Origin of the sequence: Litoribacter ruber, from assembly GCF_018500185.1 — a bacterium.
In the GTDB taxonomy this organism is placed as follows: Bacteria; Bacteroidota; Bacteroidia; order Cytophagales; family Cyclobacteriaceae; genus Litoribacter; species Litoribacter ruber.
The window spans coordinates 115,344-157,401 of the sequence record NZ_JAHBGI010000010.1 but is presented as its reverse complement, the minus strand read 5'-3'; the positions used below and the strand labels follow the sequence as shown (position 1 = coordinate 157,401).

The window sequence follows — 42,058 nt, the reverse complement described above, 5'->3', positions numbered from 1 at the left end:
TTTTCACGAAGTTTCACAAAGGCCACTTCGCAGAGAAAAATTTAAAAGCTTGAGAAAAAATTGTCAAGTAAATTTAGGACATGACACCTGAGACGGGAGATAAAAAAATGGCTACTTCAAGATTGAGGTAGCCATTTTTTTGAGCTTTTAATGCTGTAATAAAACCTTCCAAGCTCCTTCCACATCTCCTTGCAGGATGTATTCTTGGGCGAGTTGATGGAGGTGGAATTGATAGCTTTCTTGGTCGTTTTGGAAGCGGGTGCGGATTTCCTGAATTTCAGGCTTATGTGCATAGGCCTCCACTTCTTCATCGCTAGGGAGCTTTTCTACATTCCCCAGGCGTCCCAAGTTATTTCCTGTTAAGACCACACTGTCTCGGATCTCCTGCGGGATTTGGTCCACTCCTATACCTTTTGTGCGGAGCGGTTTTGGAATCTCAAAAAGCGACTCTCCGCTTGCCCGGCAATACCAATCTCCCCCCATTCTGGCCACGGGGTCCAACTTGAAGGGGTCAATTTTCCCATTGGCATCCAAAATATTTTCATCTATATGGGCAAGTAGGATCTCACAGATCACCAGATTTGCAGCGCCTCCACCCTCGCCTACGGGCAAGACCTGCAGAACCTTACATTCAAATGCGACAGGTGCCTCCCCTACTCTTGGGGGTTTGACCATTTCTGATTTCACTTCGGTAAAACCAGCCTTCGTAAACTCATTAACACCTTTATCGTACTCAGTAGAAGCCAAAGACATCTGCTCCACCATTTTGTAATTTACAATATTGATCACCACCTCGGCTACCTCATGCACATTCTCCAAGGTGTGCTTGGTAGTATTATCTCGCACTCTTCTGGCAGGGCTAAACACCAGAACAGGGGGATTTGAACCAAAAACATTGAAAAAACTGAATGGACTAAGGTTAACATTGCCCTCTTTGTCCACCGTGCTTGCAAAAGCAATGGGCCTTGGAGCAATTGCACCTAGCATATAACTGTGAAACTCACCTGTTGATACGTTTTTTGGATCTATAATCTTCATCATATTGGATATCAATTTCAAATTACTACTCAAATATAGGGTTTTCTGTTTATCATTTTTAACTTTGAAAAATCCTACCTAGCCACCCATGAGTAGATTGATGCAACGTATCCTAATCTGTGCACTATCCTTAATGTGCTTAATGGGCTATGCCCAAAAGCCCACAGAAAATACTTTGCTCAAAATCGACGACAATCTGGAGGAACGGATATTTTCCATTGAGAAACTTCCCTATTTCAAAGACACCACAGGAAGCCTCACCTTGGAAGATGTGAAGACATCCAGATTTCAGGACAAGTTCAAAATCAGACCTGGGGTTTCCAAAAGCAACTATGAGACTTCCAGCACCTATTGGGTAAAGCTCTCCATTGAGAAGACGCCTAATAGTTCTAAAAAATGGATCATGGAGTTTTATGATCAGACGATTGACCTTATCGAGGTATACAAGCCTGATAATAACGGCAATTACCAATTGGTAAGAATGGGTGACGGCCTGCCTTTCCATGACCGGGATTTTGTGCACAAAAATTTTGAACTCATCATAGATAATACCGCTGCCGGAATCGATCACTATTACATCAAAATCGAAAGTTCTCAAAAGGCCGATATAAGAATAGCTGTTCGATCCTTAAATCGCTTCATCTATTATGCGCTAAATGAGTACTTCATTTACGGGCTTTTTTACGGCATGATCATTATCATCGCCCTTTATAACATGCTGGTGTATTTTGCTGTAAGGGAAGTTAAATACTTGTATTATACCTTTTACCTTATCAGCGTGGGGATTTATGCCATGTGTGTGGATGGTATCGCCTTCCAATACCTCTGGCCCAATGCCCCCTCCTGGAATCAGATCGCCAACGGGATTTTCAGCTATTCCATTGTGGTATGGGCCACCCTGTTTTCAATAAGATTTCTCAACACCAAAGCCAGGGCAAGTGTACTTCATAAAGCACTATTGACGGTGCTAGGCCTGAAAACGGTTTTATTCATGATGGGACTGTTTTGGGACCCGAAATGGTTTGAGATCCGGTATTACGATGTGATTCCTTTTTTTCTGATATTTTTCAGCAGTATTTATATCTGGTCTAAAGGCTACAAAGTCGCCAGGTTTTTTGTGGTGGCTTACGGTATATTATTTATCGGAATGGCTATTAAGGTCCTTTCCAATGCAGCCGTGATTCAACATTATACGCTGGTGTATTACAGCTTGCACTTGGCGTTTTTGGGAGAAATGTTGCTTCTAACCTTTGCCCTCGGGGATCGCATCCGGATTTTGAAGAAGAACAAGGACTTGGCCCTTAGAAGGTCTTTGGAGCAGATGAAGTCCAATTATGCCCTCAAAGAAAAGGTAAACCGAGAACTAGAACAGAAAGTACAGGAGCGCACCAAGGAACTTGAATCCAAAAACCTATTGCTGGAGTCATTCAACTCCCAGCTTATAGAAAAAGATGAGGAGATCAAGCGCATAAATTCACTTCTGGACAGGGATAATTGGAAACTTAAAAGCAGCATCAAACAGTCATTTCAGGCTCGCTTGGACAATGACACGCTAACATATGAGGAGTTCTCCAATATTTTCCCAGACAGCTCTGCATGCTTTCGTTATCTGGAAGAATTGAAATGGGGCAAAAGCTTCAGCTGTAAGAGTTGCGGCAACCATAAGTGCTCTAACGGCCCCAAAATTTTCACCCGCAGGTGTAGCAAATGCGGCTATATTGAAAGCGTCACGGCTGGCACCGCTTTTCATGGGGTAAGGTTTCCTTTGGAAAAGGCCTTCTTCATAGCATACACCATTATTTCGGGACAGAACTGGACCCTAGAGCAGCTCTCTGACCTTTTAGTTGTCAGAAAGAATACTATTTGGAATTTCCGCAAAAAAGTAAAATTAATGATAGCGGCCAGTTCATCGGAAAAAGCGGACTGGAAAGACATTATCATTGACCAAGACGTGGCTAAAAATGGACAGCCCCAAATTGCCAAAAACTGATTTTTTTAAATTATTTCAGGACCCTCCCCGAGCTTAGTACTCAAATAGGAAAATATTTTAAAAACCCTTCTTAAATATTCATTATAGCGATTCTTCACTGATATTAAACAGTGAAAAATGGAGGTCATTTTATCCCCAAAAACTAGTCATTTTATTGAGTTAAATCAGATTTTTTCATGTCTTCTCTTGTGTTTCGCCTAAATTTTGAACTGGATTAATATTCTACGCAAACGATTGAAATCAGAATCGAGGAAACCAAACAATATATTCAGATTACAAGATATTACCTATCAAACCTAACCTGACTAATTGCCCCATGTTGGCCCTGTAGTGATGAGCTGCAGTGGCCTCCGGCAATTAGCTGAACCTTTAATTTTTACATATATGAATAGAAAGGCAACAAAAATGGTCAGCATGCTAGCGCTTTACCTGCTGGTAGTTTTTCAAATTCAAGGTCAGTCTAAGGAAATGTTTGAAAGAAAAGTCTATACCAACCAAGCAAATGACAGCCTGAGATACCGCATTCTTCTCCCCGAAGGCTATGATGGGTCTCAGGCATATCCTCTGGTTGTATTTTTACATGGGGCTGGAGAAAGAGGGAATGATAATGAAAAGCAGCTTACCCATGGCGCTGATTTGTTTCTGAATGAGGACAACCGAAAAAACCATCCTGCCATAGTAGTTTTCCCTCAATGCCCAGATGATAAATACTGGATTGATATCAGCATCCGTGATGAACTTTTTGGCCAAGGGGACCCGGATTTTGACCAATCCATCTCAAAACCCTCCGAGCAGCTCAGCTTGGTGAATGAACTGGTGGATGAGCTTATGAAAAAGGAAAATATTGACAGTGACAGGGTCTATATCATGGGCTTGTCCATGGGAGGATTCGGCACATTTGAAACCCTAGGAAGATATCCTGAAAAATATGCAGCAGCCATCGCTATCTGCGGAGGCGGAAATCTGGAACTTGCTGAAAACTATGCGGGCAATACCAGTATATGGATTACCCATGGTGCCCAAGACGATGTGGTGCCGGTAATCCTGAGCCAGAGAATATATAAAAAGCTCCAGGAACTGGATGCCGATGTCACCTACACAGAATTTGCGGATGCCAACCACAATGCTTGGGATCCCACCTTTGAAATACCAGAGCTCATGCCCTGGTTATTTTCCAAATCAAAACAACAGTAACCTATGAAGTACCCCAATTCCCTTAACCTACTCTTATTTCTATTAATCCCCTGCATGGCCTTCACCTGCGAGGAAAACAATGATAAAAGTCCCGTGCTCGCCACTGGATATGATAGGCACGTGGAATTGCAATGGCCAAAGCATCCCCATGCTGTGCAGTACAGAATCCTGGTAAGCTCTGACGGTGAAAGTTTTTCCGAAAGAGCCACAATCGAAGACACCCTTTACATGGATTTTGTCAATGACTTGGGCAACAATCTTTCCCTTCATTACAAGGTGGAAGCCTTTACCACCGGAGAACAAGCCGAGACAATAGGCACCAAAGAGGTGAAAACAAAGGACTTTTCCGATGAGGAATTATTAGAAATGGTGTCCTATTATACTTTCCGATACTTCTGGGAAGGTGCCGAGCCTAACTCCGGTTTGGCAAGGGAGCGTATCCACATAGATGGGGAATATCCCCAGGATGATGCCCACATTATCACCACGGGAGGATCTGGGTTCGGGCTTTTCGCTCTTTTGGCAGGGATCGAAAGAGGCTGGATAACCAAGGACCAGGGCCGAGAAAGGTTTGAAAGAATTGTGGATTTCTTGGCCAAAGCGGACAGGTTTCACGGCATATGGCCACATTGGCTGAATGGAGAAACCGGGGAGGTGAAACCCTTTGGGCAAAAAGATGATGGCGGAGATTTGGTTGAATCAGCCTTTTTGATGCAGGGGCTTTTGGCAGTAAGAGAATATTACAAAAATGAAGGCCAGATTCAGGACAAGCAGTTGGCTTCCAAGATCGACCAGCTTTGGGAAGAAATGGAGTGGGACTGGCATACGCAAGGAGGACAGGATGTGTTATTCTGGCATTGGTCGCCAAATTATGGCTGGGACATGAATTTCCCGCTTCTTGGATATGATGAAACCTTGATCACCTACGTATTGGCGGCATCCTCCCCTACCCATTCAGTTTCAGCTGATGCTTACCATAAGGGCTGGGCAAGGGATGGAGGCATCAAAACGCAGCAGGAGCCATTTGGCTACAAACTGGAATTGAAGCATAACGGTGCCGAGGAAATGGGCGGACCCTTGTTTTGGGCTCACTATTCATATATAGGATTGAATCCAAAAGGCCTGAAGGACAAATATGCTGATTACTGGAAGCACAATAGAAACCATACCTTAATCAACCGCGCATGGTGTGTAGAAAACCCTGAAGGTTTCAAAGGCTATGGAGAAGACCTATGGGGACTTACCGCCAGCTATTCCGTGAATGGCTATTCAGCCCACAAACCAGGTAGTGACCTAGGCGTGATCACCCCAACCGCGGCCCTTTCAAGCTACCCTTACACTCCGGAAGAATCCATGGAGGTGATCAAAAACATGTACTACAACTATGGTGAAAAGGTATTTGGGCGATATGGCTTTTACGATGCCTTCAGCCCTGAGGAAAACTGGTACCCGCAGAGATATTTGGCCATCGACCAGGGCCCCATTGTGGCCATGATTGAAAACCACCGATCGGGATTAGGTTGGAACCTGTTCATGGCAGCACCTGAAATTCAGGAAGGATTGAAGAAGCTGGGGTTTGAATTTGAAGATAAATATAAAGCCTCATCAACTGGCAATTAACCTGTGAAAATCAGGATTAAAGTGAATCGAAAGATGTTATTATAAAACCAAACAGCAAAACCCAAAAGAAAATGATTAGCAAATTAAACAGTTCCTAAACCTTTCCCAAATACCGCACTTTCGGGTCGTAGTCAGAATCGTGGGAAGAAGTACCCGAATTTTTATATCAATCAACTATTAGTAAATAAAATACTATGAAACAAAATCTATTAATGTGGTTGAAGTACTCTTCATGCGGTTTTGCCCTTCAATTGATAGCCATGAATGTGGCTTTTGGGGCAAACTCAGCCAAGCTTGGGAGTATGGATTATGAAAAAGATGCCATGGGCGTCGGCATTGAAGCCCAAGACCCCATAACCATTACGGGGACCGTGGTGGACAATCTTGGAGAGCCCCTCCCCGGGGTAACTATCACGGTGGAAGGCACCACCCGTGGTACGGTAACGGATATCGATGGTAATTACAGCATCGAAGCGGAAGAAGGTCAGGTATTGGTTTTTTCCTTTATCGGATTTGAACCTCAACGCAGGGTAGTCGGCACTTCTAATGTCATCGACGTGAACATGGAAGAAGATGAAACGGCCCTGGATGAGGTGGTCGTGATCGGGTACGGCACCCAGAGAGAGCAGGACAGAACATCCGCTATAGCAAGGGTTAAAGCCGAAGATATCGTCAAAACCCCCTCCACCAACGCCATGCAGTCTCTTCAGGGCCGGGTTTCCGGTGTGCAGATTGTCAGTAGCGGTGCACCTGGCCAATCCCCTACCGTAAGGGTGAGAGGTGTTGGTTCCTTTGAAGGCGGTGCAGCCCCATTATATGTGGTGGATGGTATGTTTATGGACAACATCGACTTTTTGAACCCCAATGATATCGAAACCATGTCGGTATTGAAGGATGCTTCTGCGGCGGCCATTTATGGTGTTAGGGCTGCAAACGGGGTGATACTAATTGAAACCAAATCAGGCAATTACGGTCGTGATCCGGAAATCGTTTACGATGGTTATGTAGGTATTCAAAACCCGCAAAATGTTCTGCAAATGGCCAATGCCCAGCAATATGCAGGCTATGTGCAGGAAACGGGAAGTGCAGCGGATATCAGCTTTTTGAACAATGCCATCCAGCGTTTTGGAAGAAGCAGAATTGATCCCAGCTTGCCAAATGTGAACACGGATTGGTATTCAGAAATCATGAGCCCGGCCAGCATTCAAAACCATTCCTTGACATTCAACGGGGGAACTGACAAAACCCGATACTCAATAGGTGGTAGCTACTTTGAGCAAAACGGTCTGATGAACGACAGAAGGAATGATTACACCAGATTGAACTTCAGAGCCAAATTTGACACAGATGTAAAGGATTGGCTTACTGTGGGTGCCAATTTGAATGTAAGTACCGCACGCCGCCACAATGCAGATGACGGAGCTTGGTTCACAGCTTACAATGCAGTTCCCATTTTACCTGTCTACGATGATTTGAATACTGCGGCCTCCCCTGTGCCACGTCCATTGGCAAACGCGCAGCAATTGGGTTACCGTTCTCCTCAAAACCCCTACAATAGTATCCTTTTTGGAGATAGCAGAAATAACATTGGAACAATCACCGGTAATTTTTATGGTGACATCCAGTTGATTCCGGAAAAACTCTCTTTCCGTTCGGCTTATAACTATAATATTGAGCAGATCAATACCAGAGTGGTAAATTTTGCCAGAAACGATGGAGTTACAGAATTTCAGTCAGGCCTTTCTCGTAACCACTTCACCAGATTTGATCAGATTCTTGATAATTTCTTGACCTATAACGAGAATTTCGGGCAGCATAGGTTTACCGCTGTGTTGGGACAATCCTTCAGAAGTGAGACTTTCGAAAGTCTTTTTGCAAGAGGCGAAGGCTTGAATCCAAACCCTAACTTCAATAACCAGCATTTCTGGTATTTGGCTAATGCAAGCAATTTTGTTATAGGGGATGAGGATTTGGGGGACAATGGAGAAAGGCTGTTTTTTCAATCCTATTTTGCAAGAGTCAGCTACAACTATGATGACCGATACCTATTGTATGGTACCATCCGTAGAGATGGCAACAACAAATTCCAACGCAAGTGGGGTAATTTTGCAACCATCGGCGCAGGTTGGGTTTTGTCTGAGGAAAACTTCTTCAATGTTTCCGGAATTGATTTCTTGAAATTCAGAGCTTCTTGGGGACAGTTGGGTAATGATGCCATCAACCCAGCAGTTGGTCGTCCTACCATTCAGGAAAATAACTTGGCCATTGATGATGTATTAATCATCGGCCGAAGACTAAATCCAACGTTTGACCTCATCGACAGATGGGAAACAACTGTTGAGCAAAACTTCGGTATCAGTGCCAGATTCTTTAGAGAGAGACTTTCACTGGAAGCTGATTATTACATCAGGGACACCAGAAACCTGGCCGTTTCCATCATCCCACCTGTTTTCAGGGCTACTGAAAGAAGAAGTGTGGGTGAAATCAGAAACCAAGGTTTGGAACTTGCCCTAAACTGGGAAGATAGAATTACTGACAATTTCTCCTATTGGATAGGCGGTAACTTATCTACTCTTAAAAATACGGTGAGAGACCTTGGTGGCCCAGAGTTTCTAGATGCGGGATCTGCAGAATTTAGACAGCGATCCATTGTAGGCTCTCCCTATTTGGCTTTCTATGGCTATCAGGTAGATGGTGTGTTCCAAAACCAGGAGCAAATCAACAACAGTGGGTATACACAAGATTTCATTAACGACATCAACCTGCAACCGGGCGACCTGATCTTTAGGGATGTGAACGGGGACGGCGTTATCAATGATGAAGACAGAATGGTGTTGGGTTCATTCCTGCCTACCCTGACATGGGGTATCAATGCCGGATTCAGATATGGCAATTTTGAGTTCTCCTCTTTACTTCAAAGTCAAATGGGACACAGCATACTCAACCGTAAGCGTGGTGAGTTGATCTTTACCAATGATACCAACCTTGATGCGGAGCTGATCAACAACCTGTGGAGAGGTGAAGGCACTTCAGACAGGTATCCATCAGCATCCGGTTTGAGAAGAGGCTGGAACCAAAATATGAGCAGTTATTTCATTGAAGACGGTTCTTTCTTCAGAATCCAGAACGTGCAACTGGCCTACAACATCACCGACAGAACCATCTTTGGGGCCAACATGCCTAGAACGCGTGTGACTTTTACTGCAGAAAGACCATTGACGGTTTTCAATTATAATGGTTTTAACCCTGAAGTAGCAGATGGTATAGACAGACAGGTTTATCCTATCCCGGCTATTTACACAGTGGGTCTGAATGTTACCTTTTAATTAAAAGCGAAGAAAGTCATGAAAAAATCAATTTATAAAAATATAGGCGCGGTGGTCTTAGCGGTATTTACGGTAACGGCAATACCTACCTCGTGTACCGGACTACTAGATGAGCCATTGGAAAATGCCATCATTGCTGATGAAACGGATTACTCCCAATCCAGTAACATGATCCAAATGCTCTATGGGGCATATGGTGAATTATATAGATCCCAATGGGAAACCCACACGCTCATTGGAGTCAGAGGAGATGATGTCACTGCAGCAGGTGACCAAGTCCCTTTGACCGAAACGGACCTATTCAGATATGACAGAAATTTCTGGATGTACAATTCTGTTTGGCTGAATCTTTACTCGGATCTAATCTATTGGCATGGAGCTATGGAAGAGATCAGACTTTATCAGGAAGCCGGAGCCAATGCTGCAAATGCAGAACAGTATATAGCTGAAATCAAGGTAATGCAGGGACTTGAACTGATCCAGTTGGCCAAGTTGTGGGGAAGCATCCTTATTCCTACATCTTCCCAACCAGCAGAGCTTTACAACGTGGAAGTGTCCACCTTTGAGGAAGTAATGCAGTACGTATCCGCTTTGATGGATGAGGCATTGCCTGCCCTTCCAAATGTTCACCCAAGTGAGCGCTCCGATGTAAGGGGCGGAATCACCCGTGGGGCTGCCTTGGCGGTGAAAGCTATGGCCAATCTAGAACTGAATAACTGGGCGGCAGTAACAGAAGCTACCGGGGAGATTATTAGCAGCGGAAATTATGCACTGGAAGCTGATTACTACCAGCTCTTCAAAGTTCCTGGCAAACTCAATCGTGAAAATGTTCTGGAATTCCAATACTCAGATTTCGGAACCAGCACAGGTACCTTGACGCAGTACCCATTTGAAACTTATGGTCCTGCCTCATGGACCCCTGCGGTAGCGGGTGCCTCCAACGGCTGGGGATTCTACGCCCCTACAGCCAAGTATGTGCGATTCATGCTTGACCGCGGTGAGCAGACCAGGTTGGTAACCACGGTATTGTTTACTCCTGACGGCATCGCAGAGGTTCAGTCTGAGCCAGGTTACGAAAACCTTCCCGACTGGGTTTCCAATATCACGCCAGATGGGGATCAGTTTAACAACCACCCTAGGTACAATTTCCTGAGCGGAAAGCACTATTTGCCTTCCACCCAGCTGACTGAGGGCCGGTTTGGCTATGGTACCAATAATAACTTTACCGTGATCCGTTATGCAGAAATTCTGCTTATGCATGCCGAAGCAGTGGTGAACGGTGGCGCTGCTGGTCCATTGTCAGCAGATGAAGCTGTCAATACAGTGAGGGCACGCGCAGGTTTGGAGCCCTTGGCCGGTGTGGCACTTGAGGATGTGCTCAATGAGAAATACGCTGAATTCGGTATGGAGCTAGGCATCAGGTTTTATGATTTGATGCGATATGGCATTGAAAACGAACTCAGTTTTGGGGGCAGAAACTTCAATATTGCCAATCATAGATTCCTTCCCTATCCATTGGAGCAGACTACCATTTTGCCTCAAATCGGGACTAATTAATAATATTTAAAATATTTGGTTATGAAAAAGTATAAAATTTGGACACTTGCCCTGGTTTGGCTACTGGCAGGCTGCGACGAAAGCTATATCGATGATATAGTGCCCGTGTCACCGGGCGTGGACACCGAGCCACCAGAAGTAGTTATCAATTTCCCCACTGAAGGCACTCAAATCCGGGTTACGGAGGATGTGACCCCTCTGGATATTTCATTTGAAGTAACAGATGACATTGAGGTTGAAACGATTCGATTGGAGCTCAACGGCAGTGAGATTGCCACGTATTCTGATTTTTTGGATTTCAGAAGGGTGATCAAAACACACCGCTATGAGGAATTGGGCAATGGCGCTCATGAGCTGACCATTACAGCGACTGACCTTTCGGGAAAAACTACAACTGAGACGGTCAATTTCGAGAAAATCGAGCCATATACTCCAGTTTACGACGGTGAGACTTTCTATGCTCCTTTTGACGGGGATTTTATGGACTTGGTATCTACCCAAACCCCTGAAGTAACCGGCAACCCTGGATTTGGGGATGGCATCATGAACAGGGCCTATAGAGGTGCTGCAAACGCCCACCTGGTATATCCCACTGATGGATTGCTGCAGGATGAATTCTCCGCAGTCTTCTGGTACCATGTAAACGGTGACCCAGATAGAGCGGGATTATTGACCATCGCTCCTCCGGATGAAGACAATCCTGACAATCAGAATAACAGAACCGGTGGATTCAGGCTATTCAGAGAGGCTGCTGGACCAATGCAGAGAATCAAACTGAACGTAGGTAACGGTGAAGCTGACAACTGGTTTGACGGCGGTGAGGCTGCTGATGTGGATCCAAGCGCCAACGAATGGGTTCACGTGGCCATTACTATCTCCCAATCCCAAGCGGCTGTTTACATCAATGGCGAGGTAGTCAGCCAAGGCGACTTCCCAGGTATAGATTGGACAGGCAGTGATATCATGACGGTGGGATCGGGTGCGCCGCGATTTACCGAGTGGGGTCACTTGGGTGATGCCAGTTTGTTTGACGAACTGAGATTGTTCAGCAGATACCTGAACCAGGCAGAAATCCAAGCCATCATGGCGGCTGAGATGCCTTAATAGATTTCCTAATAATTGAAAATGATAAGGGCTTGCCGAAAAGCAGGCCCTTACTTTTCCCTTTTGAAGATGAAAACCTACCTACCTTATTTCCTACTTTTATTAATCATTGCCTGCAATCAGATCGAACCTGACATTGCAGCATTGCAACTTTTGAATGCAAGCGTAGGGGATGACGAAATCAGTCTGTCAGAACCGATTTCCGAAAACTTACCACTAGATCGCCCGATCACCCTGGATTTTTCCCAACCCTTGGATCCAGCTTCCATTTCAGCAGGCATTGCCTTAGTTGGTACTGAAGACCCTATTAACATCAACACCAATCTTGTAAATCAAAACAGGACTGTTATCATTTATGCCTCAGGGGCTTTAAGAAATAACACCGTTTACCGTATCCAAATTACCGATCAGCTCAAAGGGGCAGGAGGAAATGCTTTTTCTGCCACGAATGTGAGTTTCAAAACTCAAATTGGCGACCTTACTTTACAAAGTTTCACCATTGAAAATTCTGAAGAATTGCGGTCTGGTAGGATTGTAAACGTACCCTTGGAACCTCAATTCACATTGAATTTTTCCCACCCTATCAACCGTGAATCCATCCAGCAAGCAGTTCGGCTTTCATCAAGTTCTGGACCTGACTTGAACTTTGCCTTCGAGGAAAATGACACCAAAGTAATCATTACTTCCACTGGAAGTTTGGAATACCTTGCTAGGTATGAAATTTCAGTAAGTGAAGCCCTACAAGGCGCGGAGGGCGAAAGCTTTGCTGGCACATCCAGAACGTTTTTCACCCAAGTGGATGAAACGCCCAAGTTTCCGCTTATTCCGGATGAGGAATTATTGACCAAAGTGCAGGAACACACCTTCCGCTATTTCTGGGATTTTGCCCATGAAAACAGCGGGTTAGCCCGTGAGCGAAACACTTCCGGCAACCTGGTGACAATCGGAGGTTCAGGTTTTGGCGTGATGGCTATAATAGTTGGCGTAGAAAGAAACTTTATCACCAGAAATGAAGCGGTGGAGCGCTGGGAGAAAATTGTAGATTTTCTTGATGCCGCCGACAGATTTTACGGCGTTTGGCCCCATTGGCTTAATGGAAATGATGGATCGGTCATTCCTTTCAGCACCTCTGATAACGGCGGAGATTTGGTTGAAACGGCATTTATGATCCAAGGCCTCCTTACCGTGCAGGCCTATTTAGATGAAAGTCAGCCGAGAGAGCGGGCAATAAGTGAAAAAATCACCCAACTCTGGCGGGAAGTCGAATGGGACTGGTACACCCGAGGTGGTCAGGACGTCCTGTTTTGGCACTACTCGCCCGATCAACAATGGGCGATGAACCTGCCGATTCAAGGTTATAACGAATGCCTGATCACCTATGTGCTTGCTGCTGCCTCCCCTACCCACAGCATAGAAAAAAGTGTGTATGACAACGGCTGGGCCAGAAGCGGAAACATGGTGAACGGTGGGGCATTCTATGATATCCCTCTTCCGCTTGGTGAAGATTATGGTGGCCCCATGTTCTTTTCCCATTACAGCTTTCTAGGTCTTGACCCACGAAATCTTCAGGACCAATACGCCAACTATTGGGAACAAAGTGTCAACCACACCTTGATTAATAGAGCTTATTGCATTGACAATCCTTCAGGATTTGTGGGATATGGAGAAAACAGCTGGGGTCTGACTGCCAGTGATAACCATTTGGGATATTCGGCACATTCCCCCCGAAATGACCTTGGGGTAATCACCCCAACTGCCGCGTTATCCTCATTCCCCTATACACCAGAGGAATCCATGGAAGCTCTTAAATTCTTCTACTATACCCTGGGTGACAGGCTTTGGGGAGAATATGGGTTTCATGATGCCTTTAACCCTACAGAAGAGTGGTATGCGGATTCTTATTTGGCTATTGACCAGGGGCCGATATTGCTGATGATTGAGAATCATAGGACGGGTTTGCTATGGGACCTTTTCATGCAGAATAATGAAGTCCGAAATGGGCTGAACAAGCTCCAGTTTAATTATTAAAGACAAATGAATACTGAAATGACTCGAGGCTATTCCTTCATATTGCTGATGCTTTGGTTTGCACTGGGCTTTTCATCCTGTAGCATGGATGAAAAAGTGGTGGAATCTAAACCCAACATCCTCTTCATCATGACCGATGACCATGCCCTGCAGGCGATCAGTGCTTATGGGCACCCACTTTCCCAACTTGCCCCCACTCCTAACATCGACCGTATTGCCTCCTCGGGAGCACTGTTTACTTCCAACTTTTGCGGGAATTCTATCTGTGGACCCAGCCGAGCCACCGTTTTGACCGGAAAGCATAGCCATAAAAATGGTTTTATGAGAAATACCAACATTGGCTTTGATGGCACCCAGCAAACTTTGCCCAAAATTTTGGGAAAGAACGGGTACCAGACGGCCATAATTGGCAAGTGGCACCTGGTATCAGAGCCTACCGGTTTTGACCATTGGGAAATATTGCATGACCAAGGGGAATACAACAATCCCGATTTTATCACTATACAAGACACTACCCAAAAATTCGGTTATGTGACCGACTTGATTACAGACATGACCAAGGATTGGCTTGATAAGCGGGATCCAGAAAAGCCATTTTACCTCATGATGCACCACAAGGCGCCCCACCGAAATTGGGTGCCTGCAGAAAGGCATTATCACTTATATGATGACACTGAATTTCCCATGCCAGACAATTATTTTGATGATTACGAGGGAAGGTATGCCGCTTCTCAGCAGGAAATGAACATTTATAGGGACATGTTCGAGGGGCATAACTTAAAGCTGAGCACTGAAAAAGGGGTGGATAGTCTCCGCTATGACCCTTGGCCACATGTTTTTATGGGCAGGATGACGGATGAGGAAAAAGAAACCTTCTGGAAGGCCTACCACAAAAAGAACGAAAGCTATTTTGAGCTGGACCCAGCCGATTCAGTTGCAATTGCCAAATGGAAATTCCAACGGTACATGCAGGATTATCTTGCCGTGATCAAGTCTGTGGATGAAAGCGTGGGTGAGATATTGGATTATTTGGATGAAAATGGACTCTCGGAAAATACCTTGGTGGTGTACACTTCTGATCAGGGTTTCTATTTGGGCGAGCATGGTTGGTTTGACAAGCGCTTCATGTACGAAGAGTCAATGTTGATGCCTCTGATGATCCGCTATCCCGGTTACATTGGAGAAGGCCTACAAGTCAGCAATTTGACGCAGAATATAGATTTTGCCCCTACATTCCTTGATTATGTAGGCTTGCAGATTCCCGATGACATGCAGGGGGAATCCTTCAGGCCGCTACTTGAAAACTCCACTCCTGAGGATTGGCGCCAGTCGCTCTACTATCATTATTATGAGTTCCCCGGCTTTCATAGCGTGAGAAAGCATTACGGTGTTCGCGATGAACGACATAAACTTATTTATTTCTATGAGGAGGATAAATGGGAATTGTTTGACCTGGAAAAAGACCCTACCGAAATGAATAACATTTATGGCTTAGAAGGTACAGAGGAAATTACCGATCGAATGACCCACGAGCTCAGGGCTCTTCAGGATAAGTATGAGGTACCCGAGGACCACCGGTGACCCTTTATTTAGCAATTAAAATACAATTACCATGATTCACCTATCACCTACTTTCAATTTAAAAGGCATTTGTAGTCTAGTCCTTGTACTGCTAAGCTTTGCGGTTACTAAGGCCCAGACTACCCACATGAGCACTTACTGTAATCCGGTAAACCTTGATTACACTTATATGATATACAATTCCCACAAGGACATGTCCTATCGGTCAGGTGCGGATCCGGCCGTGGTGGAATTTAGAGGGGAATATTACATGTTTGTGACCCGCTCGATGGGATATTGGCACTCTACCGACTTGCAGAATTGGACTTTTATTGAACCTGAGAAATGGTATTTTGAAGGCTCCAACGCCCCTACGGCCCATAATTATAAGGACTCCGTTTTATATGTGGCAGGCAATCCCTCTGGACATATGAGTGTACTGTATACAGACAACCCTAAAAAAGGTGATTGGAAGGCTGTTCCTGGCATTATAAATAGTCTGCAAGATCCCCACATCTTTATTGACGATGACGACCAAGCCTATGTGTTTTGGGGGTCCTCCAATAAATATCCCATTCGCGCAAAAACGCTTGACAAGAATCTCCGCTTTCGCCCTTCAGAAGAGACATACGAATTATTTAACCTAAATGAGGAAAAGCACGGCTGGGAAAGATTTGGGGAAAACCATTCTGACACGGAGCTTGGCGGCTATATCGAGGGGCCGTGGCTGACCAAGCATGATGGCAAATACTACATGCAATATGCCGCTCCAGGCACTGAATTTAATGTGTATGGAGATGGTGTTTATGTGGCTGACTCCCCATTAGGCCCCTATGAGTACGCCCCAAACAATCCGGTTTCCTATAAACCTGGTGGATTTATGAACGGGGCCGGTCACGGCAGTACGGTAGTGGGTCCAGGCGGGGCATATTGGCATTTTGCCAGCATGGCTGTGGCCGTGACTGTGGGCTGGGAACGTAGGGTTAGCATGTCTCCGACGTTTTTTGACGAAGACGGCTTGATGTACATGGATAATTACTTCGGGGATTACCCCCATTTTGCACCAGCCACACCGGGCAAAAAAGGGGAATTTGCAGGCTGGATGTTGCTTTCTTACAAAAAGCCCACGAAATCCTCCAGCCAAGTGGATGACCACTATGCCGGCAAACTTGTGGATGAGGAAGTAAAGACTTTTTGGTTGGCAGAAAATGCCGACGATCAGCAATGGGTGGAGATAGACCTGAAAAGCCCTTCAACCGTCCACGCCATTCAGGTCAACTTTCATGACCATGAGTCTGATATGTATGGCAGAATCCCAGGACTATTCCACCGATATGAAATAGAGGGATCAGAGGATGCCAATTCTTGGAAAACCCTGGTAGATCGTAAAAATAGCTTTAGGGATGTCCCAAACGATTATGTGGAGTTGGCCGAGCCTGAAAAGGTGAGGTATATTCGTTACAAAAACATTCACGTCCCTACCCCCCACCTGGCCATATCCGGCTTGAGGGTATTTGGACTTGGAGAGGGGCAAGCCCCATCAAGAGTTGAGTCGTTTCAGGTGGAGAGACAAGACGACCGTAGGGACGCGATGATCACTTGGGACAAAAAAGATGGCGCGCAAGGTTACAATATCCTTTGGGGTATAGCACCGGACAAGCTTTATAATTCTTGGTTGATCTATGAAGACGATGAGTTGTTGATGAAAAGCCTCACAGTCGACCAAAAGTATTATTTCACCATCGAGGCCTTCAATGAGAATGGAGTGTCCGAAAGAACAGAAATAATTGAGGTAAACTAATTATCTTTATGTATGCATTTTTAATATACCTATTAAATCTATTAACATGAAAATGAACAAAAAACTGTTCCTTGGAGTGCTATCCCTGGGGGTAGCCTTGGGGACGGCGCAAGCTCAGGATGAATACACACGAAAGGCTGATTCTGTGCTGGCCCTGATGACCCTTGAGGAGAAAATCGGGCAACTCAATCTTCCAGCTGCGGGGGACATCACCACCGGACAGGCTGAAAGTGCCAACATTGCCGAAAAAATCAAGGATGGGAAAGTTGGTGGTCTTTTTAACCTGAAGGGTGCCGAAAAGATCAGGGATGTGCAGCGGGTCGCCATGGAAGAAAGCCGCCTGAAGATTCCATTGCTTTTTGGAATGGATGTTATCCACGGATATGAGACAGTTTTCCCAATCCCATTGGGTATTTCAAGTAGCTGGGATATGGGTTTGATCGAAAAAACAGCACGGATTGCCGCAGAGGAGGCAAGTGCGGATGGAATCAGCTGGACATTTTCCCCTATGACCGACATCTCTCGCGACCCACGTTGGGGCAGGGTTTCGGAAGGCAGCGGCGAGGATCCGTACTTGGGGTCCAAGATTGCCAAGGCCATGGTCAAAGGCTATCAAGGCGATGACCTATCCGACCCCCAGACCATCATGGCAACAGTTAAACATTTTGCCCTATATGGAGCTCCCGAGGCAGGAAGAGATTATCACTCTGTGGATATGAGCCGCCAAAAGATGTACAACGAGTATTTCCCACCTTATAAAGCAGCCATTGAAGCTGGTGTGGGTTCGGTAATGACCGCCTTCAATGATGTGGACGGTATTCCTGCAAGTGGCAACAAATGGCTCATGACAGAGGTGTTGAGAAACCAATGGGGCTTTGATGGCTTCGTCGTGACCGATTATACAGCCATCAATGAGATGATCGATCATGGCATGGGAGACCTCCAGACTGTGTCGGCGATGGCCCTCAATGCCGGAGTTGAAATGGATATGGTGGGTGAAGGCTTCCTGACTACTTTGGAAAAATCACTTGAAGAGGGAAAAGTTACCCAAGAGCAAATTGACAACGCTGCCCGATTGATCCTAATCGCCAAGTTTAGACTGGGATTATTTGACGACCCTTATCGATACAGCGATCCTGAGAGAGCCAAATCCGAGGTGTTTACCCCAGAAAAAAGACAGATCTCCAGAGAGTTGGCATCGCAAACATTTGTTTTGCTTAAAAACGAAGACAATCTACTTCCTTTGAAAAAAGAAGGGAAAATCGCCTTGGTGGGCCCAATGGCCGACAACCGCAAAAACATGACAGGAACCTGGAGTGTGGCAGGAAGACACGATGAATCAGTTTCCTTGCTTGACGGTTTGAAAAACGCTTTGGGTGACCAGGCCGAAATTGTGACCGCAAGAGGAGCCAATGTGGCCGTGGACTCCCTGTTGGAATCCAGAATCAGCATATTTGGCAAAGATACCGAAAGAGATCCAAGGCCTGACGAGAACTTGATAGCTGAAGCTCTAGAAATCTCCAAAGACGCTGATGTGATCATCGCTGCTATGGGAGAATCTGCCGAAATGAGCGGTGAGGCATCCAGTATGACTAACATTGAGCTGCAAAAAAACCAAAGAGAGCTGCTCAAAGCCCTTAAGGGCACCGGAAAACCAGTAGTAATGGTGTTGTTTACAGGTAGACCACTTGCTATCAAATGGGAAGAAGAAAATGTTCCTGCCATCCTGAACGTTTGGTTTGCAGGAAGTGAGGCTGGCGATGCCATCTCGGACGCCTTGTTTGGAGATGTGAATCCTTCTGGAAAACTTACCGCAACTTTCCCACAAAATGTAGGTCAAGTGCCCATTTATTATAACCACAAAAATACCGGCAGGCCTTTGGGAGAAGGTGAATGGTTTCAGAAATTCCGCTCCAATTATTTGGATGTAAGCAATGAGCCACTTTATCCATTCGGCTTTGGACTTAGCTACACTACATTTGAATACGGGGACATCAATCTGAGCAAAACCTCCCTTCAAGGTAATGAAACCTTGGAAATCACTATTGATGTGACCAATAGTGGCGAGTATGATGGCGCAGAGGTGGTCCAGCTTTATATTCGTGACATGGTGGCTTCCATCACCAGACCGGTTAAAGAGTTGAAAGGCTTCGAAAAAATCCAGCTTGCAGCCGGAGAAACCAAAACGGTTACTTTTGAACTAACAACCGAAGACCTCAAGTTTTACAACAACGAAATTGAGCATATTTGGGAACCAGGAGAATTCCAGATTATGGTAGGGGGCAACTCCAGAGATGTAAAATCCAAAATGATCACTTGGGAAGAATAACACAACAAGCTTGGATTGGCAGGTAACTACCAGTCCAAGCTTTTTTTATTATGAAACATTCCACCTTAAGCCTGTTACTGCTAATCATTCTTTCCTGTTCGGAAAGGAAAAGTGGCGAAAATCTCAATTGGGGGTTTTCAACAGAAGGGATGGTTTTCATTGAAGGTGGGGAATTTTACATGGGAACGAATGATAGGTGGACAGCTCATCGGGAAAGGCCAGCCGTTAAATCTACCGTAAACAGTTTTTGGATGGACGAAACGGAAGTCACCAATGCACAATTCGAAGAATTTGTAAGAAAAACGGGGTATGTGACCGTGGCAGAAAGGGATGTTAACTGGGAAAAACTGCAAAAACAGCTTCCACAGGGTACGCCAAAGCCTGCTGACTCCCTTTTGGTGGCAGGATCGTTGGTTTTTACTCCTCCCTCCCATCCCGTAAATTTACGAAACCACCAGGTTTGGTGGAAATTGATACCTGGAGCGCACTGGAAACAACCTGAAGGGCCCGCCAGTAATCTGGAGGGGAAATGGGATCACCCAGTAGTCCATATTGCATTTGAAGATGCCCAGGCTTATGCCAATTGGGCCGGAAAAAGACTACCCACCGAAAAGGAGTGGGAATACGCCGCTAAAGCTGAAAACTCAGACCAATATCCTTGGGGGAATGAACTTAAAGTGGACGGGCAGTTTATGGCTAACACTTTCCAGGGGAATTTCCCGAGCCACGACAGTGCTGAGGACGGCTTCACAGGCACTTCACCAGTTAAAAGTTTTCCCGCTAACAGATGGGGGCTTTATGATATGATTGGAAATGTTTGGGAACTCACCTCGGATTGGTATGATGAATATACACTGTCCAGAATTTCAGGAAAAAGGATGCCATTGGACTCCACGGTTTCAAAATGTTTCAACCCCAACAATCCCAAAGCACAGGAAAAGACTATCAAAGGAGGCTCGTACCTTTGTGCAGACAATTATTGCACTAACTACAGAACAACTGCCAGAACAGGCCAAGACATCTACTCGGGAGCCTCCCATATTGGCTTCAGATGTGTTGCCGATAATTGAAAAACTAAAACGAAAAATAATGATGAAAACCTTAACCACTTTAGTCCTATTTGTTACGCTCACGATTTCGGGCTTTTCCCAGTCTCTCAATATTGCATCATACAACATCAGGTTTGATAGCCCCACTGATGAGGACAACATGTGGGAGGATCGGGCTCCCCATCTTATAAACCTGATCAAATTTCATCAAATGGACATCATAGGCACCCAGGAAGGGATGCACCACCAGTTGGAAAAAATGCAGGCTGAACTTGGCTTTCCCTATATCGGCGTGGGTCGGGACAAAGGTGACGAGGAAGGCGAGTTTTCTGCCATCTTTTATAACCCGGATAAATTCGAACTCTTGGAAGAAGACACATTTTGGTTATCAGAAACTCCTGATGAGCCATCTGTAGGTTGGGACGCCCAATTGCCGCGGGTATGCACCTATGGTAAATTTAAGCATGAGGAATTTGGCGAATTTTATGTGTTCAACGTCCACTATGACCACGTAGGGCAGCAGGCAAGGGAGGAAAGCAGCAAGCTTGTGATGGAGAAAATCCAAGAAATCAACACGGCTGAGCATCCCGTGATCTTCATGGGGGATATGAATGTGACGGATGATAACCCTGCATACAAAACTGTGGAAGAGGCAGGCATGCTCAAGGACACCTATCACTTGGCACCATTCCACTCCATTGGACCGAAGGGCACCTTCAATGCCTTCGATTGGGATAGGCTTCCTGAAAACAGGATTGATTACATTTTTATCACTAATGATTTTGAAGTTATCAGACACGGTACCCTTTCAGACAATTATGGGAAAAAATATCCATCCGATCATTTCCCTGTATTGACGGAAATAAAACGCAAGTAAAGCTGTATAGCTCTTCATAATAGTTGGCCCGTTTTTTAACGGGCTTTTTTATGCTCAAAAATAATTTTATGCAAAGCTTTTATTTTTATAAATTAAACAACTATTATTAGCAACAAATTGAAATTAATGCATCAACATATAATATTTACGTTTTTTAAATTGACTTTTTACAAGATTTTCACTACATTATTAAGACTTTAAGTAAAATCACTGCAATTATGCCACTAATCGAGTCCAGATCATCGAAGGCTTTTTTTGATGAAATGTATGATGAGCACGGCCTCTGCCGCCCTCATTATTGCAAGTACGAAAGCCTAATCAAAAGAGTATCGCGTAAAAAACTAAACCACTTACAATTTGCCGCCGATAAGGCGCAGGTAGGAATGGGCATGACGTTTAATGTGTATCATGATGACCAGGGGGTTGAGAAAATCCTTCACCTGGACATCATTCCCCGCATCATCCCCTCCCAGGAATGGAAGATTATCGAAGATGGCCTAAAGCAAAGGATCAAGGCATTGAACCTGTTTCTTCAGGACATCTACAATGAACAAAACATCCTAAACGATGGGGTGGTACCAAAGGACCTGATTTTGGGGTCCAAAGATTATCTTGAACCCTGCATTGGGCTAACTCCCCCAAAAGGAATCTGGTGCCATATCACGGGCACGGACCTGGTGAAGGACAAAGATGGCCAATATTATGTGCTTGAGGATAACCTAAGATGTCCATCAGGGGTCTCCTACATGCTGGAAAGCCGGGAGATAATCAAGCGGGCTTATCCAGATTTATTCAATGACCTTGGTGTAAGACCTGTTTCAAATTACCCCATCAGGCTGTTGAACATGCTCCAGTTCCTGTCTGACAAAGCTAAGCCTAAGGTCGGTGTTTTGACCCCGGGGGTCTTCAACTCGGCCTATTTTGAACATTCCTACCTTGCCCAGCAGATGGGCTGCGAACTCGTGGTGGGCATGGATTTAATTGTAGAAGACAATATTGTATACATGCAGACCACCTATGGTAAAGAACAAATTGATGTACTTTACAGAAGGCTTGACGACACTTTTATAGACCCAATGGCATTTAACCCTGACAGTATGCTGGGTGTACCGGGCCTTTTTGAAGCTTATAAAGCCGGCAATATTGCATTGGCCAATGCTCCCGGAACCGGGGTGGCAGATGATAAGGCTGTGTACGCCTACGTACCCGAGATTATCAGGTATTATTTGAAGGAAGAACCAATCCTCTCAAATGTCCCTACTTATTTGTGCCGAAAAGAAGATGAGAGGCAATATGTTTTAGACAACATTCATGACTTGGTAGTAAAAGAAACCAATGCAGCAGGTGGCTATGGGATGCTCATAGGTCCAAAATCCACCGCTGAGGAACATGAGAAATTCAGGGAGTTGATCAAGGCCAACCCTTCCAATTACATTGCCCAGCCTACCTTGTCGCTTTCTACCGTACCGACAATCGTGGGTGATTCAATCGAGTCCCGACACGTGGATTTGAGGCCTTATGTGCTTTACGGTGAGGAAATAGACGTAGTTCCTGGTGCCCTCACAAGGGTTGCGCTGAAAAAAGGATCCTTGGTGGTAAACAGTTCCCAAGGTGGGGGCAGCAAAGATACCTGGGTATTATATTAACAAAACACGACGAATATGCTTAGTAGAGTTGCAAACTCCATATACTGGTTGGGGCGATATGTCGAAAGGGCGGAAAATTATGCCCGTTTCATAGATGTCAATTTCAATCTCATGCTGGACATGCCTCATGATATGAAAGAACAATGGGAACCCTTGGTGAAAATCACCGGTGACCACCAAATCTATATCGACAAATACGGAAACCATTTTGACCGAAAGACGGTCATTTTCTTCCTGGCCTTCGACGAGGACAATCCCAATTCATTGTTCAATTCGGTGAAAAATGCCCGTGAAAATGCCAGAATGATCAGAGAAAACCTCAGCAAAGAAACCTGGGAAAAACTAAATGAAACCTACCACTTTGTAAAATCGGGTAAGGAAAAAACCATCTGGAAGAAGGAAGATCCAAGGGCATTCTTTGGGCATGTAAAAGACAGCATCTTGCTTCTTTATGGCTTGGCTGAAAACACCGTCGCTAGAACAGAGGGCTGGTATTTTAGGCAATTGGGCCAATATCTGGAAAGAGCGGATAAGACCAGCAGGTTTTTGGATGTCAAATACCACATCCTACTTCCCTCCCATGAGGAAGTAGGTTCACCATTGGACTTTTTGCAATGGTCTGCCTTATTGAAATCAGTTACCGCGTTCAATACCTACAGACGATTTTATGGCAACATTAACCCTTCCGGTGTAGTGGAGTTTTTGGTGCTGGATAAGTATTTCCCACGCTCGGTTTACTATTGTCTCAAAGAAGCCGAAAACTGTCTGAACAAGATTTCAGGTTCTGATGGAGTAGGTTTCAAAAACAACGCTGAGAAATCCATGGGCGAACTCCGCTCCAAATTGGAGTATGATGACGTGAACGATGTGATTTCAGAAGGGTTGCATGAGTATTTGGACAAGCTCCAGATAAAAATCAACAAAATTTCCAACGAGGTAGATAAGAATTATTTCCAGATTAAAAGTAACTTGATCTTTCAAACTCAAGAGCAATCATGACCTTTTGTATTGGAATCAAATTACAATCTGGAATTTTAGGCCTTGCCGACACCCGGATCACCTCCGGGAGCGACACGACTACTTCAAGAAAAGTATTTACTCTTAATCGGGAAAACCATTCCTTCTTCATTATGACTTCTGGCCTTCGTTCCGTAAGGGACAAGGCCATCACTTATTTCTTGGAAATCATTGAAGAGCGGGACGATTCTTTTGACAAGCTCTACAAGGCCGTTAATGAATTTAGCACCCAAATCCGGCGGGTAGCCGCTGAAGACAAACAAAGCCTGGTGGATGCCGGGCTTTCCTTCAACCTGTTCTCAATCATTGGAGGACAACTGGAAAACGATAAAGAACCCAAATTATACCTGCTTTACCCGGAAGGTAATTGGATTGAAATCCAGGAAGGGACACCCTTTGTCATTATAGGAAACAGCGGCTTTGGAACCCCGATTCTCCGCAGATCGCTGCATTTTACGGACTCGATGGAATTTGCCCTAAAATGTGCATTCCTCGCCTTTGATGCTACCAGAATATCGGCCAATGATGTGGATTACCCGATTGATACGGTTTACTTGAAAAACGATTCCTACTTTACCATTGAAAAGCGTTTTACCCAACCGGAGTTGAGGCACATCTCTGACTTTTGGAACACCCGGATCAAGGCTGCTATCAATGCCCTCCCTTCAGAATCTCTCAACAAAGCCATCACCAAAGATGACCCCCAACTAAATATAGACATGGAATGAAGTCCCTCAGAATTGTACACCATACCCGATATGCTTATTCTGAAAAAGTTCAGTTAAATCCCCATGCCATATTCATGCACCCCCTGCAAAGGGATCATTTTGAGCTTAAGGAGTATGACTTAAAAATTTCTCCCGGCCCCGTAGACCAGCAGTTGAGATTTAATATTGATGGAAACCCCCATCATCTTGCCTGGTTTGAAGGAGAAACGGACAGGTTGGAAATTGTCATTGAATTCTCGGCCGAACTTCGGCATTTCAATCCATTTGCTTTTATTTTGGACCACCAGTTTACAGAAAGGTTTCAGCAGAATCTTAACACCTTCTACACCCCAGAGGAAAAGCAACTCCTTTACGCCTCCCTCCAATACGAGCCAAAGGAAGAAATTAAGAATCTGGCGCACATTTTCTTTCATGAAAATGAAAACCCTCTTACCTTTCTAAATCGCATTCTACATTACATCCACCAAGAATGGGAACATATTGTTCGGGAGGATGACGGGCTGTGGCTACCCATTAAAACACTGAGAGAAAAAATCGGAAGCTGCAGAGACCTCAGCTGGATGCTCATCCAGATGCTACGAAGTTTAGGCCTTGCTGCCAAGTTTGTCAGTGGCTATGCATACAATCCGGAATTGGAGGAAGGACACGAGCTGCATGCCTGGGTGGAGGTTTACCTTCCAGGAGCCGGCTGGGTGGGGATAGACCCTAGTCTGGGTTTATTCACCGACGAACATTACATCCCATTGGCCAGCAGCGCCATACCCAAACTCACCTTACCCGTGGTTGGCACCTATGGCGGAACTGCTAAATCAACACTTGAAAGCAAAGTCTACATCACACCGGAATAAATAAGGCGCTTGAAATTCATCAAGCGCCTTATTTTTGCAATTTATGATCATCCCCTTTTGGGAATATAAACCTAATCGTCAAATTCTATTTTTTTGTCGGCAAAACTTTGGAGCTTACTTCCCCAAAGCCAACACGGATTTCATCCTTCTGACAATGGCCTTTCATAATCACCGAATCACCATCTTCGATAAATTTCCTTTCCTCACCTGAATCTAGTTTTACAGGCTTGGTACCCTTCCAGGCCAATTCCAACATGGAACCATAGCTATCCTCTGTAGGACCGGAAATGGTACCCGAAGCATACATATCACCTACATTGATGTTACAACCATTCACAGTATGATGGGCAAGCTGCTGGGCAATGTTCCAGTACATATATTTGTAATTTGAAGAGCAGACCTTAGAGGGCTTCCCATTTTCCGGTTGGATAAACACCTCTAAATTAATGTCAAACCCATGGTCTCCCTCACACTGCAGGTAAGGCAAGACCTCTGGATCCTGCTTTGGGCTGCTGGTACGGAACGGCTCCATAGCTTCCATAGTTACGATCCACGGAGAGATGCTGGAGGCAAAGTTTTTGCCCAAGAATGGCCCCAATGGCACATATTCCCAAGCCTGAAGGTCTCTTGCCGACCAATCGTTGAAGAGCACAAAGCCAAAGATGTAATCTTCAGCATCTTTCGTGCTTACAGAATCCCCCATTTTGGTGGATTTCCCTGTGATGAATGCCAGCTCAAGCTCAAAATCAAGTCGCCTAGATGGTCCAAACTCAGGTTTGTCCATATTCGGGTCTTTATACTGGCCTTTTGGACGGTGTATAGGCACTCCTGAAGGAATGATTGAAGAAGCACGCCCATGATAACCTACCGGCAGATGTTTCCAGTTAGGCAGCAAGGCGTTGTCAGGATCCCTAAACATAGTACCCACATTAGTGGCGTGCTCCATGCTGCTGTAAAAATCCGTATAGTCACCCACTTTTACAGGCATCAGCATTTCGGCCTCTTGGCGATTGACCATCGCTTTTCCCCTGCATTGATGATCCCTAAGCTCAGCACTTTCTTCTTCCAGAAGATACTGGACTTTCTCTCTAACCTTTCGGGTTACATTTTTGCCCAGGCCAATGAAGTCATTTAAGGAATCTTTTAGGAAAATATCATCCGGCAGGTGCATATCCGAGAAAAAACCTTCCGCATGCAACACTGAAAGATCCACGATCTTGTCCCCAATGGCTATTCCGGCCCGTGGGGATAGGCGTTTGTTTTTAAAAATCCCAAAAGGCAAATTGTAAATGGTAAAATCAGAGTTTTTGGGCACCTGAACCCACGTTGTCTTTGAGGCTACTTTTTGGTTCTTCATCATCAAAAATTAGTTTGTGACAAATTTAGAACTTAAAAGCCGAACTCAAAATACAAACTGACTTTTAAAAGGGAGGTAATTGCCTGCACATTGATGCCCAAAAAGATATTTATGTTATTTTTGTGCTCTATTTACACATCTATATAGCAACAACTGATATGTCCTTATCTACTAAGTATGATCCTTCAGAAGCGGAATCCAAATGGTACCAGTTCTGGATGGAAAACAAATTATTTAGCTCACAAGTAGATTATAATAAAGAACCGTACACGGTGGTCATCCCTCCGCCAAACGTCACCGGCGTTTTGCACATGGGGCACATGTTGAACAATACCCTTCAGGATGTCTTGGTACGAAAAGCCAGAATGGAAGGAAAAAATGCTTGCTGGGTTCCTGGAACTGACCATGCATCCATCGCCACTGAAACGAAAGTCGTGGCCATGCTCAAGGAAAGGGGCATTGACAAGAAGTCCATCACGCGCGAAGAGTTTTTGTCTTATGCCTGGGAATGGAAGGAAAAATACGGTGGAATTATCCTTGAACAGTTGAAAAAACTTGGAGCTTCCTGTGACTGGGACCGCACCAAATTTACCATGGACGAGGATTTGAGCAAGGCTGTCATCAGCGTGTTTGTGGATCTTCACAAAAAAGGCAAAATCTACCGTGGCATCCGAATGGTGAATTGGGATCCCCAGGGCAAGACGGCACTGTCCGATGACGAGGTGATTTTCAAGGAAATCAATTCCAAGCTTTATTACATCAATTATAAAATCGAAGGGTCGGAAGACCACTTGACCATTGCCACCACGCGCCCTGAAACCATTATGGCTGACGTGGCCATCTGCATCAACCCGAATGATCCTAGATTTACCCATCTCAAAGGTAAAAAGGCATTGATCCCATTGATCAACAGAGCCATCCCGATCATAGAAGATGAATATGTTGACGTGGAGTTTGGTACAGGTTGCCTTAAAGTTACCCCTGCCCACGATTTGAACGATTATGAATTGGGTTTAAAACATAAGCTGGAATCTATCGACATTTTGAATGACGACGGTACACTGAATGAAAAAGCCCAGATCCTGGTAGGTGAGGATAGGTTTGTAGCTAGAAAAAAGATCGCCAAAAAGCTTGAAGAAGTTGGCCAATTGGATAAAGTGGAGGATTACAAATCCAATGTTGGACATTCTGAGAGAACAGATGCGGTAATAGAGCCCAAGCTCTCCCTGCAATGGTTTTTGAAAATGGATGAGCTTACCAAGCCTGCTTTAAAGGCAGTAATGGAAGACGTAATTCAACTTTATCCCCCTAAATTCAAAAACATGTACCGCGCATGGATGGAAAATGTGCGCGACTGGTGTATTTCCCGTCAGCTTTGGTGGGGCCACAGGATACCTGCCTATTACCTTCCAAACGGGGAATATGTAGTAGCCGGAAGCTTAGAAGAGGCGGTAGAGATGGCAAATCAGCAGTATGGCGAAAATTACAGTGCGTCAGACCTCAGACAGGAAGAAGATGTATTGGACACTTGGTTTTCATCCTGGCTGTGGCCGATTTCTGTTTTTGACTCCGAAGTTTTCACTACCGGTGAGCAGAATGAGGATCTGAAATACTATTATCCGACAAATGACCTGGTGACCGCCCCAGAGATCCTATTCTTCTGGGTAGCCAGAATGATCATAGCGGGTTACGAATATACTGGCGAGAAGCCATTCAAAAATGTGTACCTGACCGGGATAGTTAGGGATAAATTGGGCAGAAAAATGTCCAAATCGCTGGGCAACTCCCCTGATCCATTGGATTTGATTAAAATCTATGGTGCGGACGGAGTAAGAACAGGTATGTTGTTCAGCTCACCGGCGGGAAATGATTTGCCCTTTGATGAGAAGCTGGTAGAGCAGGGCCGTAATTTCTCCAACAAAATCTGGAATGCCTTCCGATTGGTAAAAGGCTGGGAAGTGGATTCCTCTATTTTGGAAAACAACAACAAAGCGGCTTTCCAATGGTTTGAAAGCAGATTAAACCAAGCCATAATGGAAATCGAGGACCATTTTAGCAAGTTCAGGATTTCTGACGCCCTGATGGCTACTTACAAGTTGGTTTGGGATGACTTCTGCTCTTGGTATTTGGAGATGATCAAGCCGGCGTATCAACAGCCCGCAGATTTGGAAACATATGAAAAAACGATTGAGTTTTTCGAATCCATCCTGAAGCTGCTCCATCCTTTCATGCCATTCATCACTGAAGAGCTTTGGCACCAGATCAAAGGCCGTGATGTGAAGGATGCTTTGATAGTATCCGCATGGCCAAAAGCTGGAGACTTTAACAAAGAGCTAATAGACAAAGCCGCCGTAGTCTTTGATGTGGTGAGCCAGATCAGAAATACACGTGCATCCAAAGGAATTTCCCCAAAGGAAAGCTTTGACCTGACCATCAACACCAAGCAGCCTGAGCTCTACCAAGAGTTTGAAGCAATTATCAAAAAATTGGCAAACATCAGTGATGTCAGCTTTGGAGAAAAGGTAGAAAATGCTCTCAGCTTTGTAGTAAAATCCGATGAGTTCTTCATCCCTATGGGTGATCAGATTGATGTGGAACAGGAAAAGGAGAACCTGCAAAAGGAATTGGATTACACCAAAGGCTTCCTCAAGTCTGTGTCTAAAAAACTTAGCAATGAGCGCTTTGTAAACAACGCTCCTGCCCAAGTGGTGGAAGTGGAAAAGAAAAAAGAGGCTGATGCGGTAGCCAAAATTAAAGCTTTGGAAGAGAGCTTGGCTAAATTGGGCTGATTGCCTTAAACAAAAAAAAGCCACACAAATGAAATTTTGTGGGGCTTTTTTTTTTTTTAAAACCTTATCGCCAAGGAAGAATTAATAGCCGTATTTCCAGTGCTTACTCTCCCTCCGGGAAGATCAAAAATAGGTTCAGGGCTATTAAATTGCCTCAGCTCTATCCGAGCCAATGCTTTTGGGTGAACCTGGTAGTCAAGATTCACCGAATAACCAGTGACCTCCAAACCTGAGTTTAGTATCACACCGTTGACATCGGAATAATGATCAGCTCTCAGGGCTAAATAAAATTTTTCTCCCAACTGCCTACGAAGCGACGCCGTAAAGGCATACCATTCGTTAAAAGGCCGAAAAATAGCTTCTTCCACCCCATAATCAGCTCCTACCGTTACCCCCCACTTGGAAAAGGAATACATGGTATAAAAGTTATTGTAAAACCGGTTTAACCTTAAAGTTTGCGGGTATTCATTTCCAAAAAAATTGCTGTAATTGATTTCCAGCCCTTCCAAAGGCTGATAATTAAGCCCGAGCCCCAATGCCAGAGATTGGTGGCCTTCTTGTCTCTGCACGTTCTGCCAGCCATTCCCAGCCCAAAGGGTAACCTCCAAATCTTCTAGAGCCATATACGTCAACCGGCCACCTGTGAGGAAATATGGGGAGTTCTCCGCCAAAAGGCTTCTTGAGAGATGCCAGGTTTCCATCCCTTCGGCACTTTCAAAACCAATATGGGATGGCATAATCCCCACATCCAACCAAAGTTTATCATAAAGCCTTACCCCTACCGATGCCTCATACACCATCTGGGCCCAAGCAGGCTCATCTGCAAGGTTGAATTGGGCATAGGTGCCTGTCATCAAGGCTAAGTTGCCACGGATATTTTCATCCTCATATTTTGCCCGGATAAAAGCTAAATTGACGCTGAACTCATTATGCCTTTTGTAATTATACAGGAAGTCAGGCCGTTGATGGTTTTCTGGCCGGTTAAATTCATAACTATAATAGGCTTCCATATGTCCAGAAAGCTCCCATCCATTTTGTTGGATAATCTGGGCCTTGGAAAAATGGCTTATCAATAGAAAAAGCAGTAGGTAAAAGTGTTTCATCTGCCCAATAATAGCAAATTAGCCCGGCTTTAAAAACCGGGCTATTTGATTATTTCTGTGTTCTGAAGTTTTTGTCGTACAATTCGATACTTTCCTGAATGATACGCTTGGCATCCTCCTTACCCAGGAAGTCCTCGACTTTCACCTCTTTGTTTTCCAATTTCTTGTAATCTTCAAAGAATCGGTGCACCTCTTTCATCAAGTGAGGAGGCAATTCATCGATATCATCAATATAATTGACAGACTGGTCATCGGCAGCCACTGCAATGATTTTATCATCTGCCTCGCCACCATCGATCATTCTCATTACACCGATCACCTTGGCTTTTACCAAAGTCATGGAAGGAATATCAATCTGGGAAATGATCAAAATATCTAAAGGATCGTGGTCATCACAAAAGGTCTGCGGGATAAAACCGTAATTAGCTGGATAATGCACAGCTGAAAACAACACCCTGTCCAATAGCAACATGCCGGTCTTCTTGTCCAGCTCATACTTACCTTTGCTACCTTTAGGGATTTCAATTACTCCGGTCACATATTCCGGTGCATCTTTACCGATCTGCACATCGTGCCATGGATTTATCATATCAAAAACTTTAAATTTCAAAATTCAAATAGAACGCAAAATTACGGCCATTTACCCTGTTTCCAAAGTAATTATTTGCTATTTTGTTATATATTTTTCAATAAAACCGTAGCGTTACCTTTCTCGTTACCGTCTTATCTACAAATCACAAAAACATGAGAGCAGCTATCCTTTCCCTTTTGTTCCTAGTCGCACTGTCGGCTCCAATTATGGCTCAAGACAACCTCATCGAGGTAGAAGGGCAAAGTGAAATAAAAATCAAGCCTGACCAAGCCCTGCTATCAGTCAATCTACAGCTCAAAGCCATGCAGGCTTCCCAAGCCTCCCAGGCCCTTAATAAAAAGACAAACACCATCATAAAAAACCTCGAAAAAGCCAAAATTGAGGACATGGAAGTTTTCACCAGCAACTATTTCGTCAACATCAACCGCATATACCAAAGAGGTTCCTCCAAAGACAGTGGATACGTCGCATCCCAGACCTTGAACATTAAAGTGAATGAGCTCGAACAGTCACTGTTTAAAGTAATGGAAGTACTGGGGGAGTATGAGGAGTTGAATTATTCGGTAAGCTTTCAGTTGACTGATGACTTGCGCAAATCCAAAGAAGAGGAACTTTTGAAACTGGCCCTGGAAGATGCGCAGAGAAGGGCGAATACGATAGCGTCCGCAATGAATTTGGGAGAATTAATGGTCAAAAAGGTACAATATAAAAGCCAGGAAAACTTTGCACGCCCTATGATGCGCATGGCCATGGATGCCAGTATGGAAAGCGCCAAAACCTCGCCGGTGCTGCTGCCCGAAGAGCAGACTTTGACCGACAAGGTCTTGGTTACATTTGGGTTTAAACAGTAATTGGAGAAGCGGGGATTTGTTGGAGGTTGGGTAATTCCACCCTCACATGGGTCCCCTCTCCCATTTTTGACTGGAGCGTTATTTTGCCCTGCATGAGTTCCACGGATTCTTTGACCATGTAAAGACCGATTCCTGAGCCCACATTTTGCTGGGTAGCCCGCTGAAAAAGGTTAAATACTTCTTTCTGAAGTTTTTCATCAATACCTATACCGTTGTCAAAAACCTCAATTATGGCATTATCCTCAGTAACTTCGACGTCGATTCTAATCTTTTTAAATGGATTATCCTTCTTCTGAAAATTGAAGGCATTTCCGAAAAGGTTGTTCAGAATTACCCTTAGCTTGGAATCATCGGTATAAAAATCAAACGTTTGATTGACGTTGAAGTCCACTGCTACATCTTCCAAATCCCATTTTTCCTGGTAAGCAGCATATTGTTGACTCAATACCTTGTTGAAATCAATGGCCACTATTTTGTTTTCGATTTTAGTGGACCTATAAAAGTCCAGCATTTTATAAATAAAATCGTCAAGTTTGTCGGTTGCATGATCTATCATGGTAAAATACTCCAGGACTTCAGGATTTTGATTTTCCAGCTTTGCCAGCTTGGATATGCCCGATATACTCATCAAAGGTCCTCTCAATTCATGCGAAAGGCTATATACAAACTGATTCATTTCAGTATGTACTTTTTTGAGCTTGTCATTTTTATCCTTCAGTTCCTTACGGGTGAAATATATCTCTCCCGCATTATAGATCGCATTTTTGATCTGCTCGATGTTCCAAGGCTTGTCAATGAACCTGTATACCTCGCCCTTGTTGATGGCATCTATCACAGATTTGATGTCTGAATAACCGGTAAGCAGTATTCTTATGGGATTAGGGTTGATCGCAATGAGTTTTTCAAAGAACTCCACACCAGTAATTTCAGGCATGCGCTGATCGGCTATGACCACTTGATATTCTTCAAATTTGACCATTTCCAGCCCAGCTTCCGCGTTGATTGCTGTGTGCACGACAAAGTCCTTCCTCAAACTCGCTTTAAAAGAGTTTAAGTTGTTGTCCTCATCGTCAATATATAAAACCTTAATCTTTTCGGTTATCATATCATATCAGATTCTTGATGAACTGGCAGCCTAATGATAAATGCGGTACCAGCATCTGGGCAGCTTTCCACTTCAAGTGTCCCGCTATGTTTTTCAATAATAGTGAAAACTATTGAAAGTCCAAGCCCAGTACCTTTTCCAACCGGTTTGGTGGTAAAGAAAGGTTCAAATATTCTGGCTTTTACTTCATCGGGAATCCCCGGCCCATTGTCGATGATTTCTATTTTCACAAAATCATCCCCGTCCATGGAAGTCCTGATAATGATCTCGGGATTCGGGTTTTTATCCAAATGTTCTGTGAGGGCATGAACCGCATTATTTACAATATTCATAAAGACCTGGTTGATCTTGCCCGCCAGGCATTCCACCATCGGAATCTGACCAAAGTCTTTTACGATTTGTATCTTATTGGACATACTGCTGTTGAGAAGCACGAGTGTACTGCTTATACCAGCGTGAATATCAACTTTTTTCACATCCTGCTCGTCAATTCTTGAAAATAGCTTCAAGCCTTTGACAATCTCAACCGTACGCTTTGCTCCATCTTCCATACCTTGAAGCAATTGATCAATTTCACCTATTACGTACTCTAATTCAATCTCATCTTCCAGATTTTTCAATTCCTTCAAAGAAGCATCGGAAAACTCCTTGGCCCCTTTTTCTCTGTAGGCATCCATAATCTCGATCAAGTCTGCCACATCCCTTTTCAGCGGGTTGACATTGGAACTCACAAAGTTGATCGGGTTATTGATCTCATGCGCCACTCCTGCTGTCAACTGTCCCAGAGAGGCCATTTTTTCTTGGTTAACCAATTGTGTCTGGGTATCCTGAAGGTTTTTAAGCGTTTTTTCGAGCTCTTCAGTTCGAATATGGACTTTCTCTTCAAGTATTAGATTTTGTTCTTTTACTAATCTCTCATTTTCTTTAAGTGCTGCAAGCTTTTCATATTGCTCCTGCTCCTTTTCCTTTTTGAGGATATTAATCCTATCAGCTAAAGCAAGAGAAAGTAAAATAGCTTCGAAAGCAGTCCCAATTAGCATAGGTAAATTAGATGCAGAAGAAATAGTTATAATACCAAAATTCTGCATAACAAAAATCAATAATCCCACTAAGAAAACTGCCCATGCGGTAAGAAAAAATATAGCAGGTCGATAACCTCTCAACGCTATCTTGACACCCACTGTCATAAACAATACAACTCCAGCTACACCGGCAACATCTACTATCGTATAACTCAGGGAAACAAAGTTTGTCAAACGGCATATAATCGCCAACGCATAAACAGCAGTTAAAGCTTTTAACAATTTGTCCATGACTGGAACAAAGTGGGAAGTTTTTAGAAATAGCCGTATAAATAAAACTGCCAGGACACCTGCTATTGAGGGGAATAAAATTATACTCAAATTATACAGATAAGTATTTTCCCCGAGAAAATAATAAAAGGTAACTCCTACTATGGAAAGCTGGGCAAGACTAATGAAAAGAACATAAAAAGAATAATAGAAATAAAGCCGATCTTTTATTAAAAAAAATAAAATAAGGTTATATAAAAATAAAGCGAGCATTAAACCCAAATAAACATTAAATAGCATCACTCTGTTAGTATACTTACTCAAAAAATCAAATTTTTCCGTAAGTATTAAATTAAAGCCAATAGGCTCAGTTGAAAAAACATCTACAATAAAAAAACTACCTTCAAGTTCTTTTGTGTCAATTTCAAATACGGGACGAGGATAGGTTAAAGGATTTGAGTTAGGAACCAATGTACCAGCTTGTCGAAAAAGCTGAATTACTCCTTCATCATTTACTCTATATAAATCTACCTTATGTAGATGAGGATTTGAAAACTCCAAAACATATTTATCAATTGTTCTGTCAATGTTATTATCTACATTAAACCCAACTAATAAAGATTGATCGAACTCCCTATCATTAAGCGATAAGACATCCTCAACCTCCTTAAGCTCACTTATTGAAAGCCCTTCCAAACTTTCTTCCAGTTCAAACAGAGTGAAATTGTAAACGACATTTAAATCATCTCTTTCAAAAAAATGTAATATAATTAAAATAGAAACAATTACACTTATGAAAAACCCAAAAACAAAAATTAAACTATTGTTATTTTTCATATTACATCACCATTGTTGAAGACATAATTTTAATATCAAACTCTATTGACATTTCCCCTTTAGGGCCTGATTCTTGAACAGAAAAATTAATATCTTTCCTCAATTTAAATATAAAATCCCTATCATCATTTGTTGCATTTGGCAAGTTTTCAACATTGTTAATTTCCAAAGCTGTAGCAATCAATCCCTCTTTCGGGTAATAAAACTTACCATCAACCCCTAAAGATTCTATAATTGAAAAACCAACTCTTTTACAGTTCCTGAGGGTAGCTGGTGAGCATAATGCTAGAAGTTTATTTACATTTAATTGAGTACATATAGCTGCACCCACTCTTCCTAAATAAATACTACCAATTCCAAAGCCCGCTACTTCTTTAGAATTCCAAAGTCCACAAAACTCAGCAACCTGTGCTGTACCAATAGAATCCATATACTGATTTATCCCCACATCAATTTCTCTAACAGCTTCAACTAGAGGGAGATCATTATTTTCAGTTTTCATTTGAATTCTTCCTCCTCCTAGAACTCTACCGTCCTCGAGATTTTCGACTAGAATCAAGAAACAATTTGGATTGTTAATCCAAGAAGTATCGGCGGATGTAACCTTTGTCACGCCATATGCCTCAAGTACTTTATGATGTCCTTGAATATATTTTTCAGCGGCCTCTTTGTCATCAATTGACTTGACAATTCTAACTTTAACCTTCATTTTGATCCTTAATAAATGCGTCCAAATCTACGTAAAGCCTAGTAGAGTTACTAATGTTCTTTGTGAGAATTAATCTAGAGTAATATGCCGTCGCCGCACCTCCCAATAAAACTGAAGTGGCTGTCTGAGGCCAAGTTGTTAAACTTTTCCCAACTTCTCCCAGACTAATCTTTGCCCTATCAGAAATCTTTTCTATATCTAAAATAGAAAATAATAATTCTTTATATTTCTCTGCTACAATTGATTTCAAAGTAGATTCTTCCCCAAACTCCTTTAATTTCCCATGAAATATAGGCCTTTCTCTTTCCAAATCAAATCTTTCTATGTCAATCATACCACGATCGCTGGTATCCATCAAAACAGGAATACCTAAAGATTTGGCTTTCAACCTACTGGTAAGCTTTATAGGCAAACTGTCACATTCCTCTATTAATAGGTCTAATTTGCCTCCTTTTTCAAAAAATGCGTCCATATTATCCTCGGTCAATCCATCCTCAAATAAAGTTACTTTCAGATAGGGGTCTATTTCCGCAATTTCCCTAGCTACGATTCTGGTCTTTGGTTCGCCCAAGTTCACTACGCTGGTCCTGATTCTGTTCATGTTGCTCAACTCCAAAGTGTCAAAATCAGCAATCCGCAACTCCCCAAAACCGCGCTCCATGGCCAAACTCAACGCCACACTTTGTCCTACAGATAACCCAACCACCCCGATGATTTTCGTAGACAGCACATCCTGTTCTTCTTGGGTGATCTTGTATTTATTTCTGGAAGTCCTCAAATGGGAGAATTCCTTTTCCTTGAGTAAAACCGTTAGTGTGTTTCTCCATGGATAAAACACAAAATTAAATAAAGCCGCCTTTCCTTTCTCTTCAAGAAACTGAGTTGCTTTTAGGGTTAAAATTTCAGGAGCAAATTTTTCGGTAGGATTATTGATCTTGATCAATTCCTCAACTTGACTCAAGGATGTGTCAATTAAAGTGACATAAGGTTGGGCCAAAAGTTCATCAATCTGGGCTTGGTCAGTTTGGGACTGGGGATCCAAAACAACCGCCTTGTACGCTACTTTTTTATGGGTTGGGGCCAAAATACCTTCCATGAATTGCATTTTTTGTAAGCTGATATGGCAGTAAAGTTATATTTTAGAAGTCATATTTTTATAGATTTCGCACAATAATTTATTCAAACGGCAAAAAATGCATTTCATGGACATTTTTACCGCCTTCTACCTCAATAAAATTTCATTTTTTGTATATTATCAAAAATAATTTCAAAAGGTTCAGCTAAATACCTGAAGGCAAATTCAAAATTTTCTCTAATTTAGCAACCAAATCCCAAGTGAAGATCAATTACTGATAATGGAAGAAGTAAACGAAAAAATAAAAGTCCTTTATGTGGACGATGAGGTGAACAACCTGCAGGCATTCAAAGCTACCTTTAGAAGAAACTATCAGATTTTTATCGCTGAGTCAGCTGAGGAAGCCCGAAAAATCCTTGAAAACCAAACAGTTGAAATCATCATTACTGACCAAAGGATGCCCAATGAAACTGGCGTGGAGTTCTTGGAATCCATCATTCCGGACTATCCTGATCCTATGCGTATTCTATTGACTGGCTATACAGATATCCAGGCTGTAATTGACGCCATCAACAAAGGCCAGGTGTACCATTACCTGACCAAACCTTGGGATGAAGATTATATGAGAACAGTCGTGAAAAATGCTTACGAAGTATTTGACTTAAGGAGAAAAAATGACCAGTTGACCAGAAGCTTGCTAAAAGCCAATGATCAACTAGAGTTCCTTTTGAGACAAAACCTTCTTTCCTAATACCTTGCAGCTAGCAATAGCTGCAATTCCTTGTGAGACATGGAGAATTTCCTAGCCAAGTGAGCATTGGTCAGGCTACCTCTATAAGTATATACTCCTTTCATAAACCACTTGTAATTGAAAATCATCTCCTCGGCTCCACCGAGGTCAGCCATTTGGAGGAGAATGGGTGTGAAAATATTGCTCAGGGCCACGGAAGCTGTCCTTGCTACCCGGGATGCGATATTCGGCACACAATAGTGGATCACATCATATTTTGTAAAAGTCGGATTGCTGTGGGTTGTCATCTCTGAGGTTTCCACACATCCGCCCTGATCGATACTTACATCTATGATGATACTTCCAGGCATCATAGCGGCGACCATTTCGTCCGAAACAACCACCTTAGTTTTTCCCTTTTCGGCCCTTAAGGCTCCTATCACCACGTCTGCCTCTTTCAAAGCCTGACCCAACGTATAGTTATCAATCGTGGAAGTATACACCTGCTGACCAAGCAGTTGCTTGATTCTACGAAGCTTGTAGATATGATTATCGAAGATACGGATAGTGGCACCAAGGCCCAAGGCTGTTCGGGCGGCATATTCAGCCACCGTGCCCGCACCAATGATCACCACTTGTGTAGGCGGCACACCGGTGATCCCCCCCAAAATCAGCCCTTTTCCATCATTTACGCTACTCAAATACTCGGCCGCCACCAGCATCACCGTGCTACCGGCAATTTCGCTCATGGCCCGCACCACCGGCATACCCCCCACCTTGTCTTCCAAGTTTTCGAAGGCCACCGCGGTAACCTTTTTCCTGTTCAAGGCATGTATATAGTCAGCATTCTGCTTTCCTAGCTGTAGAGCAGAAATGAGGCAGGCACCGGGTTTCATCATGGCTATTTCATCTTCCTTCGGGGGCTCTACCTTTAGCACAATTTCAGCATCAAAGGCTTCTTTGGCACTATAGACCACCTTGGCTCCCGCATCAGAATAGTCCTTGTCGGTAAATTTGGAAAGTTTGCCTGCATTGGACTCCACCATCACGCGCTGCCCGTTGTTGACCAATAGCGCCACGGCTTCGGGAGTGAGCACCACACGCTTTTCCTGAAACGCCACCTCACGGGGCAATCCGATCAACAGTGAATTGTTGGACTTTTTTACTTTGGCTAGTGCCTCTTGGGGATATATACCCGCTTCCTTAGTGATCTCGGCCATTTTAGCTACCATCCCTAACTGTCTTTATTTGAATGTTTCTTTTGCCGGAAAGATCGCTGTTGATTTCAATCAGCACAAAATCCTCCGGAATATATTCGGCGACTTTTTCACCCCACTCTATCCAACATGGATTGCCGCTATAAAAATAGTCATCAATCCCGATTTCCAACGCTTCATCAGGATCATCGAGCCTGTAGAAATCGAAATGATAAAACAAATCCCCGCTTGTATTCTGGTATTCATTTACAATGGAGAAGGTTGGGCTGCTGACATTGTCAACCACCCCGTGCTGCCTGGCCAGCTCCTTGATCAGGGTGGTCTTGCCTGCCCCCATGTCACCTTTGAAAACCCAGATCTTATCCTCTTTGCAAGTTTCCATCAAGGTTTTCGCTACCTGAGGCAGTTCCTCTAGACCATCATAACTTATTTCTTCCAAATCAATATTTCTTCGGTGAAAGATGTACCAAAGGCACAATTACTTCCTCAAGCGATACGCCGCCATGCTGGAAGGTGTCCTTGTAGTAATTTACATAATAATTGTAATTATTAGGATATGCAAAGAAATAGTCTTCTACGGCAAAAACATAACTTGTTGAAACATTAAATTTCGGAAGCTTGGCATCTTCCGGTTTTCTGATCTCGAAAACCTTTCCGGATTCAAAATTTAGATTCTTCCCCTGCTTGTATCGCAAGTTGGTCGTTACAGTCCTATCGCCGATTATTTTGTAAGGGCGGTGCACCCTTTTGGTCCCGTGATCAGTGGTAATAATTACATCGGCTCCAGCATCGCTTATTTTCTTCAACAGCTCAAAGAGGGAGGAATGGGTAAACCAGCTTTCCGTTAGGGACCTATATGCGGATTCGTTCGGAGCCAGCTCACGGATCATTTTCATGTCCGTTCGGGCGTGCGAAAGCATGTCCACAAAATTGTATACCAACACGTTCAGGTCATTATTCATCAGATTGGGAAAAGCATCCACCACGGCCTTGCCCTGATGCGCCTGTAGGATTTTATGGTAACTGCTCTTTATGTTAAGCTTGTTTCTCTTGATATTTTCATTCAAAAACTCCTCTTCGTGGTTATTCTTGCCCTCATCGGTATCCTCCCCTTCCCACAGGTCGGGATGGAACCTTGCCATGTCCATAGGCATCATACCACTAAATAGGGCATTTCTGGCATATGCCGTAGTGGTGGGCAAAATACTGTAATACGTCTCATCGCTCTGCACTACAAAATGGGTAGAAAGCAAAGGTTCGATTACCTCCCACTGGTCAAGACGAAGGTTATCAATAACGATAAAAAACAGGGGTTTCCCTTCTTGAAGCTTCGGAAAAACCTTTTCCCGCATCACCTGATGGGAAAGAATGGGTTTGTCTATCCCTTTTTCATTGAGCCAATCAAGGTAGTTTTCCTTGATGAATTTGGCAAAGTTGGCGTTGGCCTCCGTTTTTTGGGTGTCGAGCACTTCCTGCATGCTCTTGTTTTCCGTCTTGTCGATCTCCAGTTCCCAATATACCAGCTTGGTATAAATATCGGCCCACTCATCATGATCAATGGCATCATTGTAAGCCATGCTGATATTCCTGAAATCCTGCTGATAACTCAGGTTTGTTTTCTCAGTGATCAATCTTTTATTCTGAAGGATCTTCTTGACGGAAAGCAGGATCTGGTTGGGGTTAATAGGTTTGATAAGGTAATCGGCGATTTTTCCGCCGATGGCATCATCCATAATATGCTCCTCTTCACTTTTGGTGATCATCACCACGGGTGTTTGCGGTTTCAAAATCTTGACCTGCTGGAGGGTTTCCAAACCGGTCATGCCAGGCATCATTTCGTCCAAAAAGATCACATCAAAATTGCTCTCCTCCACTTTCTCCACGGCATCCACACCGCTGTTGACGGTGGTAATCTCGTAGCCTTTTTGTTCCAAAAACATGATATGGGGTTTCAGTAGATCAATTTCGTCATCAGCCCAAAGGATTTTGAATTTTTGCATATTATTTGGTTTATATCTTTTAAAATTATAATTACTTTTGTTATTACTCACAAAAAATAAAGGCCATTGAACAGCCATAAAATACTCAACGATCCTGTCTATGGTTTTATAACCATTCCCAGCGAGCTCATTTTCGCCATCATTGATCACCCCTACTTTCAAAGGTTACGTAGAATCAAACAGCTGGGTTTGACGGATTTCATTTATCCGGGGGCACTGCACACCAGGTTTCACCATGCCTTGGGAGCCATGCACCTGATGAGCATTACTCTTGACAATTTACGAAATAAAGGCCACGAAATCAGCAATGAGGAGTATGAAGCTTCTCTTATTGCTATTTTGCTCCATGATATCGGCCACGGGCCGTTTTCCCATGCATTGGAATTTAGCCTGCTCAAGGACATCCACCATGAGAAACTCTCCCTGCTGATCATTGAGGCGCTCAATAAGGAGTTTAACAACCAGCTGGAACTGGCCATCAAGATCTTTACCGGGCGATACGAGCGGAAGTTTTTCCATCAACTGGTATCCAGCCAACTGGACATAGACCGCTTGGACTACCTCCAACGTGACTGTTTCTTCACTGGGGTCTCCGAAGGTACCATCGGGGCGGACAGGATTATCAAGATGATGAACATCAAAGATGATGCCTTGGTTATTGAGGAAAAAGGAATCTACAGCATTGAAAA

General features: G+C 43.8%; 31 protein-coding genes (1 of these 31 running past the window's edge). 20 read left to right on the top strand and 11 right to left on the bottom strand.

Features of this window, described 5'->3' with window-relative positions; all coding sequences use genetic code 11:
• Positions 1-147: 147 nt before the first annotated feature.
• The gene (locus KIH41_RS14110) at positions 148-1,038 is read right to left on the bottom strand and encodes a flavin reductase family protein (RefSeq protein ID WP_214162798.1); all 891 of its coding nucleotides are present in this window, start codon (positions 1,036-1,038) and stop codon (positions 148-150) included.
• An 88-nt stretch (positions 1,039-1,126) separates the two neighbouring features.
• Between KIH41_RS14110 and KIH41_RS14105 the strand changes: the two genes are divergently transcribed.
• The 16 genes from KIH41_RS14105 (at position 1,127) to KIH41_RS14030 (ending at position 25,712) form a co-directional block, all read left to right on the top strand.
• Positions 1,127-3,028: a 7TM diverse intracellular signaling domain-containing protein gene (locus KIH41_RS14105; RefSeq protein WP_214162784.1), complete on the top strand. Its 1,902-nt coding sequence runs from the start codon at positions 1,127-1,129 to the stop codon at positions 3,026-3,028.
• A 384-nt stretch (positions 3,029-3,412) separates the two neighbouring features.
• The gene (locus KIH41_RS14100; RefSeq protein ID WP_246539138.1) at positions 3,413-4,222 is read left to right on the top strand and encodes a carboxylesterase family protein; all 810 of its coding nucleotides are present in this window, start codon (positions 3,413-3,415) and stop codon (positions 4,220-4,222) included.
• A 3-nt stretch (positions 4,223-4,225) separates the two neighbouring features.
• Positions 4,226-5,842, top strand: a complete 1,617-nt coding sequence (locus KIH41_RS14095) for a glucoamylase family protein (RefSeq protein ID WP_246539136.1) — start codon at positions 4,226-4,228, stop codon at positions 5,840-5,842.
• 194 nt (positions 5,843-6,036) lie between these two features.
• Positions 6,037-9,168, top strand: coding sequence for a SusC/RagA family TonB-linked outer membrane protein (locus KIH41_RS14090; protein ID WP_317194955.1), 3,132 nt, complete (start codon positions 6,037-6,039; stop codon positions 9,166-9,168).
• Positions 9,169-9,186: 18 nt separating this feature from the next.
• The gene (locus KIH41_RS14085; RefSeq protein ID WP_214162783.1) at positions 9,187-10,725 is read left to right on the top strand and encodes a RagB/SusD family nutrient uptake outer membrane protein; all 1,539 of its coding nucleotides are present in this window, start codon (positions 9,187-9,189) and stop codon (positions 10,723-10,725) included.
• A 21-nt stretch (positions 10,726-10,746) separates the two neighbouring features.
• Positions 10,747-11,829, top strand: a complete 1,083-nt coding sequence (locus tag KIH41_RS14080) for a LamG domain-containing protein (protein WP_214162782.1) — start codon at positions 10,747-10,749, stop codon at positions 11,827-11,829.
• Positions 11,830-11,898: 69 nt separating this feature from the next.
• A complete protein-coding gene (locus KIH41_RS14075; RefSeq protein ID WP_214162781.1) occupies positions 11,899-13,857 on the top strand; it encodes a glucoamylase family protein in 1,959 nt (652 codons plus the stop codon).
• 6 nt (positions 13,858-13,863) lie between these two features.
• Positions 13,864-15,438 (top strand): sulfatase family protein, encoded by a 1,575-nt coding sequence (locus KIH41_RS14070; protein ID WP_214162780.1) that lies wholly within the window; start codon positions 13,864-13,866, stop codon positions 15,436-15,438.
• A 31-nt stretch (positions 15,439-15,469) separates the two neighbouring features.
• Positions 15,470-17,218, top strand: coding sequence for a family 43 glycosylhydrolase (locus KIH41_RS14065; protein ID WP_214162779.1), 1,749 nt, complete (start codon positions 15,470-15,472; stop codon positions 17,216-17,218).
• A 46-nt stretch (positions 17,219-17,264) separates the two neighbouring features.
• Positions 17,265-19,547, top strand: a complete 2,283-nt coding sequence (gene bglX / locus KIH41_RS14060; protein WP_262897968.1) for a beta-glucosidase BglX — start codon at positions 17,265-17,267, stop codon at positions 19,545-19,547.
• Between the two features lie 50 nt (positions 19,548-19,597).
• Positions 19,598-20,617 (top strand): formylglycine-generating enzyme family protein, encoded by a 1,020-nt coding sequence (locus KIH41_RS14055; RefSeq protein WP_214162778.1) that lies wholly within the window; start codon positions 19,598-19,600, stop codon positions 20,615-20,617.
• 19 nt (positions 20,618-20,636) lie between these two features.
• Positions 20,637-21,473: an endonuclease/exonuclease/phosphatase family protein gene (locus KIH41_RS14050; protein ID WP_214162777.1), complete on the top strand. Its 837-nt coding sequence runs from the start codon at positions 20,637-20,639 to the stop codon at positions 21,471-21,473.
• 218 nt (positions 21,474-21,691) lie between these two features.
• A complete protein-coding gene (locus KIH41_RS14045) occupies positions 21,692-23,119 on the top strand; it encodes a circularly permuted type 2 ATP-grasp protein (protein ID WP_213943773.1) in 1,428 nt (475 codons plus the stop codon).
• A gap of 15 nt (positions 23,120-23,134) precedes the next feature.
• Positions 23,135-24,118: an alpha-E domain-containing protein gene (locus KIH41_RS14040; protein WP_214162776.1), complete on the top strand. Its 984-nt coding sequence runs from the start codon at positions 23,135-23,137 to the stop codon at positions 24,116-24,118.
• The gene (locus KIH41_RS14035) at positions 24,115-24,864 is read left to right on the top strand and encodes a peptidase (RefSeq protein ID WP_213943771.1); all 750 of its coding nucleotides are present in this window, start codon (positions 24,115-24,117) and stop codon (positions 24,862-24,864) included. The genes KIH41_RS14040 and KIH41_RS14035 overlap by 4 nt, the downstream gene beginning before the upstream one ends.
• A complete protein-coding gene (locus KIH41_RS14030) occupies positions 24,861-25,712 on the top strand; it encodes a transglutaminase family protein (protein WP_213943770.1) in 852 nt (283 codons plus the stop codon). Before KIH41_RS14035 ends, KIH41_RS14030 begins: the two co-directional genes overlap by 4 nt.
• An 85-nt stretch (positions 25,713-25,797) precedes the next feature.
• Here the strand turns inward: KIH41_RS14030 and fahA are convergent, their stop codons facing one another.
• Positions 25,798-27,069: a fumarylacetoacetase gene (gene fahA, locus KIH41_RS14025; protein ID WP_214162793.1), complete on the bottom strand. Its 1,272-nt coding sequence runs from the start codon at positions 27,067-27,069 to the stop codon at positions 25,798-25,800.
• Positions 27,070-27,227: 158 nt separating this feature from the next.
• Here fahA and KIH41_RS14020 point away from each other — a divergent pair, with 158 nt between their 5' ends.
• Positions 27,228-29,858 carry a valine--tRNA ligase gene (locus tag KIH41_RS14020; RefSeq protein ID WP_214162775.1) on the top strand — a complete coding sequence of 877 codons (2,631 nt, stop codon included), beginning with the start codon at positions 27,228-27,230 and terminating at the stop codon, positions 29,856-29,858.
• 56 nt (positions 29,859-29,914) lie between these two features.
• Here the strand turns inward: KIH41_RS14020 and KIH41_RS14015 are convergent, their stop codons facing one another.
• Together KIH41_RS14015 and KIH41_RS14010 are read right to left on the bottom strand one after the other, a co-directional pair.
• A complete protein-coding gene (locus tag KIH41_RS14015; RefSeq protein ID WP_214162774.1) occupies positions 29,915-30,961 on the bottom strand; it encodes an outer membrane beta-barrel protein in 1,047 nt (348 codons plus the stop codon).
• 49 nt (positions 30,962-31,010) lie between these two features.
• On the bottom strand, positions 31,011-31,550 hold the full coding sequence (locus tag KIH41_RS14010) for an inorganic diphosphatase (RefSeq protein ID WP_213943767.1): 540 nt from the start codon (positions 31,548-31,550) through the stop codon (positions 31,011-31,013).
• Positions 31,551-31,705: 155 nt separating this feature from the next.
• Between KIH41_RS14010 and KIH41_RS14005 the strand changes: the two genes are divergently transcribed.
• Positions 31,706-32,404, top strand: coding sequence for an SIMPL domain-containing protein (locus tag KIH41_RS14005; RefSeq protein ID WP_213943766.1), 699 nt, complete (start codon positions 31,706-31,708; stop codon positions 32,402-32,404).
• Here the strand turns inward: KIH41_RS14005 and KIH41_RS14000 are convergent.
• The 4 genes from KIH41_RS14000 to KIH41_RS13985 are packed head-to-tail and all read right to left on the bottom strand — an operon-like array spanning position 32,394 to position 37,443.
• Positions 32,394-33,506, bottom strand: a complete 1,113-nt coding sequence (locus KIH41_RS14000) for a hybrid sensor histidine kinase/response regulator (RefSeq protein ID WP_214162792.1) — start codon at positions 33,504-33,506, stop codon at positions 32,394-32,396. The two genes, KIH41_RS14005 and KIH41_RS14000, sit on opposite strands and share 11 nt — an antisense overlap.
• Positions 33,506-35,638: a 7TM diverse intracellular signaling domain-containing protein gene (locus tag KIH41_RS13995; RefSeq protein ID WP_214162773.1), complete on the bottom strand. Its 2,133-nt coding sequence runs from the start codon at positions 35,636-35,638 to the stop codon at positions 33,506-33,508. The genes KIH41_RS14000 and KIH41_RS13995 overlap by 1 nt, the downstream gene beginning before the upstream one ends.
• A gap of 1 nt (position 35,639) precedes the next feature.
• Positions 35,640-36,347: a hypothetical protein gene (locus tag KIH41_RS13990; protein ID WP_214162772.1), complete on the bottom strand. Its 708-nt coding sequence runs from the start codon at positions 36,345-36,347 to the stop codon at positions 35,640-35,642.
• A complete protein-coding gene (locus tag KIH41_RS13985) occupies positions 36,337-37,443 on the bottom strand; it encodes a ThiF family adenylyltransferase (protein ID WP_214162771.1) in 1,107 nt (368 codons plus the stop codon). Before KIH41_RS13985 ends, KIH41_RS13990 begins: the two co-directional genes overlap by 11 nt.
• A gap of 259 nt (positions 37,444-37,702) precedes the next feature.
• Here KIH41_RS13985 and KIH41_RS13980 point away from each other — a divergent pair, with 259 nt between their 5' ends.
• The gene (locus KIH41_RS13980) at positions 37,703-38,173 is read left to right on the top strand and encodes a response regulator (RefSeq protein ID WP_213943762.1); all 471 of its coding nucleotides are present in this window, start codon (positions 37,703-37,705) and stop codon (positions 38,171-38,173) included.
• Here KIH41_RS13980 and KIH41_RS13975 read toward each other — a convergent pair.
• The 3 genes from KIH41_RS13975 to porX are packed head-to-tail and all read right to left on the bottom strand — an operon-like array spanning position 38,170 to position 41,369.
• Positions 38,170-39,384: an alanine dehydrogenase gene (locus tag KIH41_RS13975; protein ID WP_213943761.1), complete on the bottom strand. Its 1,215-nt coding sequence runs from the start codon at positions 39,382-39,384 to the stop codon at positions 38,170-38,172. The two genes, KIH41_RS13980 and KIH41_RS13975, sit on opposite strands and share 4 nt — an antisense overlap.
• On the bottom strand, positions 39,374-39,808 hold the full coding sequence (gene tsaE / locus KIH41_RS13970; protein ID WP_213943760.1) for a tRNA (adenosine(37)-N6)-threonylcarbamoyltransferase complex ATPase subunit type 1 TsaE: 435 nt from the start codon (positions 39,806-39,808) through the stop codon (positions 39,374-39,376). Before tsaE ends, KIH41_RS13975 begins: the two co-directional genes overlap by 11 nt.
• Before the next feature lies 1 nt (position 39,809).
• Positions 39,810-41,369: a T9SS response regulator signal transducer PorX gene (gene porX / locus KIH41_RS13965; RefSeq protein WP_213943759.1), complete on the bottom strand. Its 1,560-nt coding sequence runs from the start codon at positions 41,367-41,369 to the stop codon at positions 39,810-39,812.
• 66 nt (positions 41,370-41,435) lie between these two features.
• On the opposite strand from porX, the gene KIH41_RS13960 reads away from it, so the two are divergent.
• Positions 41,436-42,058 carry the 5' portion of an HD domain-containing protein gene (locus KIH41_RS13960; RefSeq protein ID WP_213943758.1) on the top strand. The gene runs 598 nt beyond the window's last position, so only the first 623 of its 1,221 coding nucleotides appear in the window; it begins with the start codon at positions 41,436-41,438; its stop codon lies off the right edge, out of view.

Bases quoted from the DNA above. Each gene is read 5' to 3' on its own strand.
- KIH41_RS14110 (WP_214162798.1), bottom strand. From the start codon at position 1,038: ATGAAGATTATAGATCCAAAAAACGTATCAACAGGTGAGTTTCACAGT.
- KIH41_RS14105 (WP_214162784.1), top strand. From the start codon at position 1,127: ATGAGTAGATTGATGCAACGTATCCTAATCTGTGCACTATCCTTAATG.
- KIH41_RS14100 (WP_246539138.1), top strand. From the start codon at position 3,413: ATGAATAGAAAGGCAACAAAAATGGTCAGCATGCTAGCGCTTTACCTG.
- KIH41_RS14095 (WP_246539136.1), top strand. From the start codon at position 4,226: ATGAAGTACCCCAATTCCCTTAACCTACTCTTATTTCTATTAATCCCC.
- KIH41_RS14090 (WP_317194955.1), top strand. From the start codon at position 6,037: ATGAAACAAAATCTATTAATGTGGTTGAAGTACTCTTCATGCGGTTTT.
- KIH41_RS14085 (WP_214162783.1), top strand. From the start codon at position 9,187: ATGAAAAAATCAATTTATAAAAATATAGGCGCGGTGGTCTTAGCGGTA.
- KIH41_RS14080 (WP_214162782.1), top strand. From the start codon at position 10,747: ATGAAAAAGTATAAAATTTGGACACTTGCCCTGGTTTGGCTACTGGCA.
- KIH41_RS14075 (WP_214162781.1), top strand. From the start codon at position 11,899: ATGAAAACCTACCTACCTTATTTCCTACTTTTATTAATCATTGCCTGC.
- KIH41_RS14070 (WP_214162780.1), top strand. From the start codon at position 13,864: ATGAATACTGAAATGACTCGAGGCTATTCCTTCATATTGCTGATGCTT.
- KIH41_RS14065 (WP_214162779.1), top strand. From the start codon at position 15,470: ATGATTCACCTATCACCTACTTTCAATTTAAAAGGCATTTGTAGTCTA.
- bglX (WP_262897968.1), top strand. From the start codon at position 17,265: ATGAAAATGAACAAAAAACTGTTCCTTGGAGTGCTATCCCTGGGGGTA.
- KIH41_RS14055 (WP_214162778.1), top strand. From the start codon at position 19,598: ATGAAACATTCCACCTTAAGCCTGTTACTGCTAATCATTCTTTCCTGT.
- KIH41_RS14050 (WP_214162777.1), top strand. From the start codon at position 20,637: ATGATGAAAACCTTAACCACTTTAGTCCTATTTGTTACGCTCACGATT.
- KIH41_RS14045 (WP_213943773.1), top strand. From the start codon at position 21,692: ATGCCACTAATCGAGTCCAGATCATCGAAGGCTTTTTTTGATGAAATG.
- KIH41_RS14040 (WP_214162776.1), top strand. From the start codon at position 23,135: ATGCTTAGTAGAGTTGCAAACTCCATATACTGGTTGGGGCGATATGTC.
- KIH41_RS14035 (WP_213943771.1), top strand. From the start codon at position 24,115: ATGACCTTTTGTATTGGAATCAAATTACAATCTGGAATTTTAGGCCTT.
- KIH41_RS14030 (WP_213943770.1), top strand. From the start codon at position 24,861: ATGAAGTCCCTCAGAATTGTACACCATACCCGATATGCTTATTCTGAA.
- fahA (WP_214162793.1), bottom strand. From the start codon at position 27,069: ATGAAGAACCAAAAAGTAGCCTCAAAGACAACGTGGGTTCAGGTGCCC.
- KIH41_RS14020 (WP_214162775.1), top strand. From the start codon at position 27,228: ATGTCCTTATCTACTAAGTATGATCCTTCAGAAGCGGAATCCAAATGG.
- KIH41_RS14015 (WP_214162774.1), bottom strand. From the start codon at position 30,961: ATGAAACACTTTTACCTACTGCTTTTTCTATTGATAAGCCATTTTTCC.
- KIH41_RS14010 (WP_213943767.1), bottom strand. From the start codon at position 31,550: ATGATAAATCCATGGCACGATGTGCAGATCGGTAAAGATGCACCGGAA.
- KIH41_RS14005 (WP_213943766.1), top strand. From the start codon at position 31,706: ATGAGAGCAGCTATCCTTTCCCTTTTGTTCCTAGTCGCACTGTCGGCT.
- KIH41_RS13995 (WP_214162773.1), bottom strand. From the start codon at position 35,638: ATGAAAAATAACAATAGTTTAATTTTTGTTTTTGGGTTTTTCATAAGT.
- KIH41_RS13990 (WP_214162772.1), bottom strand. From the start codon at position 36,347: ATGAAGGTTAAAGTTAGAATTGTCAAGTCAATTGATGACAAAGAGGCC.
- KIH41_RS13985 (WP_214162771.1), bottom strand. From the start codon at position 37,443: ATGGAAGGTATTTTGGCCCCAACCCATAAAAAAGTAGCGTACAAGGCG.
- KIH41_RS13980 (WP_213943762.1), top strand. From the start codon at position 37,703: ATGGAAGAAGTAAACGAAAAAATAAAAGTCCTTTATGTGGACGATGAG.
- KIH41_RS13975 (WP_213943761.1), bottom strand. From the start codon at position 39,384: ATGGTAGCTAAAATGGCCGAGATCACTAAGGAAGCGGGTATATATCCC.
- porX (WP_213943759.1), bottom strand. From the start codon at position 41,369: ATGCAAAAATTCAAAATCCTTTGGGCTGATGACGAAATTGATCTACTG.